This window comes from Arsenicicoccus piscis, assembly GCF_022568835.1.
GTDB classification, from domain to species: domain Bacteria; phylum Actinomycetota; class Actinomycetes; order Actinomycetales; family Dermatophilaceae; genus Arsenicicoccus; species Arsenicicoccus piscis.
The window spans coordinates 1-57,671 of record NZ_JAKZHV010000007.1; the positions used below are offsets into that span (position 1 = coordinate 1).

Annotated in this window: 44 protein-coding genes and 3 pseudogenes (1 of these 47 running past the window's edge); 18 read left to right on the forward strand and 29 right to left on the reverse strand. The window is 72.4% G+C overall.

Annotated features, from left to right (window positions below; translation table 11 throughout):
- Both MM440_RS12625 and MM440_RS12630 read left to right on the forward strand, forming a co-directional pair.
- Positions 1-305: TrkA C-terminal domain-containing protein (locus MM440_RS12625; RefSeq protein ID WP_277626684.1), on the forward strand; the 305-nt coding region annotated here is incomplete at its 5' end.
- Positions 306-325: 20 nt separating this feature from the next.
- Complete coding sequence (locus MM440_RS12630; RefSeq protein WP_241444689.1) at positions 326-466, forward strand: hypothetical protein; 141 nt, start codon at positions 326-328, stop codon at positions 464-466.
- 106 nt (positions 467-572) lie between these two features.
- Here MM440_RS12630 and MM440_RS12635 read toward each other — a convergent pair whose 3' ends face one another.
- From MM440_RS12635 to MM440_RS17420, 8 genes and pseudogenes are all read right to left on the reverse strand, one after another.
- Complete coding sequence (locus MM440_RS12635) at positions 573-974, reverse strand: DUF3159 domain-containing protein (protein ID WP_338155659.1); 402 nt, start codon at positions 972-974, stop codon at positions 573-575.
- Positions 905-1,486: an OB-fold nucleic acid binding domain-containing protein gene (locus tag MM440_RS12640; protein WP_241444693.1), complete on the reverse strand. Its 582-nt coding sequence runs from the start codon at positions 1,484-1,486 to the stop codon at positions 905-907. Before MM440_RS12640 ends, MM440_RS12635 begins: the two co-directional genes overlap by 70 nt.
- Complete coding sequence (locus MM440_RS12645) at positions 1,483-2,265, reverse strand: DUF3710 domain-containing protein (protein ID WP_241444695.1); 783 nt, start codon at positions 2,263-2,265, stop codon at positions 1,483-1,485. The genes MM440_RS12640 and MM440_RS12645 overlap by 4 nt, the downstream gene beginning before the upstream one ends.
- 50 nt (positions 2,266-2,315) lie before the next feature.
- Positions 2,316-2,773 (reverse strand): annotated as a pseudogene (dut, locus tag MM440_RS12650) (dUTP diphosphatase).
- 98 nt (positions 2,774-2,871) lie between these two features.
- Complete coding sequence (locus MM440_RS12655) at positions 2,872-3,171, reverse strand: DUF4193 domain-containing protein (RefSeq protein ID WP_241444697.1); 300 nt, start codon at positions 3,169-3,171, stop codon at positions 2,872-2,874.
- 163 nt (positions 3,172-3,334) lie between these two features.
- Positions 3,335-4,243 (reverse strand): inositol monophosphatase family protein, encoded by a 909-nt coding sequence (locus MM440_RS12660; RefSeq protein ID WP_241444699.1) that lies wholly within the window; start codon positions 4,241-4,243, stop codon positions 3,335-3,337.
- A 36-nt stretch (positions 4,244-4,279) separates the two neighbouring features.
- The gene (gene hemH, locus MM440_RS12665; RefSeq protein ID WP_241444860.1) at positions 4,280-5,299 is read right to left on the reverse strand and encodes a ferrochelatase; all 1,020 of its coding nucleotides are present in this window, start codon (positions 5,297-5,299) and stop codon (positions 4,280-4,282) included.
- Positions 5,202-6,239, reverse strand: coding sequence for a trimeric intracellular cation channel family protein (locus MM440_RS17420; protein WP_241444701.1), 1,038 nt, complete (start codon positions 6,237-6,239; stop codon positions 5,202-5,204). Before MM440_RS17420 ends, hemH begins: the two co-directional genes overlap by 98 nt.
- Before the next feature lie 122 nt (positions 6,240-6,361).
- Between MM440_RS17420 and sepH the strand changes: the two genes are divergently transcribed.
- On the forward strand, positions 6,362-8,053 hold the full coding sequence (gene sepH / locus MM440_RS12675) for a septation protein SepH (protein ID WP_241444861.1): 1,692 nt from the start codon (positions 6,362-6,364) through the stop codon (positions 8,051-8,053).
- Between the two features lie 66 nt (positions 8,054-8,119).
- Here the strand turns inward: sepH and ppdK are convergent.
- The 6 genes and pseudogenes from ppdK to MM440_RS12705 all read right to left on the reverse strand — a co-directional run bounded on the left by ppdK (position 8,120) and on the right by MM440_RS12705 (position 17,124).
- Positions 8,120-10,822, reverse strand: a pseudogene (gene ppdK / locus MM440_RS12680) (pyruvate, phosphate dikinase).
- 169 nt (positions 10,823-10,991) lie between these two features.
- Positions 10,992-11,675, reverse strand: coding sequence for a thymidine kinase (locus tag MM440_RS12685; protein WP_241444703.1), 684 nt, complete (start codon positions 11,673-11,675; stop codon positions 10,992-10,994).
- Between the two features lie 4 nt (positions 11,676-11,679).
- Positions 11,680-12,864 carry an alkaline phosphatase family protein gene (locus MM440_RS12690; RefSeq protein ID WP_241444705.1) on the reverse strand — a complete coding sequence of 395 codons (1,185 nt, stop codon included), beginning with the start codon at positions 12,862-12,864 and terminating at the stop codon, positions 11,680-11,682.
- Positions 12,865-12,883: 19 nt separating this feature from the next.
- Positions 12,884-13,498 (reverse strand): DUF5998 family protein, encoded by a 615-nt coding sequence (locus MM440_RS12695; RefSeq protein WP_420914162.1) that lies wholly within the window; start codon positions 13,496-13,498, stop codon positions 12,884-12,886.
- Between the two features lie 13 nt (positions 13,499-13,511).
- A complete protein-coding gene (locus MM440_RS12700; RefSeq protein WP_241444709.1) occupies positions 13,512-16,346 on the reverse strand; it encodes a bifunctional acetate--CoA ligase family protein/GNAT family N-acetyltransferase in 2,835 nt (944 codons plus the stop codon).
- An 82-nt stretch (positions 16,347-16,428) separates the two neighbouring features.
- Positions 16,429-17,124, reverse strand: a complete 696-nt coding sequence (locus MM440_RS12705) for a nitroreductase family protein (protein WP_241444710.1) — start codon at positions 17,122-17,124, stop codon at positions 16,429-16,431.
- A gap of 147 nt (positions 17,125-17,271) precedes the next feature.
- Here MM440_RS12705 and MM440_RS12710 point away from each other — a divergent pair, with 147 nt between their 5' ends.
- From MM440_RS12710 to MM440_RS12740, 7 genes are all read left to right on the forward strand, one after another.
- Entirely contained in the window at positions 17,272-18,033 is a 762-nt protein-coding gene (locus MM440_RS12710; protein ID WP_241444711.1) for a DeoR/GlpR family DNA-binding transcription regulator, read from the forward strand.
- On the forward strand, positions 18,030-19,025 hold the full coding sequence (gene pfkB / locus MM440_RS12715; protein ID WP_241444712.1) for a 1-phosphofructokinase: 996 nt from the start codon (positions 18,030-18,032) through the stop codon (positions 19,023-19,025). The genes MM440_RS12710 and pfkB overlap by 4 nt, the downstream gene beginning before the upstream one ends.
- Positions 19,026-19,094: 69 nt before the next feature.
- On the forward strand, positions 19,095-19,544 hold the full coding sequence (locus tag MM440_RS12720) for a PTS sugar transporter subunit IIA (RefSeq protein WP_241444713.1): 450 nt from the start codon (positions 19,095-19,097) through the stop codon (positions 19,542-19,544).
- Positions 19,541-21,469, forward strand: a complete 1,929-nt coding sequence (locus MM440_RS12725) for a PTS fructose-like transporter subunit IIB (protein WP_241444714.1) — start codon at positions 19,541-19,543, stop codon at positions 21,467-21,469. The genes MM440_RS12720 and MM440_RS12725 overlap by 4 nt, the downstream gene beginning before the upstream one ends.
- 72 nt (positions 21,470-21,541) lie before the next feature.
- Positions 21,542-21,811: an HPr family phosphocarrier protein gene (locus tag MM440_RS12730; protein WP_241444715.1), complete on the forward strand. Its 270-nt coding sequence runs from the start codon at positions 21,542-21,544 to the stop codon at positions 21,809-21,811.
- 5 nt (positions 21,812-21,816) lie between these two features.
- Positions 21,817-23,499 (forward strand): phosphoenolpyruvate--protein phosphotransferase, encoded by a 1,683-nt coding sequence (ptsP, locus tag MM440_RS12735; RefSeq protein WP_241444716.1) that lies wholly within the window; start codon positions 21,817-21,819, stop codon positions 23,497-23,499.
- A 385-nt stretch (positions 23,500-23,884) separates the two neighbouring features.
- Positions 23,885-26,653: a DNA gyrase/topoisomerase IV subunit A gene (locus MM440_RS12740; RefSeq protein ID WP_241444718.1), complete on the forward strand. Its 2,769-nt coding sequence runs from the start codon at positions 23,885-23,887 to the stop codon at positions 26,651-26,653.
- A gap of 2 nt (positions 26,654-26,655) precedes the next feature.
- Here the strand turns inward: MM440_RS12740 and MM440_RS12745 are convergent, their stop codons facing one another.
- The gene (locus tag MM440_RS12745) at positions 26,656-27,039 is read right to left on the reverse strand and encodes a hypothetical protein (RefSeq protein ID WP_241444720.1); all 384 of its coding nucleotides are present in this window, start codon (positions 27,037-27,039) and stop codon (positions 26,656-26,658) included.
- 86 nt (positions 27,040-27,125) lie between these two features.
- Between MM440_RS12745 and MM440_RS12750 the strand changes: the two genes are divergently transcribed.
- From MM440_RS12750 to MM440_RS12765, 4 genes are all read left to right on the forward strand, one after another.
- On the forward strand, positions 27,126-28,109 hold the full coding sequence (locus MM440_RS12750) for a GlxA family transcriptional regulator (RefSeq protein WP_241444721.1): 984 nt from the start codon (positions 27,126-27,128) through the stop codon (positions 28,107-28,109).
- Positions 28,110-28,236: 127 nt separating this feature from the next.
- Positions 28,237-30,228 carry an ATP-dependent zinc metalloprotease FtsH gene (ftsH, locus tag MM440_RS12755; RefSeq protein ID WP_241444722.1) on the forward strand — a complete coding sequence of 664 codons (1,992 nt, stop codon included), beginning with the start codon at positions 28,237-28,239 and terminating at the stop codon, positions 30,226-30,228.
- Positions 30,225-31,187 carry a sucrase ferredoxin gene (locus MM440_RS12760; protein ID WP_241444723.1) on the forward strand — a complete coding sequence of 321 codons (963 nt, stop codon included), beginning with the start codon at positions 30,225-30,227 and terminating at the stop codon, positions 31,185-31,187. The genes ftsH and MM440_RS12760 overlap by 4 nt, the downstream gene beginning before the upstream one ends.
- Before the next feature lie 114 nt (positions 31,188-31,301).
- A complete protein-coding gene (locus tag MM440_RS12765; RefSeq protein ID WP_241444724.1) occupies positions 31,302-33,602 on the forward strand; it encodes a glycoside hydrolase family 3 C-terminal domain-containing protein in 2,301 nt (766 codons plus the stop codon).
- 33 nt (positions 33,603-33,635) lie between these two features.
- Here MM440_RS12765 and MM440_RS12770 read toward each other — a convergent pair whose 3' ends face one another.
- The gene (locus MM440_RS12770; RefSeq protein WP_241444862.1) at positions 33,636-35,075 is read right to left on the reverse strand and encodes an APC family permease; all 1,440 of its coding nucleotides are present in this window, start codon (positions 35,073-35,075) and stop codon (positions 33,636-33,638) included.
- A 219-nt stretch (positions 35,076-35,294) separates the two neighbouring features.
- On the opposite strand from MM440_RS12770, the gene MM440_RS12775 reads away from it, so the two are divergent.
- The gene (locus MM440_RS12775; protein ID WP_241444725.1) at positions 35,295-36,419 is read left to right on the forward strand and encodes a hypothetical protein; all 1,125 of its coding nucleotides are present in this window, start codon (positions 35,295-35,297) and stop codon (positions 36,417-36,419) included.
- A 31-nt stretch (positions 36,420-36,450) separates the two neighbouring features.
- Here MM440_RS12775 and MM440_RS12780 read toward each other — a convergent pair whose 3' ends face one another.
- On the reverse strand, positions 36,451-37,893 hold the full coding sequence (locus MM440_RS12780; protein ID WP_277626685.1) for a TrpB-like pyridoxal phosphate-dependent enzyme: 1,443 nt from the start codon (positions 37,891-37,893) through the stop codon (positions 36,451-36,453).
- A gap of 126 nt (positions 37,894-38,019) precedes the next feature.
- Here MM440_RS12780 and MM440_RS12785 point away from each other — a divergent pair, with 126 nt between their 5' ends.
- Positions 38,020-38,598 carry a hypothetical protein gene (locus MM440_RS12785; RefSeq protein WP_241444726.1) on the forward strand — a complete coding sequence of 193 codons (579 nt, stop codon included), beginning with the start codon at positions 38,020-38,022 and terminating at the stop codon, positions 38,596-38,598.
- Here MM440_RS12785 and MM440_RS12790 read toward each other — a convergent pair.
- From MM440_RS12790 to MM440_RS12800, 4 genes and pseudogenes are all read right to left on the reverse strand, one after another.
- Positions 38,576-40,114: pseudogene (locus MM440_RS12790) on the reverse strand (glycoside hydrolase family 15 protein). The gene MM440_RS12785 and the pseudogene MM440_RS12790 sit on opposite strands and share 23 nt — an antisense overlap.
- A gap of 183 nt (positions 40,115-40,297) precedes the next feature.
- On the reverse strand, positions 40,298-40,480 hold the full coding sequence (locus tag MM440_RS17425; protein WP_338155660.1) for a trehalase-like domain-containing protein: 183 nt from the start codon (positions 40,478-40,480) through the stop codon (positions 40,298-40,300).
- Between the two features lie 12 nt (positions 40,481-40,492).
- Complete coding sequence (locus MM440_RS12795; RefSeq protein WP_241444727.1) at positions 40,493-40,870, reverse strand: cupin domain-containing protein; 378 nt, start codon at positions 40,868-40,870, stop codon at positions 40,493-40,495.
- A 35-nt stretch (positions 40,871-40,905) separates the two neighbouring features.
- Entirely contained in the window at positions 40,906-43,032 is a 2,127-nt protein-coding gene (locus MM440_RS12800; protein ID WP_241444728.1) for a DNA gyrase/topoisomerase IV subunit B, read from the reverse strand.
- Positions 43,033-43,180: 148 nt separating this feature from the next.
- Between MM440_RS12800 and MM440_RS12805 the strand changes: the two genes are divergently transcribed.
- Both MM440_RS12805 and MM440_RS12810 read left to right on the forward strand, forming a co-directional pair.
- Complete coding sequence (locus MM440_RS12805) at positions 43,181-43,399, forward strand: DUF7455 domain-containing protein (RefSeq protein WP_241444864.1); 219 nt, start codon at positions 43,181-43,183, stop codon at positions 43,397-43,399.
- A gap of 142 nt (positions 43,400-43,541) precedes the next feature.
- Positions 43,542-44,036 carry a DUF456 domain-containing protein gene (locus MM440_RS12810; RefSeq protein ID WP_241444729.1) on the forward strand — a complete coding sequence of 165 codons (495 nt, stop codon included), beginning with the start codon at positions 43,542-43,544 and terminating at the stop codon, positions 44,034-44,036.
- A gap of 44 nt (positions 44,037-44,080) precedes the next feature.
- Here MM440_RS12810 and MM440_RS12815 read toward each other — a convergent pair whose 3' ends face one another.
- From MM440_RS12815 to MM440_RS12850, 8 genes are all read right to left on the reverse strand, one after another.
- Complete coding sequence (locus tag MM440_RS12815) at positions 44,081-45,391, reverse strand: M1 family metallopeptidase (protein WP_241444730.1); 1,311 nt, start codon at positions 45,389-45,391, stop codon at positions 44,081-44,083.
- Positions 45,392-45,397: 6 nt separating this feature from the next.
- The gene (locus tag MM440_RS12820; protein WP_241444731.1) at positions 45,398-49,381 is read right to left on the reverse strand and encodes a Pls/PosA family non-ribosomal peptide synthetase; all 3,984 of its coding nucleotides are present in this window, start codon (positions 49,379-49,381) and stop codon (positions 45,398-45,400) included.
- Positions 49,378-49,572 (reverse strand): AsnC family protein, encoded by a 195-nt coding sequence (locus tag MM440_RS12825; RefSeq protein WP_241444732.1) that lies wholly within the window; start codon positions 49,570-49,572, stop codon positions 49,378-49,380. Before MM440_RS12825 ends, MM440_RS12820 begins: the two co-directional genes overlap by 4 nt.
- A gap of 106 nt (positions 49,573-49,678) precedes the next feature.
- Positions 49,679-50,719: a hypothetical protein gene (locus MM440_RS12830; RefSeq protein ID WP_241444733.1), complete on the reverse strand. Its 1,041-nt coding sequence runs from the start codon at positions 50,717-50,719 to the stop codon at positions 49,679-49,681.
- A gap of 566 nt (positions 50,720-51,285) precedes the next feature.
- Positions 51,286-51,723 carry a DUF3040 domain-containing protein gene (locus MM440_RS12835; protein WP_241444734.1) on the reverse strand — a complete coding sequence of 146 codons (438 nt, stop codon included), beginning with the start codon at positions 51,721-51,723 and terminating at the stop codon, positions 51,286-51,288.
- Positions 51,724-51,782: 59 nt separating this feature from the next.
- Complete coding sequence (locus tag MM440_RS12840) at positions 51,783-53,150, reverse strand: DNA polymerase IV (protein WP_241444736.1); 1,368 nt, start codon at positions 53,148-53,150, stop codon at positions 51,783-51,785.
- A gap of 91 nt (positions 53,151-53,241) precedes the next feature.
- Positions 53,242-54,069, reverse strand: coding sequence for a methyltransferase domain-containing protein (locus MM440_RS12845; RefSeq protein ID WP_241444738.1), 828 nt, complete (start codon positions 54,067-54,069; stop codon positions 53,242-53,244).
- Positions 54,070-54,078: 9 nt separating this feature from the next.
- On the reverse strand, positions 54,079-57,671 hold the 3' portion of the coding sequence (locus MM440_RS12850) for a DNA polymerase III subunit alpha (RefSeq protein WP_241444739.1). It continues 430 nt past the right edge of the window; 3,593 of the gene's 4,023 nt are visible here — the last part of the coding sequence; its start codon lies off the right edge, out of view — the gene reads right to left on this strand; it ends in the stop codon at positions 54,079-54,081.

The following is a 57,671-nucleotide window of genomic DNA, read 5'->3' on the forward strand; positions in this document are numbered from 1 at the left end:
TGACCGCCCTGGTCGAGGAGGCCGTGAGCGTCGGTGACCTGGTGCGGCTCTTCGAGTTCCAGAAGGGCCGCTCGACGATGGTCGAGCTCACCTACCGCCGCGGCGCCTACGCCGGGCGTCTGGTGGACGACGTACCGCTCCCCCGCGACACCACGCTGGTCGGCATCATCCGCGACGGCAAGCCCATCGCGCCCACCCGCGACGACCCGGTCGAGGCCGGCGACGAGCTGCTTCTGCTCACCGTCCCGGACGTCGAGGACGAGCTGGACCTCCGGCGGCAGCTTGGCGGCCGCGCGCACAGGTAGGGCAGGCTCCTTCTGGACGGGTGGACCTCGACGAACACGACGGACGGGCGCTCGGACGAGACGCCGAGGCGCTCGAGCACCGCCGGGTCCTCAGCTCGGCGTCGGTCGAGTCGATGCCGTTGTGCACGACCTTGACCCGGTCGGGGTCGACCGAGGGATAGGAGCGCAGGACGTCGGCCAGCCGAGGACGCTCTTCGCGATGCCGAGGCAGCGACCTGGTAGGCGGAGCGCTCGAGAGCAGGAAGTCGGTAGCCGCCGCCGAGCTGCTCAGCCTTCCACAGCGCAGCGGCTCCAGCCGCGCTGATGACGTGCACCCGGACCATGGCCCGGTCCTGGCGCGCCGAAGTTGGCGTACCACGTGTGCGAGTGCACCAGGTCGGCACCGACGAGGAAGCCGACGACCGGCCAGCGGGTGACCACGGACAGCAAGGTCGCGACGAAGTAGCCGGCGCTGATCAAGATGCCGGGCAGGAACGCCGCCTCGGCGCGACCGCTGCGCATGGCGAAGTACGCAGCGAGGGCCGTGCCGAGCAGGCTGGACAGCACGAACTGCATCGTCCCGCGGGTCACCAGCCGGGCGACGCCGAGCAGGGCGGCGGTCACCAGCGAGGCGATGACATGTACACCGCGCAGGTCCGCGCGCACGACCCAGACCAGCACGAACACCACGGTCGGCAGGGCAGCCTCGAGCGAGCCGCGCCAGCCGCCGAGGACCGTGGCGAGCCGCTCCCGGATGAGCCGCTCCACGGTGCAACGTGCGCCCGGACCGACGCCAGGCCCTCGTCGTCAGCGGCCACGGTCGACCGGCACGTGTCGTAGAAGGGGTTGTAGATCGTCTTGATCCCGTCCTTGGTGCACACCCGGCCGCGGGCGCGCAGGTAGGTGCCGGGGTCGATCCCGGCGATCGAGCGGCGCCCCAGCCAGATGAGCTGCAGGCGCTGCGTCCCGTCGTAGAGCTCGGCGCGCAGCGCCGGCACCTGACCGAGCGGGCTCAGCGTGGTGTTGCGGATCGTGCCGGACACCGTGGCGACCTCGCGGTCGGCCAGCTCGGCGATGGTGCGGTGGCCGAGGCCCTGGCTGCTCTCGCGCAGCTCGCTGTTGTCGAGCTCGTCCTGGTCGGTGGCGAGCCGACCGAGCAGGCGGCGCAGCCGCCCGGGGCGCCGCTCGCGGGTGATGCTCATCGGATCTCCGTGATCTCCGGGCCGCGCTCGAAGGGCTGCAGGTCGTCCACCGGGTCGGTGGGGTCTACGCCGTCCTGGGCGACCGCCTGCTCGGGGATGCGCAGGGGCAGCAGCTCGCGGGGCGCCATCGCGTCGGCGCCGCGGACGACGACCGCGTCGGCGAGAAGGCTGAGCAGCGGTGCGGCGACCTCGGCGTCGGTCGCGGCAGGCCCGGCCAGGAAGCCCCGCACGAACCAGCGCGGGCCGTCGACGCCGAGGAAGCGACCCGGCTGCAGCACCCGGCGACCGGCGGCGTCCTGGGCCGGGAGCTCTACGGCCAGCTCGGTGCCGAACAGGCCGTCCTCGACCCGGGCGGTGCCGCCGTTGGTCTCGACACTGGCGGCGATCTCGTCGCGGATGTCGTCCCAGATGCCGAGGGTGCGCGGCGCGGCGTAGGCGTGCAGCGCGAGCGAGGAGTCGGCCATCACCGCGGTGACGCCCGTGACCGTGCCGGAGGCCTCGTCGATCTCGAGGCGCAGCTCCAGGCCGTCCAGGCCGGGCAGCCACAGCGCGCCGAGGTCGAGCCGACCGCCGAGGCCGTCGACCTCGGACTCGTCGTGCGGACCGTTGGCGCGCACCTTGCGGCCGGTGCCACCGAGCTCGGTGCCGCTCGGGCGGGCGTCGTCCGCAGCCACGTCGTCGTGCTCGGCCTCTGCCTCGGAGCCGGTCGTCGGATCCGTCGTGTCCGGCACGTCGGGGTCGGTCGATGCGTCGTGCTTCTTGCGGCGGAAGAGGGCCACGAACAGTCCTTTGGCGGCAGTGGTGGGTGGTGCGGACGAAGAGCGGTGGGTCAGCGGGCGCCGAAGCCCCCGCTGTCGCCGTGGCCGCTCGTGCCACGCACGCTCTCCGGTAGGCAGGTTACCTCTCGGAACTGGACGGCCGACACCGCCTGCACGACCAGCTGGGCGATCCGGTCGCCCCGGTGGATGGTGAACGCCTCGGACCGGTCGGTGTTGAGCAGGTTGACCAATATCTCGCCGCGGTAGCCCGCGTCGACGGTGCCCGGCGCGTTGACGATCGTCAGGCCGTGCTTGGCCGCGAGACCCGATCGGGGTGGACGAAGCCGGCGTAGCCCTCCGGCAGCGCGAGCGCCACGCCGGTCGGGATCAGGGCCCGCTCACCCGGCTCGAGGCGCACCTCGGTGCGTGCGCGCAGGTCGGCTCCCGCGTCGCCCGGGCGGGCGTAGCTCGGCGGCTCCAGCTCGGGGTCCAGCCGCAGCAGCAGCACGTCCACCGGGGCGACATCTATGCGCCCCTCCGGGGCAACATCTACGCGCCCCTCCGGGGCGACATCTACGCGCCCCTCCGGGGCGACATCTACGCGCCCCTCCGGGGCGACCTCGGCGCTCAGGCCGCGCACTCCGAGCAGATCATCTGGCCGTTGACCTCCTTGGCCAGCTGGCTGCGGTGGTGCACGAGGAAGCAGCTGCCACAGGTGAACTCGTCGGCCTGACGGGGCAGGACGCGGTAGGACAGCTCCTCGCCGGAGAGGTCGGCCCCCGGGAGCTCGAAGCCCTCGGCCTGCTCGGTCTCGTCGACGTCCACGCTGGAGGACGAGGTGTCGACGCGGCGCGCCTTGAGCTCCTCGATGGAGTCCTCGGACATCTCGTCGTCGGTCTTGCGCGGGGCGTCGTAGTCGGTAGCCATGGTGGCCCTCTCTCTCGGTCCTGGCGGGGCGGTCGGCCCTTCGGACCGGAAACTCGGTGGACGGTCGGTGCGTGGCCTTCAACGGCGGAGAGTGCCGTTTTGTGCCCGAGGCTCGCGGCGCATTGTGCCTTACTTTGCGGCCCGCGTCATCTCTGCTCGTCGGTCAGTCAGCGACGCCGCACGAGCGCAGGATCACGGCGAGCTCCTCGACCGGTCCTGGCGCCCCCGCGAGGGTGACCGCGGCGCCGGGCGTGTCCTGGTCCAGACCGCGGACGGTCGCGCCTGACTCCACCGCCACGAGCCAGCCGGCCGCGAGGTCCCAGGCGTTCAGCCCCCGCTCGTAGTAGACGTCCGTCTGGCCGGAGGCGATGGCACACAGGTCCAGGGCCGCGCTACCGATCCGACGGATGTCGCGCACCTGCGGCAGCACCGTCGCGATCACCCGGCCCTGAGCGGCGCGCACGTCCGCGAGGTAGCCGAAGCCGGTGGACAGCAGGCTGGCCTCGAGCAGCGGCGACGGGTTGTGCCGCAGGGCACGGACCGAGCCGTCCGCGGCCTCGAGCCGGGCGCCCCGCCCGAGCCCGGCCCGATACGTCTGGCCGAGCACCGCATGGGTCACGGCACCCGCGACCGGGTACCACCCGCCGGGCACGCGCGGATTGCCCACCACGGCCGCGATGGACACGGCGTACGCCGGGATGTCGTAGAGATAGTTGACGGTGCCGTCGATCGGGTCGACCACCCAGCTGATCCCGCTGCTGCCGACGATCCCGGTGCCCTCCTCGCCGAGCAGCCCGTCCTGCGGCCGGGCCTCGAGGAGCAGCCGGTGGGCGAGGTCCTCCGAGCGCCGGTCCATGATCGTCACCACGTCGGTGGCGCTGGACTTCGTCGAGGCCACGTCGAGGTCGCGGGGACGCTCGTCGACGATGAGCCGACCGCACCGCTGCGCCACCTGCACGGCGAGCGCCTCGAGCTCGTCGATCAGGTCGGGCGGGAGCGCGAGGCCCTGGTCGCGGGCGGGGACGCGGATGCTGTCAGGGGTCGAGGCGGGCTCGGCGAGGTCGCGGGTCACTCCCCCAGTCTTTCACCGCGGTGGCGTGCTGCCCGGTCAGTCCGAGCCGCAGGCGGCGGGACGGGCGGCGCGCAGGTTGGGGCAGCAGCCCGCCGGGCACACCGACCACAGCGGCGAGCCGGGCCAGGCCGGGCGGGTCGGCAGGGTGTCGCGGGCCTGCGCCGCGCGCTCCTCCACCAGGTCGACCAGCCCGCTGACGAACTCGGGATCCACCCCGACCGTGGGCACCCGGACCAGCTCGACACCCAGCCGGGTGGCGGTCTCCTGCGCCTCGTGGTCGAGGTCGTAGATGACCTCCATGTGGTCGGACACGAAGCCGAACGGCACGCACACCACCCGCTCGACACCTTGGCCGGCGAGGACCTCGAGATGGTCGTTGATGTCGGGCTCCAGCCACGGCTGGTGCGGCGGTCCGGAGCGCGAGCAGTAGGTGAGGTCGAACGCGTAGCTCGTCGAGAGGGTCGCGTTGACCTCCTCGGTCACCGCCACGGCCAGGTCGAGGTGCTCACGTTGGTAGAGCCGACCCTCGCCGTCACCGGGTCCGCTGGTCTCGTCCATCGCGTCGGGGATGGAGTGCGTGACGAAGACGATGCGGGTGCCCTCGACGGGCAGCTCGCGCAGCGCCTCGGTGACCAGCCGGGTCACCGTGCGGGCGAAGCCAGGGTGGTTGTAGTAGCCCCTGACCCGGTCGACCTGCAGCGTGCGGCCCTCGTCGCCGAGCGCCGCGATCGCCCCGGCGATGTCCTCTCTGTACTGCCGGCACGAGGAGTAGGAGGAGTAGGCGCTGGTGGTCACCACGACCAGCCGGCGGGCGCCCGCGTCGTGCGCCTCGCGCAGCGCGTCGACCAGGAACGGGTCCCAGTTGCGGTTGCCGAAGTAGACCGGCAGGTTCAGCTCGCGCCGGCCCAGCTCGTCCACGAGCGCGCTGACCAGCTCGCGGCCGTGTTCGTTGACCGGGCTACGACCGCCGAGCAGGTAGTAGTGCTGGGCGACCGCCTCGAGCCGCTCGTCCGGGATCCCGCGACCGGCGGTCACGTTGCGCAGGAAGGGCATCACGTCGGACGCCTGCTCCGGCCCACCGAAGGAGAGCAGCACCAGGCCGTCGTAGGGGTCCACCCGGTCCTGCTGCTGGCCGAGGTCGGGCTGCGTGGGGTCGGGCTGCGTGGGGTCTGGCTGGGTCACGAGGGGCGTCCTTCCTGCGGGCGCGGTTGCGGAGGTGCTCCGGGGTGGACGGGTCCTGCTGCACCGGCCCCGCTGCGCTGCCTCTCCCGGACGACTGCCGGGAGCGGCGCACGGCGGACGCTCTACGGACGATGCGGGCGCGCCGGGTGGCGCGGTCCCAGCGAGCCCGACGGCGAGCTGCTGCGGAGCCGACCGGCGGGGGTGGGGCGTGCGGCGCGTGCCAGTGCCGGACGATGGCGAGCAGGCGATAGCAGAAGACGACGGCGACGGCACCGCTCGCGGTGAGGGTCCCGAGCGTGCCGGTCTCGGCGGCCAGGACGACCAAGATGCCGCCGACGACCGCCGGCACCGCGTAGAGCTCGCGGCGCAGCACCTCCGGCACGATCCCGCTGAGCAGGTCGCGGATCACGCCACCGCCGACGGCGGTGATCAGCCCGAGGATCACGGCCTCCATGCCGTTGGCCCCGAAGGTGAGCGCCTTGATGGCGCCGGACACGCTGAACAGCGCGAGGCCGGCTGCGTCGAGCGTCTTGATCGGGCGCGACAGCCGCTCGACGTGGTGCGACCAGCGGAAGCCGATCAGGCCGGCGACCAGCGCGCACGCGACCAGCCGCCAGTCCGAGACGCCGACGGGAGTCGCGTCGAGCAGGACGTCGCGGACGATACCGCCGGCGAGCGACGTGGCGAGGGCCAGGCAGAGCACCCCGAACACGTCGAGGTCCTTGCGGACGCCGACGAGGGCTCCGGACACCGCGAACACGAACACGCCGAGGAGGTCGAGAGCCAGCTGCAACGATCCGAACGCGTTGGCCATGGCGTCCCCCAGCCTATCCGGCGGCGTGCCGGGACCCGCGCGACGGCGCCGCCGTGCGAGCCTTTCGACAGTACGCTGAGACGAAGCGCTGCCCGGTGACGAAAGAGAAGTGATCAGTGAGCATGCAGGACCTTCGCCTCGTCGGCCTGTCGGAGGACAGCGAGCACGTGCTGCTGGCGGACGACCAGGGCGGTCGCTACCGCCTGCCGCTCGATCACGCGCTGCGCTCGGCCGTGCGGCACGAGCGCCCGCGCCCCGCCGGTGACGACACCCCGACCTCGCTCAGCCCACGGGAGGTGCAGGCGCTGATCCGCGCCGGCGCCTCCGCCGAGGAGGTCGCCGAGCTGTCCGGGTGGACGCTGGAGAAGGTCCACAAGTACGAAGGCCCCATCATCGCCGAGCGCGAGCACGTTGCCTCCCTCGCCACCGCCGTGCGACTGCGCTCGCGCGGGTCGACCAGCACGATGCTCTCGAGCCGGGTCGCCGAGCGGCTGCACGCCCGCGGGGTCGACGCCGCCGCCGCATCGTGGGACGCCTGGCGTGGGGCCGAGGGGCCGTGGACGCTGCAGCTGTCCTTCCCGGCCGGTGGCCGGTTGCGCGAAGCCCGCTGGCACTTCGACGTGGTGGCCCGCACCGTCGCCCCCTTCGACGACGAGGCCCGCTGGCTGTCCGAGGACGACGACGCCACGCCCGAGGAGGCCGCGCGTCCCCGCGGCTCGCTCGTCTTCGACCTCGAGTCCGAGGGCGGCATCGACGCGCCGGACGAGACCGAGCGCGGTGGTGACCGGCCCGCACCGCAGGCCGTCGACAACGAGGCAGCCGCCGAGCCGCCCGCCGGCCGGGCCGAGCCACCGCAGTCGGCTGCAGCCGACCGGCAGGACGCCTACGAGGTCGACTCCCCCGGCATGTACCTGCACGTCGGCACGCGCGGCCACGACGCCGACGAGGACGACCAGATGGTCGAGTCGATGCGCCAGCGCAGTCGCGCCTCACGCCGGCGACGCTCCGCGCCCCCCCGTAGCCCGTCCGGCCAGGACCAGCTGCCCGACACCCCCGTCGCCCCGCCGGCCGAGCCGGTCACGGCGGAGCACATCGAGGCGGAGCAGATCGAGGCGCGCGAGGTCGAGGCGGAGCAGGTCGAGGCCCAGCAGGTCGATGCTGCCGAGACGATCGCTGCCGAGCCGACGATCGAGCTGGTCCGCGACGACATCGCGGTCGCGGTGGTCGACCAGCCCACCCAGGAACCGGCCGACGCGGTGGCCGACCGGGCCACCCAGGAGCCGACCGGCACGGCGGGCGACCCGGTCGAGGCCGCGGACCCGGCCACCCACGACGGGCTGGGCGAGGGCTACCCGGAGGACGAGACCACCGGGGCCCACCTGGAGGACGAGACCGCCGAGGCCCACCCGGACGACGAGCGACCCGCGCGCGAGCCGGACGGGGCCGGAGTCGACGTGACGGTCACCCCTGCCCCCGGCCCGACCGCCGCGGCGGCAGGACCCGAGCACGTGCCCGGCCAGGTGAGGCTGCCCGAGCTGGACGCACCGACACCCGCAGCACACCCCAACCCGGAGGTCGCCGAGCGTCCGACCCCGCCCGTCCCCGACCCCGACCAGCCGGCCCCCGAGGGCAAGCCCGACACCGAGAATCAGGCGGAGCCGCAGACCAAGGACCACTCCGAGAACCAGCCCGAGGCTCGGCCCACCGGGCGGGCCGCCCGCCGGGCTACTCAGCAGCGTCGCCGGTCGGGCCGGACCAGCGTCCCCAGCTGGGACGACGTGATGTTCGGCTCCAAGAAGCCCGACAACGACTGACCTGGACCGACCCCGCACGACCCGACCGGCTGCACGCCGGTCGGTCGGTGCGGGGTCAGGCCACCGTCAGGCGGTGCCGTCCTCGGACTCGACGGCCGCACGGCCCGCTTCGAGCCGGGCGACCGGGATGCGGAACGGCGAGCACGAGACGTAGTCGAGCCCCGCGTGGTGGAAGAAGTGGATCGAGGCCGGGTCGCCGCCGTGCTCACCACAGATACCCAGGTGGATCTTCGGGTTGCCGCGCCGGCCACCCTCGACCCCGAGCTTCACGAGAGCGCCGACACCGGTCTGGTCGAGGGTCTCGAACGGCGACACGGTGAAGACGCCCTTGTCCATGTAGTGGGTGAAGAACGAAGACTCCACGTCGTCGCGCGAGAAGCCCCAGGTGGTCTGGGTCAGGTCGTTGGTGCCGAACGAGAAGAAGTCGGCGGACCCGGCGATGCGCTCGGACGTCAGGGCGGCCCGCGGCAGCTCGATCATGGTGCCGATGGGCATGGACAGGTCGAAGCCCTTGTCCTGGCCGACCTCGGCGATGATCTGCTGCGCCTCGTCGCGAATGAGGTCCAGCTCGTTGATCGAGCCGACGAGCGGCACCATCACCTCGGGGCGCGGGTCGCCACCGGCGGCCTTGCGGATCGCCATGGCCTCGGCGAGCGCTCGCACCTGCAGGGCGAACAGGCCCTTGACGGTGAGGCCCAGGCGCACACCGCGCAGGCCGAGCATCGGGTTGGACTCGTGCTGGCGCTGCACCGCGGCGAGCAGGGTGCGGTCGTGCTCGGACACCTCCTCGCCGGTCGCCTCGGCGACCGCGATCTTGACGGACAGCTCGTTGAGGTCCGGGAGGAACTCGTGCAGCGGCGGGTCGAGCAGACGCACCGTCACCGGCAGCCCGTCCATCGCCTCGAGCATCTCGACGAAGTCGTCGCGCTGCAGCGGCAGCAACGCGTCGAGCGCCGCCTGCTTCTCGTCGTCGTCGGCGGCGAGGATGACCCGCTCGATCAGCTCGCGCCGGTCACCGAGGAACATGTGCTCGGTGCGGCACAGCCCGATGCCCTCGGCGCCGAGCTCGCGGGCGTGCTTGCTGTCCTCGGCCGTGTCGGCGTTGGTGCGCACCCCGAGCCGGCGCACGTCGTCGGCGTGCTCGAGCAGTCGGTCGACGGCCTTGACCAGGAGCACCGTCTCGTCGTCCTGGCCCTTGATGCCGGCCTCCAGGCCGTCGTCGAGGTAGGTCATGACCGGGCTGGAGACGACGGACAGCTCGCCGAGGAAGACCTCACCGGTGGCGCCGTCGATCGAGAGCATGTCGCCCTCGTTGATCGTGTGCTCGCCCACCGTCACCGTCTTGGCCTTCGCGTCGATGGCCAGCTCCTCGGCGCCGCAGACGCAGGTGCGGCCCATGCCGCGGGCGACCACGGCGGCGTGCGAGGTCTTGCCGCCGCGAGCGGTGCACACCCTCGGAGGCGATCATGCCCGAGAGGTCGTCGGGGTTGGTCTCGCGGCGCACCAGCAGGACCTTCTCACCGCGCTGGGCCCACTCGACCGCGGTCGGGGAGTCGAAGACGACCTTGCCGACGGCGGCGCCCGGCGAGGCGGCCATGCCCTTGGTGAGCAGGGTGCGCTCGGCGTCGGGGTCGAGCTGGGGGAACATCAGCTGCACCAGCTGCTCCCCCGTCACGCGGGACAACGCCTCGTCCATCGTGATGAGCTGCTCGTCGACCAGCTCGCTCGCGATCCGGAACGCTGCCGGCGCGGTGCGCTTGCCGACGCGGGTCTGCAGCATCCACAGCTTGCCCCGCTCCACCGTGAACTCGACGTCGCACAGGTCGCGGTAGTGCGTCTCGAGGAGCCGGAGGTTCTGCTCGAGCTGCTTGAACGGCTTCGGGTGCACGGACGCCATGTCGTCCAGGGACATGGTGTTGCGGATGCCGGCGACGACGTCCTCGCCCTGGCGTTGACCAGGTAGTCGCCGTAGTGACCCGTGTGACCCGTCGCCGGGTCGCGGGTGAACGCGACACCGGTGCCGGAGTCCTCGCCCATGTTGCCGAAGACCATCGTGCAGACGTTGACGGCGGTGCCGAGGTCGTGCGGGATCCGCTCGCGGCGACGATAGATCCGGGCGCGCTCGGTGTTCCACGAGTCGAAGACCGCTCGGATCGCCATGTCCAGCTGCTCGCGCGGCCACTGCGGGAACTCGCGACCGGTGACGTTGCGGACCAGCTCCTTGTAGTCCTCGACGACCTTCTTCAGACCGTCCACGGACAGCTCGGGGTCGGTCGAGACCCCCTCGGCGTTCTTCGCGGCGTCGTGGATCTCGGCGAACCGGCTCGACTTGATGTCCATGACGGTGGCGCCGAACATCTGGATCAGGCGACGGTAGGAGTCCCAGGCGAAGCGCTCGTCGTCGGCGATCGCGGCGAGCCCCTCGACGGAGTCGTCGTTGAGGCCGATGTTGAGGACCGTCTCCATCATGCCGGGCATCGAGAACTTGGCCCCCGAGCGCACCGACACGAGCAGCGGGTCGGTCGCGTCACCGAGCCGGCGCCCCATCTTTTGCTCGAGCAGCCGCAGCTCACGGGTCACCTGCACGCCGAGCTCCGCAGGCTGCCGACCAGCCTCGAGGTAGGCCCGGCAGGCCTCGGTCGTGATCGTGAAACCAGGCGGCACCGGCAGACCCAGCTTGGTCATCTCGGCAAGGTTCGCTCCCTTGCCGCCCAGCAGGTCCTTCTGGTCCTTGTCCCCGTGCGCGAAGTCATAGACATAGGTGGTCACGGCTCGTCCCCTTCGACGGCTCGAACGTTGGCTACGTCCTGACCTTACCCAAGGGGTCCGACAGACCCCCGTGCGGGACCCGAATCCGCCTCGTTCGCCAGGGTGGGGTCGGTCACGTCCGCCGACCGGCGTCGTGCCGCCACCGCGCCACCGACCGCCCACCGGTCGGTCAGCCGGGAGTGCCCTCACGCCAGTGCCGACGGCACAGGACCCGATAGGTGGCGCCCTCGCCGCCGCCGATGAGGTCACCGACCGCCACCTGCGAGCCGTGCCGGATGACCTGACCGCCCTCGATGCGGGCGTTGACCCGACCGGGAGCGCCGCACCAGCAGAGCACCTCGACGAGGTCGAGCATCTCGTCGCAGAGCTCGACCAGACGCTGGGAGCCGGGGAAGGTGTGCGAGTCGAAGGCGGTCAGCAGACCGAAGCAGTCGACGTCGATGGCCAGCTCGTCGACCAGCAGGGCGAGCTGGTCGACCTGCTCGGGCGTGAGGAACTGCGCCTCGTCGACGATCACGAATCCCCTTGCGGGCAGGTCGGATCCGACGGTGGCGACGAAGTCGGTCGACTCGTCGAAGTGCCTGGCCGAGACCGAGAGACCCAGGCGGGACGACAGCTGGCCGGCGCCGCCGCGGTCGGCGGAGGTGAAGACGAGTCCGGGTCGACCGGCCTGGCGCCGGTGGAAGCCGACCTGGATCGCGAGCGCCGACTTGCCCGCACCCATGAGCCCGGCGTGGAAGCGCAGCCGACCGATCGCGGGCGCGAGGTGGCACACGCCGAAGAGCGGGTTCTGGTCGGGCGAGGGGTGCGCCCAGGCGCCCTCGTCGGCACCGGGGACGGACGGGACGGACATAGGGCTACGGTCTCTCGTGGTCTCGGGGGGCGAAGGTGAGCAGCGGGATGGCGGTCTCGGCCTCGGTGATCGAGCCGTGCAGCCCGAGCAGGGCCATCAGCTCCGGGCGCATGGTGCGGCTGTCGATGATCGCGAGCTCGCCGGTGAGGGCTACCAGCACGTCGCCGATCCGGTCGACGACCGCGGGACGCGGGGCGCCGCGACCGAACCAGCCCTCGTCGAGCGCCTGCTCGCGCGCGACGACGACTCCGCGGTCGCCGATCCGCTCGCGCCAGGTGGCGAGGACGTCGGCGGTCGCACCCGGCCGCACGTAGAGCTGGGGCGCGCGGGGCTCGCCGCCCATCAGCCGCACACCGGCGTCCAGCTCGGCATCGTGCTCGAGGTTGATCCGGTGCAGGTGGTCGACGTCGACCATCCCGTGGTCGGCCGTCACGTAGATCGCGGTGTCGGCGGGCACGAGCCGCGCCAGTCGCGCGAGCTCGGCGTCGACCCGCTCCAGCTCGGTGGTCCACTCCGGTGACTCGCAGCCGAAGACGTGACCGGCCTTGTCGACGTCGCCCCAGTAGAGGTAGACGAGGGAGCGCCGCGCCGAGCGCACCGCGGCGACCGCTCGGTCGACCCGGGCATCGAGGTCGCGTGCCCCCTGGAACGAGCCGCCGCGCAGCGCCGCCTCGGTCAGCCCTGAGCCGTCGAAGAAGTGCGGCCCGATGCGGGTGACCGCGACCCCGGCTGCGGCGGCGCGCTGGAACAGCGTCTCGGACGGCTGCCAGGCGTAGGGGTCGACGCCGGCGTCCCAGGACAGCTCGTTGAGCAGGCGTTCCTCACCGGGGATGAGCACCTGGTAGCCGACCAGACCGTGGGCCCCCGGGGGCAGTCCGGTGCCGAACGTGCCCATGCTCGTCGCGGTCGTCGACGGGAAGCCGCACTGCAGGCGCAACGCCGCGCCGGGGGTCCCGAGGGCGCGCCGCAGGAAGGGCGCGTGACCGCTGCGGGCGCGCAGCAGCTCGTCGCCCAGGCCGTCGACGAGCACCACCACGGCACGCTGGGCGGGCGGCAGCTGGAGCGGGTCGACGTCGGCCGGGCCGAGGTCTACGCCGAGCGAACGGACCACGGAGGACAGGACGTTCGCCAGCCCGAGGCCGTCGTAGGCCGCCGCGGGCCCCAGCAGCGGGCCGGGGGTGGCACTCACCTCAGGAGAGCTCACCGGCTCACCGCGCGGACGCGAGGGAGAGCGCCCGTGCGAAGGCCCGTGCGCGGGCTACGGCGGGAGCGCCGTCGGCGTCCGCACTCACCCGCAGGCTGATGTCGTCACCGGTCACCGCGCCGTCGTAGCCGTGGTCGGCGTCGCAGCTCGGGTCACCACAGGTCGCCGGCATCAGCTCCAGCCGGCTGAGCGCACCCCAGCCGAGCGTCAGGGTGACCTCGCTGCCGAGCGTCCCGGGCCGGTAGCGGCCGCCGGCGGGGACGACGTGGGTGAGGGTGACACCGCGGACGGCGCTCAGCGGCACCGACTCCGACGTCGCGGTCACGGTGGTCTCGGCGACCTTCTCACCGGCCCGGCCCGTGCGCGGCACCCCCACCGGGTGGTCCTGGTGGTCGTCGACGTGGCAGACGATGAGTCGGGTGGGCGTGAGCGCCAGAACCGTGATGTGCCGCAGGATCTCGTCGCGGTCGAAGGTGGTCTCCTGATGCACGAGGTGCTCGACGAGCTCCTCCCCCGCGAGCGCCTCGCCGGCTACGTCGGCGACCAGGGCGGGGTAGTAGCCCGCGAGCTCGAGGTCGGCGACGAGGGGTGCGGGAGCAGCGGATCTCATGGCGGACATTGTGACACCCGGCTCAGGTGGTCATCGCCCGGCGCACGGAGTCCACCCGCTGCGCCGGCCGGGCGACCACGACCCGGGCGCCGAGGATGTCTACCCCTCCTGCGCGGGCCTGGACGGGGTTGAGCTCGAGCTCGGCCACCTCGGCGAAGTCGTCCGCGAGGACGGAGACGCGCCCCACGACGTCGGCGAGCGCGTCCTGGTCCACGGGGTCGACACCCCGGTGGCCGTCGAGCAACGGGTAGGCCTTCACGGTGCCGATGAGCTCGCGCACGCTGACGTCGGTGAGCGGCGGGATACGGTAGGCGATGTCGTCGAGCAGCTCGGTCGGCGGACCGGCGACGGAGAACGACACGATCGGCCCGAACAGGCGGTTCTCCTGGGAGGACACGACGCACGCGACGCCCGGGCCGGTCATCCGCTGCACGACCCAGCCAGGGTCGTCGCCCCGGGACCCGCCGGCCGTGAACCGCGCGGTGAGCGCCGCGAACGCCTCACGGACCGCCTCCGCGTCGTCGAGGTCGAGCCGCAGGGCGCCGATCCCCGGCAGGTGCCGCAGCGCCTCAGAGGTCGCCTTGATCACCACCGGGTAGCCTAGCCGGTCGGCCGCCGCGACGGCCTCCTCGGCGCTCGCGACCGGGACCGACTCCCACACCGGCAGGCCGTAGGCGTCCAGCAGCTCGTGCACCTCCGCCGGCTCCAGCTGGCGGCCGTTCGGCGACTCGGACAGCACCCGGTCGATCACCGCGAACGCGCGGAACCGGTCGATGTCGGGGTAGGTCAGACGCTCGCCCTGGTCGGTCGCGAGCCACAGCGCGTAGGTCGTGGCGCGAGCCAGCGCCACCACGGCGTCCTCGGGCATGGAGTAGGCCGGGACGATCCGCTCCGGGCGTCGGCGGGTGCGCTCGTCCGGCTGCTGCTCGGGGGCTTGCTGCTCGGGGGTCTGCTCGGCGGGCTCGGTGCCGATCGCCAGCTCGGGGAACATGCCGCGCCGGTTGAGCGTGATCGCGAGGACCGGCTTGGGCGCGAGCGCGGCGTGGCGGACGGCGCGCACGATCGCGCCGGAGAAGTCGCGCTCGACCCCGACGCCGGGTGCCACGAAGGTCGTGAGGACCGAGTCCACGTCAGGGTTGTCGAGCAGCGTGAGCAGCATGGAGGTGACCTCGTCCTCGCTGACGTCCGGCGCCAGCGTGGTCGGCTCCGTCGCCAGTCGTAGACCCTGGCTCAGGGCGGCGTCGGCGGCCAGCGCCCCGAGGGCCCCGGTGTTGCCGACGATGGCCACCCGGTCTCCGGCGGGCAGCGGCTGGTGCACGACCAGCTGCGCGACGTCGAACATCTGGTGGACGTTCTCGACCCGGATGACGCCCGCCTGGTCCATCATCGCCTCGAACGCCCCCGGCGGGACGTGCGCCCGCCGGACGGTCTGCCCGGGCGGCACGGAGTAGCCGGAATAGCCGGACTTCACCACGATGACCGGCTTGGCCAGGCCGAGCTGACGGGCGCGGGAGAACTTGCGCGGGTTGCCGACCGACTCGAGGTGCATGCCGACCGCGATGGTGGCGTCGTCGTCGATCCAGTACTGCATGAGGTCGTTGCCGGAGACGTCGAGCCGGTTGCCGGCGGACGCCGCCGACGAGACGCCGATGCCGCGTCGCTCGGCAGACCCGAGCACCGCGACGGCGAGCACACCGCTCTGCACGAACAGGCCCAGGTGGCCGGCCGGTGGCACGTCGGCGACGGTGGTGGCGTTGAGCCGCACCTGCGGGTCGGTGTTGACCAGGCCGTAGCTGTGCGGGCCGAGCACGCGCATCCCGCCGCGGTGAGCGGCGTCGCGCAGCTCCAGCTGCAGGCGCCGCCCGGCCTCCCCCGCCTCGGCGAAGCCCGCGGACAGCACGACCAACGAGCGCACCCCGGCGGCGGCGCAGTCCTCGACGCACGCGAGCGCCTGCTCGGCGGGCACCGCGATGACCGCGAGGTCTACGGGCTCACCGATGTCCACGATCCGGCGGTAGGGAGTGAGCCCGAGCAGCTCGTCGGCCTCGGGGTGGACGACGTAGACGCTGCCGGTGAAGCCGTAGTCGAGGATGTCGGCGAGGATCCGGTGCCCGGCGGAGTCCGGTCGGCGCGACGCCCCGACCACCACCACGGACCTGGGGGCCAGCAGGGTGCGGATCGACATCGACTCGGCCCGGTGCTCGCGCGAGAGGCGCACCACCTCCGAGCGGACCGTCGGCGCGATCTCGAACGAGACCGCGATCACGCCGTCCTCGAAGTGGTGGCTGACCTCGTAGCCAGCGTCGGTGAAGACGTTCATCATCTTGCGGTTCTGCGGGAGCACGTCGGCGACGAACTCCTTGACGCCGAGCTCCAGGCCGATCGCGGCGAGATGCTCCAGCAGCACCGACCCGATGCCCTTGCCCTGGTAGTGGTCGGAGATGTTGAACGCCACCTCCGCCTTGTCGGCGTCGATCAGGTCGAACCGGCCGATGCCGATGATCTCGTCGCGGACGGTGGCGACCAGCCCGACGCGCGACACGTTGTCGACGACCGTGAACCGGTCGAGGTCGCGCGCGGACAGCTGCTTGATGGGGGCGAAGAAGCGCAGGTAGACCGACTCGGCGGACTGGCGCATGTGGAACGCCTGCACGGCGTCCTTGTCCTCGGGGCGGATCGGGCGCAGGTGGCAGACCGACCCGTCGCGCAGCACGACGTCGGCGTCCCAGCCGTGCGGGTCGATGCCGAGGCCGCCGCGGCCCCCGCTGCGGCGGGCTCCCGGGCGCGTCGACGAGGGGCCCGCCGAAGGGTCCGCCGAAGGGGCCGACGGGGACTCGGACGTGCTGCCAGGCTCCATGGCAGCAGCCTATGCCGCGGACCGCTCGCCGGAGGGGCCCCCGCCCCGGTCGGCGCGAGGGACGGGTGTGTCGGTCGTCACGTCACGCCAGTGGTAGACCGAGGCGCCCCTCGTGCGCCACGCCGTCCGGTCCGTCGAGCCCCCGCCGGCCGCGGCGCAGGCTCGGGGACCTCCGGTCGTGCTCGGCCGGGTGACCGAGCGCCACCACCCCGACGAGCCGGTGACCCGGCCGCAGCCCGAGCAGGGCGTGGACGCGCTCGTGCGCGTGCGCGGGCACGCCGAAGAACAACCCGCCGAGCCCCCGGTCCACCGCGGTGAGCAGGACGAGCAGGGCGGCCATCCCCGCGTCGACGTCCCAGTACGGCACCGGCCAGCGGGCCTCGTCGCGGTCGCTCCACCCCTTGTCCGGCTCGGCGTACCGATCCAGGTAGCGATCCCGGTCGGCACACACGACGACCAGCACCGGCGCGGTCATCACGCCGCGCAGCCAGCGGTCGGGCGCCCTCGCCGGCTCGGTGTCGGGGTCCGGGGCAGCCCGGAGCGACGCGTCAGCCGGCTCGCCCGAGGCGACCGGGAGGTCTACCTCGGCGGTGGCGGACCAGAACCCGGCCCGGGCGTCGGCGGACCGCAGCACCACGAAGTCCCAGCCCTGGCTGAAGCCGGCACTCGGAGCCCGCGTCGCCGCCTCCAGACACGCGCGCAGGTCGTGGTCGGCGACGGGTGCGTCGGTGTAGGTCCGCACCATGCGGCGGCGCCGGATCGCGTCGGAGAGCTCCATGACCACACCTTCCGGGCCAGGTCCGATCGCGTCAACCGAGCACATGGAGATGTCCGAATCAGTGGACTCTGGCCGTTCACCTTCCCAAACGGGCACAACCACAGGTAGCGTCTGCCTCGTCGATGTAGACCGGGCGCAGAGGTGAGCATGTATCAGCACGAGCGGCACCAGCTGATCGTCGAGCGCGCTCGCACCGAGGGTCGCCTCGAGGTCAGCGCGCTGGCCGAGGAGCTGGACGTCACCCCCGAGACTATCCGGCGCGACCTGACCATCCTCGAGCGCCACGGACACCTGCGCCGTGTGCACGGCGGCGCCATCCCGATCGAGCGCCTCGGGTTCGAGCCGACCACGGCCGCCCGCGCCGAGCGGCACACCGCCGAGAAGGCCCGCATCGGGGCCCGGGCCGCCGAGCTCATCCCCGCCGACGCTGCGATCCTGCTCGACGCGGGCACCACCACCGCCGCGCTGGTCGAGCACCTGCCCCGTGGCGGCGAGCTGACCGTTGTCACCAACTCGGTGACGGTGGCTGCCACGATCAGCGACCGCGACGACATCAACCTCTATCTCCTCGGGGGTCGACTGCGCGCCCGCACGCTCGCGTCGGTAGGCTCGTGGGCGGTCGACGCCCTGCAGGACGTCCACGTCGACGTGGCCTTCGTCGGCACCAACGGGCTGGACGTCCACGCGGGTCTGACCACGCCCGACCAGTCGGAGGCCAACACCAAGCGCGCGATGGTGGCGGCGGCCCGGCGGGTGGTCGTGGTCGCCGACCACAGCAAGGTCGGGCAGACGCACTTCGCCCGGTTCGCCCGTCTCAGCCAGATCGACACAGTAGTCACCGACAGCGGCCTCGACGCCGAGACCGCGCACGAGATCGCATCCCACGGACCGGAGGTCGTCACCGCATGATCATCACCGTCACCCCCAACCCGAGCGTCGACCGGACGATCGCGTTGGACTCGCTGCGGCGCGGAGCCGTCCAGCGTGCGACCGACAACCGGGAGGACCCGGGCGGCAAGGGGATCAACGTCTCCCGCGCCCTGGCCCTGCACGGCACCGCCACGACGGCCGTGCTGCCGGTCGGTGGGCACTACGGCCGGATGATGACGGACCTTCTCGGCGAGATCGGCCTGCCCGTGCGGCCGGTGCCGATCACCGACAGCATCCGGGCCAACGTGGCCCTGGTCGAGCCCGACGGCACCACGACCAAGGTCAACGAGCTGGGCCCGGTCCTCACCGACGCCGAGATCGACGCGCTCGACTCGACGGTGCGCGACGCCGTCTCCGGCGGGGGTGTCGGCGGCTCCGGCTCTGGCTCTGGCTCTGGCTCCAGCACCGTGGACTGGGTCGTCGGCTGCGGCTCGCTGCCGCGCGGGCTGGGCGTCGACTACTACGCCCGGCTCGTAGAACAGTGCCGTGACCTCGGCGTCAAGATCGCCATCGACTCCTCCGGTGAGCCGATGACGCACGCCCTCGCCGCCTCGCCCGACCTGATCAAGCCCAACCGCGAGGAGCTCGCCGAGGCCGTCGGTGCCGAGCTCGGCACCGTGCAGGCCGTGGTCGACGCCGCGCACACCCTCAACACCCAGGGCATCGAGACCGTGGTCGTGAGCCTGGGTCGCGACGGCGCGCTGCTGGTGAGCGGTGACACCGTGATCCACGCCAAGGCCGTCATCACCAACCCGCTGTCCACCGTCGGCGCCGGCGACTCGCTGCTCGCCGGCTACCTGCACGCCACCGTCGGCGGCGCCTCCCCCGCCGACGCCATGCGCACGGCCGTCGCCTTCGGTGCCGCCGCCGTCTGCCTGCCGGGCAGCCAGATGCCGACGCCCGAGGACGTGGCGGCGATCCACGTCGACCTGACCGAGTCCCCCGACCCCGCCCTCCCGCTCACCGACTGACGTCCACCGCGCGCGGACCGCACCACCCGATCTACCCTGACCCGACCCGTTCAGCAGAAGGAGCACATCATGTCCCTCATCACCGAGCAGCAGGTCGTCCTGGATCTCGAGGCCCCCGACCGCCAGGCCGCGTCCCGCATCCTGGCCCAGACCCTCGTGGATGCCGGACGCGTCGACGACCTCGATGCCTTCCTCGCCGACATCGCCAAGCGCGAGGAGCAGATGCCCACGGGTCTGCCGGGCGGGATCGGGATCCCCCACTGCCGTTCCGCGCACGTCAAGGAGCCCTCGCTCGTCTTCGGCCGCAGCAGCTCGGGCATCGACTGGGGTGCCGAGGACGGTCCGGCCACCCTCATCTTCATGATCGCCGCGCCCGACGGTGGCGGTGAGGAGCACCTGAAGATCCTCGCGGCGCTCGCCCGTCGCCTGATGCGCGCCTCGTTCAAGGACTCGCTGCGCAACGCCAAGGACGCCGGCGAGGTCGTCGCCATCGTCGATCGTGAGGTCGTCAACGCATGAGACTGGTTGGAGTGACCTCGTGCCCGACCGGCATCGCGCACACCTATATGGCGGCCGAGGCCCTCGAGGTGGCGGCCGAGGAGGCCGGGCACACCATCGTCATCGAGACCCAGGGCTCGGCGGGCTCCGACCCGATCCCCCAGGGGGTCATCGACGAGGCCGACGCGGTGATCTTCGCGCACGACCTGGAGGTCAAGGACCGCGGCCGGTTCGCCGGCAAGCCCACCATCGACGTGGGCGTCAAGAAGGCCATCTCGTCCGGTCCCGAGCTGGTGGCCCAGGCCGTCGCGGCGGCCGAGGAGGCCCGCGCCTCAGGCGGATCCGGTAGCACGGCCGCCACGGCGGGTGCCGCGGGCGCTGCTGGTGCCGCTGGTGCCGCTGGTGCTACGGACTCGGCGAGCACCGGGCCGCTGACCTTCGTCGGCGTCACCTCGTGCCCCACCGGCATCGCGCACACCTACATGGCCGCGGAGGCGCTGGAGGCCGCGGCCGAGGAGGCCGGGCACACGATGCACGTGGAGACCCAGGGCTCCGCCGGCGGCGACCAGCTCGACCCCGACCTGATCGCCCGCGCCGACGCCGTGATCTTCGCGCACGACCTGGAGGTCAAGGACCGCGGCCGGTTCGAGGGCAAGCCGATCATCGACGTGGGCGTCAAGAAGGCCATCTCCGACGGCCCGGCCCTGATCGCCCAGGCGGCCGAGATGGCCCGGGCACGTTCGGCGGGGGCCGCCCCGGCGGCTGCTGCGGCCACGGCCCCCCGGCCCGCAGCCGCGCCCGCTCCTGAGGGCCAGGGCATCGGCACCAAGATCCGCCAGTGGCTGATGACCGGTGTCTCCTACATGATCCCGTTCGTCGCGGCCGGCGGCATCATGATCGCCATCGGCTTCATGCTCGCCCAGGTCTTTGGCGGCAGCCGCGGGGCGATCGACGTCACGGCCTACACGCTCTCGCCGGGCGCCGAGGACCCCTCGAAGATCCTGCAGAACGTCTTCAACCCGGCCGACGGGATGCATTGGGCCGCACTGTTCTTCGTGATCGGCGGCGCGGCGTTCGGCTTCCTCGTGCCGATCCTCTCCGGCTTCATCGCGTTCGGCATCGCCGACCGTCCCGGCCTCGTGCCGGGCATCGTCGGCGGCTTCATCGCCGCGACGATGCAGGCGGGCTTCCTCGGCGGCATCGTGACCGGTTTCATCGCCGGTTTCGCCGCCCGCTGGATCAGCCGCTGGAACGTCCACAAGGGCGTGCGCGGCGTCATGCCCGTGGTGGTCATCCCGCTGCTGTCGACCCTGATCACCGGCGCCGCGATGGTGCTGCTGCTGGGTCGACCGATCAAGTCGCTGATGGACGCGCTGTCCAACGGCCTGACCAGCATGAGCGGCTCGAACGCCATCCTGCTCGGCGCGATCCTCGGACTGATGATGGGCTTCGACCTCGGCGGCCCGGTCAACAAGGTGGCCTACACCTTCGGCACCACCGGACTCGCGGCGGTGAGCGCCACCGCGACCGACGCCCCGCAGCTGAAGATCATGGCGGCCGTCATGGGCGCGGGCATGGTGGCACCGTGGGGCCTGGCCCTCGCGACCACCGTGCGACCCAAGCTGTTCACCAAGTCCGAGCACGAGAACGGCCGGGCCTGCTGGTTGCTCGGCGCGTCGTTCATCTCCGAGGGCGCCATCCCGTTCGCCGCCGCCGACCCGTGGCGCGTGATCGTCTCCTCGATGGTCGGCTCGGCCGTCACCGGGGCGCTGATCATGGCGTTCGGCTCGGGCAGCCGAGCCCCGCACGGCGGCCTCTGGGTGACGCCGCTCATCACCAACCCGCTCATGTTCTTGCTGTCGATCGTCGTGGGGGCCATCATCACCGGCTTCCTCGTCGTGACCCTCAAGGCGGCCGACCGCTCCAGGCACGCGGTCGAGGTCTGAGCGCACCGTCGCAACGACCACTGCACGATCTACTGACTGACCACCGCACCACCCACTGAAGGAGAACCCTCCATGGCAACCCGCACCGTCTCCATCGCCTCGTCCGTCGGACTCCACGCCCGTCCCGCGGCGATGTTCGTCCAGGCCGCCACCTCCACGGGCCTGCCGGTCACCATCGCCAAGGAGGGTGGGGCTCCGGTCGACGCGCGCTCGATCCTCGGTGTGATGGCGCTCGGCGCCAAGCACGGCGAGACCGTCACCCTCGAGGCCGAGGGCGACGGCGCCGACGCGGCGCTCGACTCGCTCGTGGCGCTCCTCGAGCGCGACCTCGACGCGGAGTGACCTTGATGGCTGACCACCAGACCCTCACCGGGATCGGTGTCAGCGTCGGCACGGCTCACGGGCCGGTGGTCCAGGTGCGTCCCGCACCGAAGCCACCGGCCGGTGAGGAGCCGACGACGGACGCCGCCGCCGCAGGCGGGAAGGTCCGCGAGGCGATGGCCGAGGTGGCCGCCTCGCTCACCGAGCGCGCTTCCCGCGCCGACGACCACGCCAAGCCCATCCTCGAGGCCGGGGCCATGATGGCCCAGGACCCGGGCCTCGCCCAGGGCATCGACAAGCACCTCGCCGAGGGCAAGGGCATCACCAACGCGGTCAACGACGCGACCGAGGAGTACTGCGCGATGTTCGAGTCGCTCGGTGGCTACATGGCCGAGCGCGTCACCGACCTGCGCGACGTGCGCGACCGCACCATCGCCCGCCTGCTCGGCGTGCCGGAGCCGGGCGTCCCCGACCTCGAGGAGCCGAGCATCCTCGTGGCGCTCGACCTCGCGCCCGCCGAGACCGCCACCCTGACTCCGACCACCACGCTCGGCATCATCACCCAGGCCGGCGGGGCGACGTCGCACACCGCGATCCTCGCCGCCCAGCTGGGCATCCCTGCCGTGGTGCAGGTCGCCGGCGCGCTGGACATCCCGAAGGGCACCCACGTCGCCATCGACGGTGGCGTCGGCGAGGTCATCGTCGCCCCCACGGACGCCGAGAAGGAGCAGCTCGCCGAGCGCTCGCGCCGGCGTGCGGCCGCCCTGTCCAACGTCCGGGGTCACGGCGTCACCAAGGACGGCACCCGGGTCCAGCTGCTCGCCAACATCGGCACGGCCGAGGACGCCGAGCGCGCGGCCGCGGAGGACTGCGAGGGTGTCGGCCTGTTCCGCACCGAGGTGCTCTTCCTCGACAGCGACACCGCGCCCACGCTGGAGGAGCAGCAGGAGACCTACGAGCGGGTCTTCCGCGCGTTCGGGGACCGCAAAGTCGTCGTGCGCACCCTCGACGCCGGCGCCGACAAGCCGCTGGCGTTCGCCAACCTCGGCGAGGAGGAGAACCCCGCTCTCGGTGTGCGCGGTCTACGGCTGCAGCGCCGGCGGACCGACCTGCTCGAGACCCAGCTGGACGCGCTGGCCGCCGCTCAGAAGGCGACCGGCGGCAACGTCTGGGTGATGGCCCCGATGGTGGCCATCCGCGAGGAGGCGCAGTTCTTCGCCGACCAGTGCCGCAAGCACGGCATCAAGGTGGCCGGCACGATGATCGAGGTCCCCGCGGCCGCGATCCGCTCGACGGACATCCTCGAGGTCTGCGACTTCGCGTCGCTCGGCACCAACGACCTGTCGCAGTACACCTTTGCGGCGGACCGCATGCAGGGCGAGCTCGCGGGGCTGCTGGGCATCTGGCAGCCGGCGCTGCTCGACATCATCAAGATGGCCTGCGACGGCGGTCGGATCACCGGCAAGCCCATCGGTGTTTGCGGCGAGGCCGGCGGCGACCCGCTGCTCGCGCTCGTGCTCTGCGGCCTCGGCGTCTCGTCGCTGTCCATGGCCGTCGGCAAGATCAAGGCAGTCAAGACCGCCCTGCGCCTGCACGACCTCGGCACCTGCCAGCGGATGGCCGACGCCGCCCGTCGCGCCAAGGACGCCAAGGACGCCCGCCAGGCCGTCATCGACCTGGCCGACCCGGTGATGCTCGACCTGATCTAGGTCGGTCTCGACTGCCGCAGCGCTCGACTCGGGCTGCGTGGTCGAGACGGCACTTGGGCACGCCCGCGCCGTCGACACGGCACTTCGGCACCGAGATGGTTGGTACACCAGCCATCTCGGTGCCGAACTGCCATCTCGGCGGGGTTGGGGTCACCAACCGCCATCTCGGTGCCGAAGTGCCATCTCGGCGGGGTTGGCGTCGCCAACCGCCATCTCGGTCACCAACCGCCGTCTCGGCGGGTTGGCGCGGCCGGCGCCACAGCCGCGCCACCCCCCAGCCCACCCCCACGCCCGGGTAGACCCGACGGCGAGCCTGCGGCCGGGTTACGGTGGCGTGGGACAGGATGGGCAGGATCGGAAACCTGACCCCGAGGAGCTCCACCGCATGGCCCGCCGCACCCCCGCGCCACCGACCGACGAGGTCTACGACGAGAAGATCCTCGACATCGACGTCGAGCAGGAGATGCAGGGGGCGTTCCTCGAGTACGCCTACTCGGTCATCTACTCGCGGGCCCTGCCGGACGCGCGGGACGGGCTGAAGCCGGTGCAGCGACGGATCCTCTACGGCATGCACGAGCTGGGGCTGCGACCCGAGCGGGCCCACGTGAAGTCCTCCCGCATCGTCGGTGAGGTCATGGGTAAGTACCACCCGCACGGCGACACCGCGATCTACGACGCGTTGGTGCGCATGGCCCAGCCGTTCACGATGCGGCTGCCGCTCGTGGACGGGCACGGCAACTTCGGCTCGCTGGACGACGGACCGGCCGCGAGCCGCTACACCGAGGCGCGGATGTCGCCGTCCGCGCTACTGATGGTGGCGAGCCTGGACGAGGACACCGTCGACTTCGTCCCCAACTACGACGAGTCCGAGCAGCAGCCGTCGGTGCTGCCGGCGGCGTTCCCGAACCTGCTGGTCAACGGCGCGAGCGGCATCGCGGTCGGCATGGCGACGCAGATGCCGCCGCACAACCTGGTCGAGGTCATCGCCGCGGCCCGTCACCTGATCGGCAACCCGCAGTGCAGCCTCGATGACCTGATGCGTTTCGTGCCCGGACCGGACCTGCCCGCGGGTGGACGGATCGTCGGGCTGGACGGCATCCGGGATGCCTACCTCACCGGCCGCGGCACCTTCCGCACCCGCGCGACGGTCACCATCGAGAACGTCACGCCCCGCAAGAAGGGCATCGTCGTCACCGAGCTCCCATACCTGGTCGGCCCGGAGAAGGTCCGCGACAAGATCAAGGACCTGGTCCAGTCCAAGCGGCTGCAGGGCATCAGCGACTTCAAGGACCTGTCGGACCGCAAGAACGGCCTGCGACTGGTCATCGAGATCAAGAACGGCTTCAACCCCGAGGCGGTCCTCGATCAGCTCTACCGGCTGACGCCGATGGAGGACTCGTTCGGCATCAACAACGTCGCCCTGGTCGGGGGTCAGCCGCAGACGCTCGGGCTGAAGGACCTGCTGCGCGTCTTCGTCGACTTCCGCACCGACGTCGTGCGGCGGCGCAGCGAGTTCCGGCTCGCCAAGAAGGAGGACCGCCTCCACCTGGTCGAGGGTCTGCTCATCGCGATCCTCGACATCGACGAGGTCATCGCGGTGATCCGCTCGTCCGACGACGCCGGCATCGCCCGAGCCCGCCTGATGGACGTCTTCGACCTGTCCGAGCCGCAGGCGACCTACATCCTGGACCTGCAGCTGCGCCGGCTCACCAAGTTCAGCCGGATCGAGCTCGAGAACGAGCGCGACCAGCTGCAGGCCGAGATCGCCGAGCTGCGCGACCTGCTGGCCGACGAGCGGCTGCTGATGCGGCTGGTCAGCAAGGAGCTCGACGAGGTCGCCAAGGCGCACGGCACCCCGCGTCGCACGGTGCTGCTCGAGTCGGCCGGCACCCCTGCCATCTCCGCCACGCCGCTCGAGGTGAGCGACGACCCGTGCTACGTGCTGCTGTCGTCCTCGGGGCTGCTGGCCCGCACCAACGGCCCGACCCCGCCGAGCAACGACGGCGGCCGCAGCAAGCACGACGCGATCATCGGGGCCGTGGCCACGACCGCGCGCGGTGAGTTCGGGCTGGTCACCTCCGCCGGCCGGCTCGTGAAGCTGTCGGCGCTCGAGCTGCCCACGCTGCCCCCGACCAACGGCGCCCCGTCGCTGTCGGGTGGCGCGCCCCTCGCGGCCTACGTCGAGCTCGCGAAGGGTGAGCGGCCGCTCACGATCATGTCGCTGTCCCCCACCTCGGTCGGCCTGGCCCTCGGCACGGCCCACGGTGTGGTCAAGCGAGTCACCCCCGACTATCCGAAGGGCGACTCGTTCGAGGTGATCGCGCTGCGCCCCGGTGACCGGGTCGTCGGCGCCGTCGAGCTGAGCACCGGCGACGAGGAGCTCTGCTTCGTCACCACCGACGCCCAGCTGCTGCACTTCCCGGCGGCCGGCGTGCGCCCCCAGGGACGGGGTGGCGGTGGCATCGCGGGGGTCAAGCTGGCATCGAAGGCCTCGGCCCTGTGGTTCGGTGCGGTAGACCCCACGGCCGAGAACGTCGTCGTCACCTCGTCGGGGTCCTCCTCGACGTCCGGTGCCCAGGCCGGCTCGATCAAGGTCACCGCCTTCAGCGAGTTCCCGGGCAAGGGGCGCGCGACCGGCGGGGTGCGCTGCCACCGGTTCCTGCGCGGCGAGGACGTGCTGGTCCTCGGCTGGGCCGGTGCCTGGCCGGCCCGGGCGTCCAGCGCCACCGGTAGCGCCGTCGCCCTGCCCGAGCCCGACCACCGCCGCGACGGCTCGGGCACGCCCGGCAAGGGTGCGATCGCCGCCATCGCCGGTGCCCACCGACCTGGCCCCTCCGACGGTGGCGCGGTCGGCGCCGGCGGCTCCCCCGACGAGGCGCCTGGTGGGTCCGGTGCCGATGGTGGGTCCGATAGCGCTGGTGGTGCGGGTAGCGCTGGTGGTGCGGGTAGCGCTGGTGGCTCTGGTGGTGCGGGTCGTGCCCGTCGCGCCGGTGGGTCCGCCGGAGCTTCGGGACGCACTCACGGCCCGGCCGGTGGGCAGGACGCGTTGCTCGACCTGCCGGCACCCACCGGGCCGCGGGAGCGGATCCTGGTCGATCACAGCGACTACGACCCGGACTCGCTGGACGACGTCGTGCAGACGTCGAAGGAGTAGCCTCAGGCGGCTCGGCCCCGGCCAGGCCCCTGAATCATGGCGTGAGCCTGAACCTGAGCGTGAGCCTGCGGATGAGCGCGCCACCAGCGGGTGGGCGCCCACGAGCGCTGGACGATCACGCGGTGGCCGGGAGCTGCGGTGCCGGCCGCGGCGAGCGCCGTGACCACCCGGCGGGCCAGCGGCTCCTGCGACCCGGCCTGGGCGGTCTCTACGGTGATCCGCTCGAGGTCACGGTCGGCGCGACGAGACCCGAGGCCGAGCCCCGCGCTACGTGCTCCGGAGCCGGCCGGGGTGCGGCGGTGGCGCCGGTCGGTGTGCTCCAGGAGCGCGACCAGCGCGGTGACGAGCAGGACGAGGACGATGAGGGTTGCTGTCGTGGTGGTCATGGCAGCAAATTTGCCACCGCAGGATTATCGCCACGAGTGGCTTGAAAGACATTGACCACAGGATTCCCGCCAACTACGGTGGCTGCATGACGCTGACCACCGTGGGACTGCTGGCGACCGAGCCGGTGTCCCTGTTCGAGTTCAGCGTCGTGGCCGAGATCTTCGGCATCGACCGGACCGACGACGGCTGCCCGCCGTTCGAGTTCCGCGTCTGCGCCGCCGACCCGAGCCGACCGCTCGCCACCAAGACGACCGCGCCCGGGCTCACCATCACCGCCACCCACGACCTGACCGGCCTCGCGGGGTGCGACCTCGTGGTCCTCGGAGCCAGCCCGATCGAGCCCGACGGCTCCCCCATCCGGCCGGTGCCGGCAGAGATCACCGACGCGCTGCTGGCCTGCGCGGACGCCGGGGCCACGCTGCTGTCGGTGTGCACCGGCGCGTTCCTGCTCGCCTCGACCGGCCTGCTCGACGGCCGCACCTGCGCCACCCACTGGATGTACGCCGACGAGCTGGGCCGACGCCACCCGCACGTCATCGTCGACGCCGACTCGCTCTACGTGGACGAGGGGCGGCTCATCACCAGCGCCGGCACCGCCGCCGGCATCGACGCGTGCCTGCACCTGGTGCGCCGCGAGCTCGGCACGGCTGTCGCGACCCGGATCGCCCGGCGGATGGTGGTGCCGCCGCACCGCGACGGTGGCCAGCAGCAGTACGTCGACCGGCCCGTCCCCACCCCCTCGGGCGACAGCCTCGCCGGTCTCGTCGACTGGTTGAGCGACCACCTGGACGAGCCGCACACCGCCGCGTCGCTCGCGCGACGAGCCATGATGAGCGAGCGCACCTTCGCTCGTCGCTTCCTCGCCGAGGTGGGCACGACGCCGCACCAGTGGCTAGTCCGCCAGCGCGTCCTCGCAGCCCGCGAGCTGCTCGAGCAGAGCGACCTCGCCGTCGAGCAGGTCGCGGCGCGCGTGGGATTCGCCTCGGCGGTCGTGCTGCGCGACCACTTCCGGCGCCAGGTCGGCGTAGCCCCCAGCACCTACCGCAGCCGGTTCGCCGCGGTCGGCTGACGGCTCGGCCGGCTGCTCGGGAGGCTCCTCGAGAGGCTCCTCGGGGTGCCAGCTCGGCGGGCCGCGCGGTCACGGTTCGCGTGGGCAGCCGAGGGGGTGTGTCGGTGCAGGCACGTACGCTGGGCGCATGGCAGAGCAGAAGCAGGGCCAGCAGCCGCGCGACGAGGCCGACAAGCCCAAGCCGTGGCGCACCGAGGGTGTCCCCGACGACAAGCCGTCCGGCGCGTCGGGCTCGGGCGAGCGCCCGCCCTTCAGCTGGCGACGCTTCCTGCTCACGAGCGCCCTGATCTACCTCGGGCTGTTCGGCATCCTGTCCATCCAGGACTCGATGACCGGTCCCAAGGAGGTCGCCTACACCGAGTTCGCCAAACAGGTGCAGGCGGGCAACGTCAAGGACGTCTACGCCCGCGGCGACACCATCGAGGGCGACCTCAAGGCGGCGGCACCGCTGCCCGAGGCAAGCGGGGGTGAGACCTACACCCAGTTCACGACCGAGCGGCCCACTTGGGCCGACGATCAGCTCTACGCCGAGCTGACCAAGCAGGGCACCATCGTGTCCGCCAAGCCGGTCACCGAGCAGCGCGGTTTGCTGGCCAACCTGCTCGTGTCGTTGCTCCCGTGGGTCCTGATCATCGGCCTGTGGGTCTGGTTGATGCGCCGCCAGGCCCAGGCGATGGGCGGCATGGGTGGCATGGGGATGCGGCGCAAGAAGTCGGCGCCTGTCGACCCCGAGAAGGTGCGGGTCACGTTCGACGACGTCGCCGGCATCGACGAGGTGGAGAACGAGATCGCCGACGTCGTCGACTACCTCAAGCACCCCGACAAGTACCGCGCGCTCGGTGCCCGGGCACCCAAGGGCGTGCTGCTCGCCGGCCCGCCCGGCACCGGCAAGACGCTGCTGGCCCGGGCGACCGCCGGGGAGGCGTCGGTGCCGTTCTTCTCTGCGTCGGCGTCGGAGTTCATCGAGATGATCGTCGGTGTCGGTGCGCAGCGCGTCCGCGAGCTGTTCGAGGAGGCCCGCAAGCTGGCGCCGGCCATCATCTTCATCGACGAGATCGACACCATCGGCCGGGCCCGGGGCGGCTCGCGCGCGATGGGCGGCCACGACGAGCGGGAGCAGACCCTCAACCAGATCCTCACCGAGATGGACGGCTTCTCCGGCTCCGAGGGTGTCGTCGTCCTCGCCGCGACCAACCGCGCGGACGTGCTCGACCCGGCGCTGCTGCGACCCGGCCGGTTCGACCGCACGATCATGGTCCACGCCCCCGACGCCAAGGGTCGGGTCCAGATCCTGCGCGTGCACACCCGGTCGGTGCCGCTCGCCGCAGACGTCGACCTGGACGCGATGGCCAAGGCCACCCCCGGGATGACCGGCGCCGAGCTCGCCAACCTGGTCAACGAGGCCGCGCTGCTCGCCGCGAAGGCCGGTCAGCAGCAGGTCACCATGAAGGACTTCAGCGAGGCCCTCGAGAAGGTCCAGCTCGGGGCCGCCCGCAACGTGGTCATGCCCGAGCAGGAGCGCCGCCGCACCGCCTTCCACGAGGCCGGCCACGCCCTGCTCGGCATGCTGCAGCCCGGTGCCGACCCGGTCCGCAAGGTGTCGATCGTCCCGCGCGGCCGCGCCCTCGGCGTGACGCTGTCCACCCCCGAGAGCGACCGCTACGGCTACGACGAGGACTACCTCAAGGGTCGGATCATCGGCGCGCTCGGCGGCATGGCCGCCGAGGAGGTCGTCTACGACGTCATCACCACGGGCGCCGAGTCCGACCTCGAGAACGCCACCGCCATCGCTCGCCAGATGGTCGGGCGCTGGGGCATGTCCGAAAAGGTCGGGCCGGTCACGATCCTGCCGTCCGACGGCGACCCGCGGATGATGGGCATCTCCGACAAGATGCTCTCGACGGTCGACGAGGAGGTGCGGCGGATCATCGACGAGTGCTACGGCCGGGCGGTCGACCAGCTGCGCGAGCACCGCCACCAGCTCGACGGCATCGTGACGGCGCTGCTCGACGCCGAGACGCTCGACGAGCCGGAGATCTATGCCGCCGCCGGCATCGAGCGTCCGCGGACGATCCCCGCGGACCAGGAGCCGGCTCGCGCCACCGTGCCGCACCCATGACCGGCCGCGGCAGCCTGCCCGCCGACGCCTGCTCGATCGCGTGGGAGCGGTCCGGCCTCCCCGTCTACGGCTCGGCGGCGCAGGCCACCTTCATCGTGGCGCTGGAGCAGCCCGGCCCCTGGGGGCGGGACGCGATCGTCCAGTCCCACCTGGATCCTGAGGTCGGCCGGGCGATCGAGGACGCGTGCGCCCGTGCCGGGGGCCGCTTCCTGCTGATCCGTGCGCCCGGGGCGCACTCCGACATCGAGCACGCCAGCCCTCGACGGGTCTTCGTGTCCGGCGGGTTGGCTGTCGGTCGACCCTGGCTGCTTGTCGGCACCGTGGTGCGACCAGCCACGCTGCTCGAGCTGCCGTTCGCCGACCTGGGGGCCGGCGGCGCGTTCGCGGCGCGGGCCGTCGTGCCCGGCCACCTGACCACGACGACCGGCATCCTGCTGGTCTGCACCAACTCCAAGCGCGACGTGTGCTGCGCCGTGCGGGGCCGCCCGATCGCCCGCGCGGCAGCCGAGCAGCGCCCCGGGCGGGTGTGGGAGTGCACGCACACCGGGGGCCACCGCTTCGCTCCCACCGGGGTAGCCCTCCCCACCGGTCACACGGTCGCGAACCTCACCACCGAGCTGGCCGTCGAGATCGTCGACGCCTCCGCCCGCGACGAGCTGGCCGCCGGGGCACTCGGCCCGAGCCACGACCGGGGCCGGTCCTGCCTGCCCGCCCCGGCACAGGCGGCCGAGTCGTTCGTGCGCGCCGAGACGGGCGAGACCGACCCGCACGCCTTCCGCGTCCGGATCTCGATGGCGGGCGGCATCCTCGCGCACGTGACGCACACCGACGGACGCTCGTGGCTGCTGCGCCTGGAGCTCGCGCCGACCGGTGACGAGCGCAAGGACAGCTGCGCCAAGCCAGCCACCCCCTCCAGGGCGTGGACCATCACTTCCCTGCCGACCGGGGACTCCTACTAGAGTCGGGTCACGCTATGGGGCGCCGGCACCATTTTCAGGTGCGCTGCACCGGCGCGGCCCCGGACCGCGGCAACACAACGGCACGCACAACCCGTCAACGACGAACGGTGGATCATGACCGGCCTGGACACCCCTGATCTGCTCGCCCAGCTCAGCCTCGAGGAGAAGGCCGCGCTCACCAGCGGGCTCGACTTCTGGCACACCGTCCCGGTCGACCGACTGGGTATCCCCAGCGTCATGGTCGCGGACGGACCGCACGGTCTACGCAAGCAGGGCTCGCAGGCCGACCACGTCGGCATCGGCGGCTCCAACCCCGCCACCTGCTTCCCGCCGGCGGTCGGCCTCGCCTCCTCGTGGAACCGCGCCCTGGTGCGCCGGGTCGGCGAGGCGCTCGGGCACGAGGGTCGCGCCGAGGAGCTCGCGGTCATCCTCGGGCCGGGCATCAACATCAAGCGGTCCCCGCTGTGCGGGCGCAACTTCGAGTACCTCTCGGAGGACCCGCTGGTCGCCGGCGAGCTGGCCGTCGCGATGGTCGGCGGCATCCAGAGCCAGGGCGTCGGCACGTCGGTCAAGCACTACGCGGTCAACAACCAGGAGACGGACCGGTTGCGCGTGAACGCCGTGGTCGACGAGCGGACCCTGCGGGAGATCTACCTGCCGGCGTTCGAGCGCACGGTGAAGCAGGCCAAGCCGTGGACCGTCATGGCGTCCTACAACAAGGTCAACGGGGAGTGGGTCAGCCAGGACCCGTGGCTGCTCACCGAGGTGCTGCGCGACGAGTGGGGCTACGAGGGCATGACGGTCTCGGACTGGGGAGCCGTCGTCGACCGGGTCAAGGGCCTGGCCGCCGGTCTCGACCTCGAGATGCCCGGCCACCAGGACAAGACCCCGGCCGAGGTCGTCGCCGCGGTGCGCGAGGGGCGCCTGGACGAGGCTGACCTCGACCGCGCCGTGGGCCGGGTGCTCGACCTGATCTCACGCGCCATGACCGAGCAGGCCGAGCCTGCTGCACCCGTCGACCACGACACCCAGCACGCGATCGCGAAGGCGGCGGCGCTCGAGTCGATCGTGCTGCTGCGCAACGAGTCTCGCGGTTCCACCACCAGCTCGGCCCGGCCCCTGCTCCCCCTCGACCCCGCGGCCAGCGAGCGCCTGCTGGTCGTCGGCGAGCTGGCCCGCACGCCGCGCTACCAGGGGGCCGGGTCCAGCCAGGTCAACCCGACCCAGGTGTCGGACGCGCTCAGCGCCCTGCAGCGCACGGTCGGCGACCGACTGACCTTCGCCGCGGGCTACGACGTGGCTCTCGACGAGGCCACGGACCATGCCCTGCTGGACGAGGCGGTCGCGGCCGCCGCGGACGCCGACGTGCTCGTCGTGTTCGCCGGGCTGCCCAGCCGCTACGAGTCCGAGGGCTACGACCGCACCCACCTGGACCTGCCGCCGAACCAGCGCGCGCTGATCGACGCGATGGCCGACCTCGACAAGCCCACCGTGGTGGTGCTGTCGAACGGTTCCGCGGTCACCCTCGCCGGCTGGCACGACCGGGTCGACGCCGTGGTCGAGGGGTGGCTGCTCGGGCAGGCCGGTGGCGAGGCCCTCGCCGACGTGCTGCTCGGCGTCGTGAACCCGTCCGGCAAGCTCACCGAGACGCTCCCGCTGGCGCTCGAGGACAACCCGTCGTTCGGCAACTTCCCGGGCGCGCTCGGCGAGGTGCGCTACGGCGAGGGGGTGTTCGTGGGTTACCGCGGCTACGACACCCGCCACCAAGCCGTGGCCTACCCGTTCGGCCACGGGCTGTCCTACACGCGCTACGACTACACCAACCTGGACGTGCGCGTCATCGACCCCGACGCGACCGCCGAGACCGAGGAGGCCGTGCTCGTCGCCGTCACGGTGACCAACGTGGGCGACGTCGACGGCTCGGAGATCGTGCAGCTCTACGTCGGCGACCCGCAGTCCGCCGTGGCGCGGCCGGTGCACGAGCTGCGTGGCTTCTCCAAGGAGTCGCTGGAGGTCGGGCACTCCCACCGCGTGCGGTTCACCCTCTCGGGACGCGACCTCTCCTACTGGCACCCGGCCGAGCGACGCTGGTTCCTCGAACCCGGCGCGTTCGTCATCGAGGTCGGCGCGTCGGCGCGCGACATCCGCGGCACCGCCACGATCGAGATCACCGGCGGCGACCGCGCGACCACGCACCTGACGTCGGCGTCGACCTACGAGGAGTGGCACGACGACCCGGTCGGCGGTCCGCTGCTGGCCGAGCACTTCGAGCGCCACGGCAAGACCATGGTGGAGCCCGAGGTCATCGGCAACTTCCCGCTGGATCGGCTCGCGGCCTTCGAGGGCATGTCGCTCAGCACCGAGCAGCTGGCCGACCTGGTGGCCGACCTGCGCGCCCGCTCCGACCAGAGGTAGCGGCCAGAGGTGTAGTGGTCAGGGGCGTAGCGGTCAGCTGTAGGGCCGGCTCTTGCGCTGGCGCGGCAGCTCGTCCGGGTGCCCACCGAGGTGCGTGACGTCCTCGGGCGTGTGCCGGTCGCGGGAGATGAACCGGGTGCCGATGAAGTGCAGCACCCACAGCCCCATGCCCACGAGGAGCAGCCACCCGGCCACCACGTAGTCGCTGGCCGCACGCTGCGACAGCGGGCTGGCCAGGTAGCCACACAGCAACGCCCCGATGATCGGGATGATCGTCGGCGCCTTGAAGTGGTCGTGGTCGACCGGGCTGCGGCGCAGCACGAGCACGGCGATGTTAACGATCGTGAAGACCACGAGCAGCAGCAGCGACGTGGTGCCGCCGAGCGAGGTCAGGTCGGCGAAGTAGATCAGCCCGAACGCCAGCAGCGTCGTGAACACGATGGCGACCCACGGGGTGCGCCGGGTGCGGTGCACGATGCCGAGGGTGCGGGGCAGCACGCTCTCGTACGCCATGCCGTAGAGCAGCCGCGAGGCCATCAGCATGTTGATCAGCGCCGAGTTGGCGACGGCGAACATGCTGATGACCGCGAAGATGGCGATCGGGAAGCCGGGGGCGCCCGCCTCGACGACCTTCAGCAGGGGCGTCTCGCCCTCGCCGAGCTCGCTCGGCTCCACCAGGGTCACCGACGCGATCGCGACCAGCACGTAGATCACGCCGGTGATGGTCAGACCGATGAGCATCATCTTGGGGAAGATCTTGACCGGGTCCATGGTCTCCTCGGCCATGTTGACCGAGTCCTCGAAGCCGACCATCGCGAAGAACGCCAGGGCCGTCGCCGCCGTGACGGCGGTGAAGGGGTTGGCCCCGTCCTTGACGCGCAGGTCGGTCAGGGTCGCGGCGTCGCCCTTGCCCTGACCGATCGCCCACAGGCCGATGGCGATGATGATGAGCAGGCCGGTGAGCTCTACGAGGGTCAGCAGCACGTTGACCTTGACGGACTCGCCGACGCCGCGGAAGTTGATCCCCGCCACGAGCAGCATGAAGCCGAGCGCGCACAGCAGCAGCGCGACGCCGCCCGACTGCCAGCTGAGACCGGCGGCCTTCGACAGGTTGCCGGCGAAGGCGATCGCGGCGCTGGAGGCCGAGGTGAGGCCCGAGCACATGACCGCGAAGCACACGAGGAAGGTGAGGAAGTGGATGCCGAACGCCTTGTGCACGTAGACCGCGGCGCCGCCGGCCTTGGGGTACTTCGTCACGAGCTCCAGGTAGCTGAACGCCGTCAGGATCGCGACGACGAACGCGCAGAGGAACGGCAACCAGACGGCCCCGCCGACCTCCTTGGCGACCTTGCCGGTGAGGGCGTAGACGCCGGTGCCGAGGATGTCACCGACGATGAACAGCAGCAGCAACCACGGACCGATGGCCCGCTTGAGCGACGGCTCCTCGCGGGCCTCGTCCTCGGCGCCGGTCATAGGGGTAGACCCGGTCTCACTCACGGACACACCCTCACCCTGTGCAGATGCTGAGGTCCACACGCGGAGCGGGATGTGTCCGAATCGGTACCAAGGAGTCACAGGAATTCTCAGCAACTCATAGCCTCCTGACAGCCATCCGCCCCGTGGTCCTCAGGTGCGGCGAGCACACTCGCGCCCAGTGCTGATCACGCAACGATGCTGTCCTCAGGAGGAACCATGACCACCGCCCTCGAGCGACTCCCCCGTTCCGTGCGCACCGTCGCCCTCGGCGCCGCGGCCGCCGCGACGCTGGCCGCGTGCGGCTCCGCCCAGGCCGCGGGTGGTGGAGCCCTCCCCGGGGCTACCCCCTCGGGCAGCGCCTCCTCCGGCTCTGGCGCCTCGGGCTCTGGGTCCTCGGGTTCCGGCTCGTCCGGTGAGCAGGGCCGCGGTGGACGTGGTCACGGTGGCATGGACGGTCAGGGTGGTCACGGTGGGCCTGGCGGGCATGGCGACATGGGTGGTGGCGGCGCTCAGGGCACCATCGCCACCGTCGACGGCTCGACGGTGACGATCAACGACCGGCTCGGCACCCGCACCCTCACCATCGCGAGCACGGCCACCATCACTAAGGCGGCCACCGGTTCGCTCGCCGACGTGAAGGTGGGGTCGTGCGTCTCGGCCCGGCCGGCGAACGGCACGGACCGGTCGGCGACGGGCTTCACCGCGGCGGCGGTCACCGTCGCGCCGGCCGGCACCTCCGACCGGTGCGCCACGGTGGCGTCCGTGAGCGGCTCGAGCTTCACCGTGACCATGCCGGCCCGACCGGACCGCGGCACCAAGTCCTCGCCGGGGACGAGCGGGACCAGCGGGACCGATGCCCCGTCGGCGGCTCCCTCCACCGGCACGGCGACGCCCAGCACGGCGACGCCCAGCACGACCACCATCACGGTCACGACCAACAGCGCGACGACCTTCACCACCCTCGCCAAGGCCACACTCGCCGACGTGACGACCGGGCAGTGCCTCGCCGCCAGAGCGGCGCGGTCGACGGGCGGCTCGGCCGGCGGTTCGAGCGGCTCCTCGGCCGGCGGCTCGACGACGCCGACCCCCACCCCGTCGGCGACCACCGAGAAGATCCCGGTCGAGGTCACCGACGTGTTCCTCTACGCCCCCGTCGACGGCCAGTGCGTCGGTGTCGGCGTCAAGGGCATGGGTGGCATGGGCGGCGGCAAGGGCATGAGCGGCATGAAGGGCATGCGCGGGGGCGGCAGCAGCAGCACCCCGGGCACGACGACGCCCACCCCGGGCAGCACCACGCCCGGCACGACGGGCACCGCCGGCGCCGCGAGCTACTCCGCGTGACCCGGCGAACCCGGCTGGACCAGCGGATCGACTAGATCGACGGCAGACGCCCCATCGAGTCGGCCAGGTGGGCGTCGAGCTGCGGGTCGTCGCCGGCGGCCGTGGTGAACCCGCTCGTCAGGTAGTCACCGTACGACGGCAGCTCGAGATGTCCGTGACCCGACAGCCCGACGACGATGACCTTGTCCTCGCCGGTCTCGGCGCAGCGGCGCGCCTCGGCCACCATGCCGGCGATCGCGTGGGTCGACTCCGGCGCAGGGATGATGCCCTCGTGCGTCGCGAAGAGGATGCCCGCGGCGAAGCACTCGTCCTGCTCCAGCGCGACGGCCTCGAGCTCGCCCTCGTGGTAGAGGTGGGACACCAGCGGCGCCATGCCGTGGTAGCGCAGGCCGCCGGCGTGGATCGCGCTCGGCATGAAGTCCTTGCCGAGCGTGTGCATCTTCATCAACGGGGTCATGCCCGCGACGTCGCCGAAGTCGTAGGCGTAGACGCCGCGCGTCAGGCTGGGGCACGCCGCAGGTTCTACGGCTCGCACGATCGGGGCCATCCGACCAGCCCACCGCTCGCGCAGGACCGGGAAGGTCAGCCCCGCGAAGTTCGACCCGCCGCCGGTGCACCCGATGACGACGTCCGGCGTCTCGCCGGCCTTGTCGAGCTGGCGCAGCACCTCTTCGCCGATGATCGTCTGGTGCAGCAGCACGTGGTTGAGCACCGACCCGAGCGCGTAGTTCGTCATCGGGCTCTGCACCGCGGCCTCGACGGCCTCGGAGATGGCGATGCCGAGGCTGCCGGTGGAGTCTGGGTACTGCTCACGGATCACCCGGCCCGCCGCGGTGAGCTCGGACGGGCTACGGTGCACCGTCGCCCCGAAGGTCTCCATCATCAGTCGGCGGTAGGGCTTGGAGTCGAAGGAGTTGGCGACCTGCCACACCTCGCACTCCAGGCCGTACTGCGCGCAGGCGAAGGCCAGGCTGCTCCCCCACTGCCCCGCGCCCGTCTCGGTGGTGAGCTTGGTGACGCCGGCCTCGTGGTTGTAGAACGCTTGCGGCACAGCGGAATTCGGCTTGTGGCTGCCGGCGGGGCTCACCCCTTCGTACTTCACGTAGATCCGGGCGGGAGTGCCGAGGGCGCGCTCGAGGCGGGTCACGCGCAGCAGCGGGCTCGGCCGCCACAGCCGGTAGACCTCCTGGATCGCCTCGGGGATGTCGAACCACCGCTCGGTGCCGAGCTCCTGCTCGATCAGCGCCGGCGGGAAGAGCGGGCCGAGGTCGTCAGGGGTGACCGGCTCGTGGGTGCCGGGGTGCAGCATCGGCGGCATCGGGGTGGGCAGGTCGGCCACGATGTTGTACCACCGCGTCGGCATCTCGGCCTCGCTGAGCAGGATCTTGTGCTCGGGCCGGCGGCCGTGGGTCGGGTTGCTCGACCCGTCGCCGGGCTGGGTCTCGGAGGTGCGCTCGGAGGACGTCGTCGTCATGGCCCAAACCCTAGCGCCGCCCACTGACACCCACCGACACCCACCGAACGGTCGATGACAGATGTCATGGCGGGCCGCTGACGGGACTCATACGGACGTGCCGACCGCCGCGCCTACGGTCGACCCATGACCAGGACGAGCGCCTCCGCCCCCCTCATCTCTTCGACCACGATCGGCTCGACCATCGGGCTGGTCGGCGGCACGGTCTTCGTGCTCGCCAACCGGTCGGCGCTGCCCGGCCACTGGTCGACCGCCGCACTCGTGGCCTGGCTGGTGGCACTGGCGGCCGCTGTCTACTCGATCTACGTGCTGCGCGTCGAGCGCCGGCCCGACGCCGCGCCCAGCCGCTGGGCCGGGCCGATCTACCTCGGGTCCTGCCTCGCGATGATCGCCCTGATCGCAGCAGGTTCGGCGGTCCTCAGGGCGCGCGGCCAAGGGGACGCCGTGCCCGCGCTCATCGCTTTGGCGGTGGGCCTGCACTTCATCCCGTTCAGCCGCGCGTTCGGCCTCGACTTCTTCACCCGGCTCGGGATCGCGCTCAGCACCATCGGCGCGGTGGGCCTGGTCCTCGCCCTGACCTGGACCCTCACGGCGGCGGCCACCGCCGCGGTGCTCGCCGGCCTGGTCATGACCGCGATGATCGCCGCGGGCGCCGTGACCGCACCGCGCACGGCGGGCGCCGTCACCGCCGCCGACTCCCGCTGACGGGCGGTGCCGACCGGCGCTGACGACCGGCGGCAGTCGGGTCGGACAGCGCGCTCGCCGCGCGGATGAGCGCCAGGTGGCTGAACGCCTGCGGGAAGTTGCCGAGCAGCCGCCCGGCCTCGGCGTCGTACTCCTCGGCGAGCAGACCGAGGTCGTTGCGCACGGCGAGCAGCCGGTCCATCAGCGCGAGCGCGTCGGCCCGTCGGCCGGAGCGGGCATACTGCTCGACCAGCCAGAAGCTGCACATCAGGAAGGTCCCCTCCCCGCCACGCAGCCCGTCGCTGGTCACGGTGGCCCGGCTCCCCGCACCACCAGCCCCCGCAGCACTAGCCTCGCCATCACCACTGACAGCGTCCTCGGTCAGGTAGCGCCGCACGAAGCCGTGCCGGTCGACCAGGGTCTGCTCGATCCGCGCGGTGGTCGCGAGCATGACGTCAGAGTCGGCGGCCACGAAGCCGGTCTGCGGGATCTGCAGCAGCGCTGCGTCCACCGCGTCGGTGTCGTAGTGCTGCACGAACGACCCGTCTCGCACCCCGCGCGCCCAGATCTCGTCGTGCAGGCGGTCGCGATGGCCGCGCCACCGCTCTACGGGCCCTCGTAGACCGTGCTCCTCCACCGCGCGCACACCGCGGTCGAACGCCGCCCACATCAGGACCCGACCGTGCGTGAACAGGTGCGGGTCACCGCGCACCTCCCAGATGCCGCGGTCGGGCTCCTCCAGGCGCGACTCGACCAGGCGCAGCAGGTTGCGCTGCAGCGACCACGAGAAGGCGTCCTCCTGCACACCGGCGGACCGCAGCCGGTCCAGGGCGAGCATGACCTCGCCGACGACGTCCGCTTAGTACTGGACGTAGGCGCCGTTGCCGACGCGCACCGGCCTCGAGGCGTGGTAGCCGGCCAGATGGTCGAGCGTGCTCTCCGGGAGGTCGCGCTCACCGGCGACGCCGTACATGATCTGCAGGTCCTCGGGGTCGCCGGCGATCGCGCGCAGCAGCCAGTCACGCCAGTGGGCAGCGACGTGGACGTGCCCGTGGCTCGCGAGCGCGTCGATGGTGAAGGCCGAGTCGCGCAGCCAGGTGTAGCGGTAGTCCCAGTTGCGCTCGCCCCCGATCGCCTCGGGCAGCGAGGTGGTGGGCGCGGCGACGATGCCGCCCGTGCTGTGCAGGGTGAGGGCGCGCAGGACCGCGAGCGAGTCGTTGACCTCCTCGGCATAGCGGCCCTGGACGTCCACCTCGTCGCGCCACCGGCGCCAGGTGCGGGTGAGCCAAGCCAGCTCGGCGTCCACGTCGGGGGCCACCGGCACCGCCAGGTGCGAGGGCCGCCAGGTCAGCGACCAGGTGAGGGTCTGCCCCGCCTCCAGGTGGAACCGGCCGTGGTGCGTGGCGTCGCGGCCGGTCAGCCGGGGGCCGTGCAGGGTCAGCGAGTGCGGCCCGGCGGTCGCGCGCACCACCTCCGCGCCGCTCGGGTCGTGCGTCCGGCGCACCCACGGCGCGGTCCGGCCGTAGTCGAAGCGCATCACCAGATCGACCTCGACGTCGACGCTGCCGGCGGTGCACTCGACCCGCCGTACCACGCCGACCCCGGGATCGTTGGAGTCGTCCTTGCCGTGGGTGAGGAAGTCGGTGGTCGTGACCGACCCGGCGGGTGTCGTCCAGTCGGTGTCGAGCACGAAGCTGCCGTCGCGGTAGCGGCGCCCGTCTCAGACGCCGTCGACCGGCACCACCCGCCAGTAGCCGTTGCCGCTGTCACCCAGCAACCGGGCGAACACCGCGGGCGAGTCGAATCGCGGCACGCAGAGCCAGTCGATGCAGCCGTCCGCGACGAGCGCGGCGGTCTGCCGGTCGGAGAGCAGCGCGTAGCGCTCGGTCGGCGGCTGACTCACCGGCTCACCTGCTCACCGCTGCGGGAGGAGCATGGTCACGGTGAGCGTGGTGGGCTCCAGCGCGCGCACCGAGTGCCGCAGCAGCGCGGTGAGATGCAGGACCATCCCCGGTCGCAGGTCGATGGTGCGGTCGGGCACCACGAGCTCGGCCCGCCCGCGCCGGACCTCGATCAGCACCGGATGGTGCGCCGCGTGCTCGTGCAGCTCGTCACCCTCGGCGAACTCGAAGGCGACGATCTTGGCGGAGGGTTCGTCCAGCACGGTGCTGGCGCCCGGGCGGCCACCGCGCGAGGTGCTGTGCCCCGCCAGGGTCTCGACCACCGTCGCGGTGCCCTCGGTCGTGCCGGGCGCACGTCCTTTGCTGACGTGTCCTTCGGTGGGATCGGCCATGATCCCTCCTTCCTGTCCCGCCCATCGTCTCGCCCTCAGGCGTCGATGCGCTCGCTGTCGAGGGAGTGCGCGGAGTCGACGATGAAGTCCTTGCGCGGGGCCACCTCGTTGCCCATGAGCAGGTCGAAGACGCGCTCGGCGGCCTCGGCGTCGGCCAGGGTGACCCGCCGCAGGGTGCGGTGCCGGGGGTCCATGGTCGTCTCGGCGAGCTGGTCGGCGTCCATCTCACCGAGCCCCTTGTAGCGCTGCGGCGGCATCTTGATCTTGCGGCCGCGGCGCTCGAGCGTCTTCATCGTCGTGCGCATCTCGGCCTCGTTGTAGGTGTAGAGCAGCTCGTTCTTCTTGGAGCCGGCGTTGATCACCTCGATGCGGTGCAGCGGCGGCACGGCGGCGTAGACCCGGCCCGCCTCGACGAGCGGGCGCATGTAGCGGAAGAACAGCGTCAGCAGCAGCGTGCGGATGTGGGCGCCGTCGACGTCGGCGTCGGTCATGATGATGACCTTGCCGTAGCGCACCAGGTCCAGGTCGAAGCTGCGCCCCGAGCCGGCCCCGATCACCTGGATGAGCGCGGCGCACTCGGCGTTCTTGAGCATGTCGCCGACGGTGGCCTTCTGGACGTTGAGGATCTTGCCGCGGATCGGCAGCAACGCCTGGAAGTCCGACAGCCGCGCGGCCTTCGCGGTGCCCATCGCGGAGTCCCCCTCGACGATGAACAGCTCGGTGCGCTCCACGTCCGTCGAGCGGCAGTCGTAGAGCTTGGCCGGCAGGCTGGAGGACTCCAGCGCATTCTTGCGACGCTGGGTCTCCTTGTGCTGACGCGCCGAGATGCGCGACTTCATCTCGGCGACGACCTTCTCGAGCAGCTGGGACGCCTGGGTCTTGGTGTCCCGCTTCGTGGAGGTCAGCAGGGAGGTGAGCTCACGCTCTACGACACCGGCGACGATGCCCCGGACCGCGCTGGTGCCGAGCACCTCCTTGGTCTGGCCCTCGAACTGGGGCTCGGCGAGCCGGACGGTGACCACCGCCGTCAGGCCGGCGAGGACGTCGTCCTTGTCGACCTTGTCGCCGCCGACCTTGAGCCGGCGCGCGTTGACCTCGAGCTGCTTGCGGAACACCTTGAGCAGCGCCTGCTCGAACCCGGCGACGTGGGTGCCGCCCTTGTGCGTGTGGATGATGTTGACGAACGCCTCGGTGCGGGTGTCGTAGCCCGTCCCCCACCGCAGCGCGATGTCGACCACGCACTCGCGCTCCATCTCGGTCGAGACCATGTGGCCCCGCGCGTCGAGCTGGGGCACCGTCTCGGTGAAGGTGTCGGAGCCCTGCAGCCGCCACACGTCGGTGACCGGCTGGTCGGGGGCGAGGAACTCGACGAACTCGCTGATGCCGGCGGCGTTCTCGAAGCGCTCCTCGACCGGACCGTCCTCGCCCGGCGTGCCCTTGACCCGGCGCTCGTCACGGCACTGGATGCTCAGCCCCGGCACGAGGAACGCGGTCTGGCGGGCCCGGTCGGTGAGCTCGGTCCAGGACAGCTCGGCGGTCTTGAGGAAGATCTGCGGGTCGGTCCAGTAGCGCACGCGGCTGCCGGTGGTGCCGCGCTTGGCCTTGCCGACCACCCGCAGCTCGGACCCGGACTCGAACGGCGTGAACGGGCTGTCCGGCCCAGCCCCCGCCGAGTCGTCGAACGTGCCGGGCTCGCCGCGCCGAAAGCTCATGGCGTAGGTCTTGCCGGCGCGGTCGACCTCGACGTCGAGGCGGGCGGCGAGGGCGTTGACGACCGACGCGCCGACGCCGTGCAGGCCACCGGACGCGGCATAGGAGCCACCACCGAACTTGCCGCCGGCGTGCAGCTTGGTGAAGACGACCTCGACCCCCGAGAGGCCGGTGCGCGGCTCGATGTCGGTGGGGATGCCGCGACCGTCGTCGCGCACGGTCACCGAACCGTCCTCACCCAGGACGACGGCGATCGCCGAGCAGTGGCCGCCGAGGGCCTCGTCGACGGCGTTGTCGATGATCTCCCACAGGCAGTGCATGACACCGCGGCTGTCGGTCGACCCGATGTACATCCCCGGTCGCTTGCGGACAGCCTCCAGGCCCTCGAGCACCTGAAGATGGCGCGCGGAGTACTCGTCGGTCGACGTCTGGCTCTTGCGGGTCTCTGGCACGGCCGTGACGCTACCCGCCCCCTCTGACAGACCCCTGCAGGCACGCCCACCAGGACGCTCACAGGCTGGCCAAATACCGTGAGGGAAGGAATCGGCATGGAAGACTGTTGACTACGCCGTGCACGACATCGACGAGAAGGAGGCCGACGTGACTGCCGCTCTTGCATCCAAGGAGCTGACCGCAGCCGATCGCTGCGACCGTTGTGGCGCTCAGGCCTACATCCGGGCCCGCCTGGCCACGGGGGGCGAGCTGCTCTTCTGCGCCCACCACGGGCGTGAGCACCTCGACAAGCTCAAGACGATCGCGGTCGAGATCGACGACCAGACCGCGCGGCTCGTGGAGTCCACCATGGCGACCGAGCTGTAGCAGCACCCGATCACGACGGGCCGCACCCCTCCCGGGTGCGGCCCGTCGTCGTTGTCGAGAACCCGTCGTCGTTGTCGAGACCCGTCGGGGACGCGTCGAGAACGCGTCCAGAACGCCCACCACCTGAGGGGATACTGAGGCCATGGACTCCTCCGTGATCACGAGCATCGCTGCCCTCGGCGTGGTGGTGGGTCTGCTCGGCATCGTCATCCCGGTGCTGCCCGGCCTGCTGCTCGTCTGGGGCTCGGTGGCCGTCTGGGCAGCGCTGGCCCAGAGCGCCGCGGGCTGGGCGGTGCTCGCGATCGTCACCGTGCTCTACGGCATCGGGCTCACCACGCAGTACCTCCTGCCGGGGCGCGCACTGAAGAACCAGGGCATCCACTGGACCACCACGCTCGCGGGGGTGGCGGTCGGCATCGTCGGCTTCTTCGTGATCCCGGTCGTCGGGTTCTTCGCCGGGTTCGTGCTCGGCATCTTCCTCGTGCAGCTGAGCAAGCTGGGCTCGGCGCGGGCGGCCTGGCCGTCCACCGTCCACGCGCTGCGCGCCGTCGGCCTGTCGATGCTGATCGAGCTCGGTGCCGGCGTGCTGATCGCCGCGACCTTCGCGGTCGCGGTCCTGAGTGGCGTCGGGCGCTGACCGGCTGGTCGCGCCTCGTGGGGCGCTGAGGCGAGCGGCGCGGTCTACGCCTCGAGCTGCGGCAGCGGCGAAAGCGCCTCGGTGTAGAGCCACCGGTCGAGCAGCGGGGCCACCGGCTCACGGGTGAAGGCCTGCACGTGGTGGGCGAACATCATCGTGGTGACGACGCCGTGCCGGTGCCGGGTGGTCCAGGTGCGCAGCATCTCGAAGAAGTCGCGGTCGCCGAGCAGCGCCCGGATCGCGTGCACGGTCAGCGCCCCGCGCTTGTAGACCCGGTCGTCGAACATGTCGCTGCTGCCGGGGCTGCCGACGAGCAGGTCCTGCGGCGAGCGGGCGAGCCGCTGCCAGTGCACGGCGGCCTGCTGCTGGGCCGTCCCGCGACCGGAGTGCTCGGACCAGAGCCACTCGCTGTAGCACGCGAAGCCCTCGTGCAGCCAGATGTCCTCCCAGCTCTCGGCCGTCAGGCTGTTGCCGAACCACTGGTGCGAGAGCTCGTGCGCGACCAGCCGCTCGTTGTCCCAGCGCGGGACGACGTGGTTGCGGCCGAAGCTCGCGAATCCTTGCGCCTCGAGCGGGATCTCGAGCGGGTCGTCGGTGATCCCCACCCGGTAGGTCGAGAACGGGTAGGGCCCGAAGAGCCGCTCGTAGAGCTCGAGCATCGCCACCTGCTCGGCGAACGCCGTGCCCGGGCCGACGGCAAGGCCGCGCGGGTGGACGATCTCCACCGGCACGCTCGCAGCGCGGTGCTCCACCTCGGCCGGGCCGATCTGCACCGACGCGAGGTAGGGCGCCATCGGCTCGCGCTGCTCGTAGACCCACGTGGTGCTCGCCCCGCGTCGGCGCCGCGAGACCAGTTCGCCGTTGCCGGCGACGTGGTAGGCGGCTGCGACCGTGACGGCCACCCGGTAGGTCGCCTTGTCGGCCGCCCAGTCGTTGCACGGGAACCACGATGGCGCGCCGTAGGGCTGGGAGCCGACGAGCACCCCGTCGGTGAGCTCCTCCCAGCCGGCGGTGCCGTGCGGCCCGCGGACAGGACGGGGCTTGCCGGAGTACCGGACGACCACGGTGACCGGTCGGTCCGGCGGCAGCGGCGCGACCGGCCGCACCGTCAGGCAGTCCCCTCGTTGGCCCGAGCGCTGGGGCCGGCGACCGTCGACGCTGACCGACGAGACGTGCAGACCGTGCAGGTCCAGGGACAGCTCGTCGAGCTCCTGGACGGGCACGACGGTGAGGGTCGCGGTGCCCTCGAGCCGGTTCGTGGCGACCTTGTAGTCCAGGCTCAGGTCATAGTGCGTGACGTGGTAGCGGGTGTCGCCGTGCCCTGGGACGTACGGGTCGGGCGTGAACTGCGACACCCACCATCACTCCTTCTGCTCGTTCGTGTCCGTGCTCTGCTGGGTCGTGTCCTGCTGGGCCGTGCTCGGCTCGGGCGAGCTCGGCTCGCTCGAGACCCAGGGGCCGATCGGGTTCCCGATCCAGCGGGTGAGGTCGGGCACCGACTCGCCGCGCATGACGAGCGAGGCCGGCCCGACGGTGGCGTGCCGACCGATGGTCGACGCCGGCAGGACGACGCTGTTGGGCCCGAGCGTAGCCCCGCGCCGCAGGGTGACCGAATCGCAGGCCAGCACCCGGTCGTGGAACAGGTGCGTCTGCACGACGGTGCCCCGGTTGACGGTGGCGCCGTCGCCGAGCTCGACGAGGTCCGCCTCCGGCAGCCAGTAGCTCTCGCACCACACCCCGCGTCCGATCCGCGCGCCGAGGCTGCGCAGCCACACGACGAGCACGGGCGTGCCGAGCACGTAGCGCGCGAACCACGGCACCGCGACCGACTCGACGAACGCGTCGGCCAGCTCGTTGCGCCACACGAAGCTGCTCCAGAGCGGGTGCTCGGAGCGGCCGACCCGGCCGACGAGCAGCCACTTGGCGGCGGTCGCGAGCACCGCGGCGAGCGCCCCGGCTGCCACCAGCGCCGGCCCGGCGACGACCAGCGCCAGCCACCAGGACACCGACCCGGCGGCGAGGACCGCGATACCGACGAGCGCGTAGAGCCCTACGTTGGCGAGAAGAGCGAACCCGCGGCACAGCTCGACCAGGGCCCGTGCCACCCGCAGCCGCTGCGGCGGGTTGAAGGTGCGGGTGTCGTCGGTGGAGCCGGCGCTACGACGCAACCGCTCGGGAGGGCTACCGATCCAGGAGCTGCCCTTCTTGGCGCTGGTGCGCCGGGGCGCAGCCGACAGGACCGCGACCAGACCCTTGCTCGGCACCTTGCGACCCGGAGCGGCCATGCCGGAGTTGCCGACGAAGGCATGCTTGCCGACCTTGACCTGCTCCACGCGCAGCCAGCCACCACCGAGCTCGTAGCTGCCGATCAGGGTGTCGTCGGCGAGGAACGCCCCCGCGCCGACGGTGACCAGGCTCGGCAGCATCAGCACGGTCGAGGCCTCCACGTCCCGCCCCAGCCGGGCGCCGAGGGCGCGCAGCCAGGCCGGCGTCGCCGCTGAGGAGTAGAGCGGGAACAGCCACGTGCGCGCCTCGTCCAGCACGCGCATGGTGGCCCACGCGGCCCACGCGGGGGCGCTCTGGACCAGGTGCGGCCCGGGTTGCACCAGGGCGCCGAGGAGGCGGACCAGCACGAGGATCAGCAGGGCCAGCGCGACGTAGCCGACGACGGCCCCGAGCGGCAGCGACAGGGCCACCCGGGTGGCGAGGCCGCCGAGCGTGGTCGCAGGCTGCAGCAACGGCCAGCAGGCGGCCACGCCCACGACCACCGCAACCACCGGTAGGAGGGAGACGCCGATGCCGGTGAGGGCGTAGGTCACCGTCCAGCGCCGCTTGTCCTGGGGTCGGACGTCGCCCCAGGCGGGGCGGGCCCGACCGGTCCGACCGGCGGGCGCACCGGCCCAGCGCTCCCCCGGCGGCACCGTGCCGAGCACGCCGGAGCCCGGGCTGATCTCGGCGCCGTCGCCGACGACGGTGCCGGGGCCGAGCGAGCTGCGGGCACCGACCCGGGCCCGCTTCCCGACGCCGATGCTGTCGACGTGCAGGGTGCGCCCGTCGATCCAGTGACCGGTGAGGTCCACCTCGGGCTCGATCGAGGCACCGTCCCCGACCTTCAGCAGACCGGTGATGGGTGGCACGGTGTGCAGGTCGACGTCGCGGCCGAGGCGGGCGCCGAGCAGCCGGGCGTACCACCGCAGCAGGGCCGCGCCGGAGACGCCTCCGGCGCCCAGCTCGTCGGCGAGCCGCTCGGCGAGCCAGATGCGCAGGTGCACCTTCCCGCCGCGGGGATAGCGGCCGGGCTGCAGGCCACGCAGGATCAGCCGGGCGCCGCCCGCCGCGAGCAGGATCCGCCCGACTGGCGTCACGAGGACCAGCCAGCCGAGCACGATCGCCCACCAGGGTGCGGTCGGCGCTGCGGCCAGGCCGAGGTCGTGCGCGACCGTCGACGCCGCAGCGAGGTGGACCACGAAGCGGGCGCCCCCGATCACCCGCAGCCCGGTGACGGCCGCGACCTGACCTACCTGGGTCTTGAGCGGGACCGGCGGGACCTCCTCGTTGAGGATCGAGGTCGGGGCGCCGAGCTCGTCGAGGTAGCCGGCGACGTCCCCGAGGCGCGGTCGCTCGTAGACCACGGCCACGGTCGTCTCGGGGTGCCGCTCGCGCAGCCGCGCGACGACCTGGGCCGCGGCCAGGCTGCCACCGCCGAGGTCGAAGAAGTCGGCGTCCGGGCCGTCGGCGCGGGCGCCGAGGACGTCGGTCCACACGTCGCGGATCCAGGCCTCGGTCTCGGTCAGCGGGGCACCGTGCTCGTCGGTGCCGTCGCCCGACTCGGGCAGCGGCCAGGGCAGCGCGTCGCGATCGATCTTGCCCGACGTGCGGGTCGGCAGGTCGGGGACCACGGCGAGGCGGGGCACGAGCGCGGCGGGCATGTCCTGGCGCAGCCGCTCCCGGGCGGCCGCGACGTCGAAGGTCTCGTCGGCGGTCAGGTAGCCGACGAGCAGCTTGGTGCCGCTCGCGGTCGTGCGCACCGCCGCGGCGGCACCCTCGACGCCGGGCAGCTGCAGCAGCGCCGAGTCGATCTCGCCGAGCTCGATCCGGCGGCCGCCGACCTTGACCTGGTCGTCGGCGCGGCCGAGGAAGAGCAGCCCCTCGTCGTCACGGCGCACCAGGTCGCCGGAGCGGTAGGCGCGCTCCCAGCCGAGCGTGGGCATGGGGGCGTACTTCTCGGCGTCCTTGGCCGGGTCGAGGTAGCGCGCGAGCCCTACCCCGCCGATGATCAGCTCGCCGGGCTCCCCCGCGGCCACCGGCGCACCCTGCTCGTCGACGACCTCGAGGTCCCAGCCGTCGAGCGGCAGACCGATCCGGACCGGGCCGACGCCGTCCAGGCGGGCGGCGCAGGCGACCACGGTGGCCTCGGTGGGGCCGTAGGTGTTCCACACCTCGCGCCGCTCGTTGGCGAGGCGGGCGCCGATCTCGGGCGGGCAGGCCTCGCCGCCGAGGATCAGCAGCCGCACCGCGGCCAGCGCCTCGGCGGGCCACAGGGACACCAGCGTCGGCACGGTCGAGACGACCGTGATGCGGTTGGAGATGAGCCACGGCCCGAGGTCCATGCCCGAGCGCACCAGCGAGCGCGGTGCCGGGACGAGCGCGGCGCCGTAGCGCCAGGCCAGCCACATCTCCTCGCAGCTCGCGTCGAACGCCACCGACAGCCCCGCCATCACCCGGTCACCCGGGCCGATCGGGCCGTCCTGGAGGAACAGCCGCGACTCGGCGTCGACGAACGCTGCGGCGCTGCGGTGCGACACCGCCACACCCTTGGGCTTGCCCGTCGAGCCGGACGTGAAGATGATCCACGCGTCGTCGCCGAGCTCGGGGTCGGGTTGGGCGTCGGGCTGGGTGTCGAGCGGAAGGTCAGCGGCACGGTCTACGAGGGTCTGGGAGCCGTCGGCAGCGGTGATGGTGAGCTCGTTGCGCACGACCGCGGCGACGGCCGCCTCGCCGAAGACGGTCCGAGCACGCTCGTCGGGGTCGTCGGCGTCGACGGGCACGTAGGCCGCACCGGCGAGCAGGATGCCCATGATCGCGACGTAGAGGTCGGTGCTGCCGGAGGCGATCCGCACCCCGACCCGGTCACCTCGACCCACCCCGATCTCGGCCAACGACGCCGCGACCGCGCCGGCGGCCTCGGCGAACTGGTCGTAGGTGAGGACCTCGGCGCCGTTGTCGAGCGCCGGCTGGTCGCCGTGGTCGGCTGCCGTCTCGCGGAAGATGTCAACCAGGGTCCGGGGCTCGGGCGCGAGGTCGTGGCGGCGCAGCGGCGACAGGTCGGTGTCGGCGGCGCTCACGAGGACTTGCCGTACTTGTGGTGGATCGCCTGCTTGGAGATGCCGAGCGTGGCACCGATGGTGCTCCAGCTGGCCCCCTCGGCGCGCGCGTCCCGGACGGCCGCGGCCTCGTCCTTGGCGAGCCGGGAGCGCATCTCGGCGATCGCCTCGAGACGCTCGAGCGCCGGCTGGAGCGAGCGCTTCTTGCCCATGTCAGATCCTTCCCCTGGAACCCGTCAATTGTGGTTGACGGGGTCCAGGGCGTCAAATCTCCTTGACGACGGGCGTGTCGGCGGGGACTCGGTCGGCGGGACTCGATCAGCGGTACTCGGCGAGCACCTGAGCGACACCCTGGTGCGGGTAGGTCGTCTTGGCGATGTCGAGCGGCGTGGCGCGAGTGGCCTTCAGGGCGGCGGCGATCGCCCGGTGGCGGTTGGTGCTCGCCGTCGACCACACCACGGTGCCGCGCGGCTTGGCGGCCGTGACCTGCACCGCCTGGAACCCGCGCTCCGGGTAGCTCGGGGCCGGCCCGAAGACCGGCCGCAGGAACAGCGCCGCGCGCTCCCCCAGCTTGCCGATCGTCCGCGCGCTGCCGTCGCCGTAGGGCCCCTGGGCCGCCGATCCGGGCTTGGTCGCGGACAGCACGGTGACGGCGTTCTCGTCGCAGCAGCCCCGCTCGGCGATGAGGCTGCTCGTGCCGAGCCAGGTCCGCAGCTGCGGGGTCGCGAACTCCTGCAGCGGGCTGCCGGACGCGTCGGTCGGGATCGGGTAGTCCTTGAGGGTCGTGAACGCGCCACCCCCGACGCTGCCGACCCGGACCTGCTGGTGCACCTTCCGGTGGGCGCGGTCGGGGCTCGCCTGCGTGACGGCGATCCGTCGCTCGTCGGTCGTCACGGCGGCGCTGATCACGCCCCGCAGGAAGACCACGCTCTGACCCTTGGGGTTGGTGCGCCACAAGGTGCTGCCGTAGATCTGTCCCTTCGGCCCGAGGATCTCGCCCTGGCCGTAGCGGACGAAGAAGACGGTGCCGTCGCGCAGCAGCTCGACCGAGCCGAACGCGCGCGACCCGTCCGTCGGCGAGTCCGCCGACGCCACGGTGCGCAGCCGCTTGCCGGTGCGACGGTCGACCAGCTCGAGCGCCTGGGCGCCGTTCTGCTCGGTGAGCGCGACGTAGGTGGTCGTGCCCAGCGGCGCGCGCCCGGTGGTGCTGGTGGTGGCGGTGCTGGTGGTGCTGGCGGTCGAGGTGATGGTGGCCGCGACCGGCGCTGCCGAGGGCGCGGGTGCGCTACCAGCCGCGGGTGCGGCGCCGACGCAGCCGGCGGTGGCCACGAGGGCCCCCACCGGCAGCAGCAGGGCCATCGGACGAAGGCGGCGGATGGCTGACGAGGTGACTGCGGTGTCCTGTGTCATACCCCACAGACGCGGTGGCCTCACCGAGAGGTTGCTCGGCCTCCCCCGTCGAAACGGCACTTGGCCACCGTCTCGGCGCCGCTCCCGTGGCCAACTGCCGTCTCGACGCCGACCTGCTCAGGGCCGGTAGACCGTGGGGCGGGTGCCCGGGTGCCCGGGTGCCCGGGTGCCCCGGACAGCTGCCGGCGCAGCGTCGGCGGCGGTCTCGAGAGGCGGGTTGGCGACCGAGACGGCAGTTGGCCACACGGACCCCGTCGAGATGGCAGTTGGTGACGCGCACCCCGTCGAGACGGCACTTCGGCAATGAGATGGCTGGTGTACCAGCCGTTTCGGTGGCCAACCACCATCTCGGCGGCCCTGGCGTGACCAACCGCCGTCTCGATGCCGACCTGCTCAGGGCCGGCAGACCGTGGGGCGGGTGCCCGGGTGCCCGGGTGCCCCGGACAGCTGCCGACGCAGCACGGCGCCGCGCAGCCACCAGGCTGCACGGCGCCGGCAGGGTGCGGGCAGGAGGGTCAGAATTCGCCGCGCTCGCGACGACGATCCCAGCGCATCTCCAGGCGCTGCATGAAGGTGCCCGACCGGGGGGCCGGACGCTTCGGACGCTTGAGGGACTGGGCCGACTGACTGCCTCGACCGGCGCGGGCGGGCGTCTGGGTGCCGTCGGGCTGGAAGACCCCGAGGTGCGGGTGGTGCGGGTTGCGCAACGCGTAGATGGCACCGGCCACCATGACGAGGAACCCGACGGCGCCGATCCACACGCTCTGCTGCATGACGCCGAGCAGGACCACGGCCAGGCCGATCACGACGACGGCACCGCCGAGGATGAACTGACGATTGCGCCGTCGGTTGTCCGTGCCTTGGCGCATCTGTGACGCGAGACGAGGGTCCTCGGCAGAAAGCGCCTGCTCCATCTGCTCGAGCAACTGCCGTTCGCGCTCCGAGAGCGGCATCTGAACCCCCTTTCCAGGGTGACTCGTGGACCGTCAGCGACACTGCGATCCGGTAAAGGTCAGGATAAGTCTCTTGACTGTGTAGCGGTAGACGTTCTCGTAGTCCGTTGTGAGCCGGCTCGTGCGCCGCGGGGTGACAGATCGGCGGAGCGCATCGAGGCCGGACGGGCTACGCGCTCGGTGGTGCGGTCGGCGGAACGGTCGGAGCTGCGGGCGCTCGGCACTAGCGCGGCGGGACGCACCGCACCGGCCCCGAACCGTGCGGAGGCCCGGTCGACCGCCCGGTCGGCGTCGCGCCACCCGTGCTCGGGGTCGTCGAGGGCGGCCTGCAACGGCACCTGGTCGGCGTCGCGCAGACCCTCCATCCGCACCCCGACCAGCCGGATGCGGGCCCGCTGCAGGCCGAGCGCGTCGAACAGCGACCGGGCCACGGCGTAGATCTCGCGGCTCACGTCGGTGTGCTCGCGCAGGGTCCGTGACCGGGTGATCGTCGTGAAGTCGGCGAAGCGCACCTTGAGCGAGACGGTGCGTCCCATCACGTCGGCCGAGCGCAGCCGGGCCGCCACCCGGTCGGACAGCTTGAGCAGGTGCCGGTGGATCTCGACCGGGTCGTCGATGTCCTCGCCGAAGGTCTCGTCGGCACCGATCGACTTCTCGACGTGCTGGGGCACGACGGGGCGGGGGTCCCGGCCCCAGGACAGCTCGTGCAGGGCCGTCCCTGTGGCCTCGCCGAGCGCGCGGCGCAGCGTGTCGAGCGGGGTGTGCGCGAGGTCGGCCACCGTGTGCAGCCCGAGGCGGTGCAGCTGCTCCTCGGTGCGGTCACCGACCCCCCACAACGCCGCGACCGGCAGCCGGTGGAGGACGTCGACCACCTCGTCGCGACCGACGACGACCAGGCCGTCAGGCTTGGCGAGACCGGAGGCGAGCTTGGCGACGAACTTCGTCGCGGCCACCCCGACCGAGCAGGTGACCCCCTGCTCGTCGGCGATGGTGTCGCGCAGGTACTGACCGATCTGCGCGGGCCTCCCGAGCGAGCGGCTCGCGCCCGACACGTCGAGGAACGCCTCGTCGAGGCTGAGCGGCTCGACCAGCGGGGTGACCGAGCGGAAGACCGCCATCACCGCCTGGGACACCTCGCTGTAGCGCTGGTGCTCGGGGGCGAGCACGACCGCCTGGGGGCACAGCCTCCGGGCGCGGGTCATCGGCATCGCCGAGGTCACCCCGAAGGCGCGGGCCTCATAGGTCGCCGACAGCACCACACCCCGGTTGCCACCACCGATGATGACCGGCGTGCCGTGCAGGTCGGGGTGGTCGAGGAGGGTCACGGAGGCGTAGAACGCGTCCATGTCGACGTGCAGGATCGGACATAGCGTGTCATCGACCGCCGTGCTGTCATGGTCGCCGAGGGCGAACTGTCGCCGGCTCATCGCTCACCTCCTCCCCACACCTGTGCCCCGACCAACGATCGGGCGTGCCCTGTCGTGCCCCGTCGTCGTGCCCGTCCGAGACCGGTCGGTCCTAGTGCCGACCGGCCAGCACGTGCAGGGACGCGCCGAGCTCGGCCAGGACGGCGAAGTCGGGGTGGCTGGACGCAGCCCGCTCGAGGTCCAGCAGCGCCTGCCGCTCGGCCTCGGAGTCCACGAACGCCGACGGCACGAAGTCGCTGAAGATCCGCACGCCATGGGTGTCGATGACCTCCAGCCCGGCCTCCTCGACCAGCTCGCACACGGCCGCGCGGTCGAACCGGCGCGGCAGCGGGTCGGCCGGCCCCCACCGCCCCTCGGGCGTGGTGAGCGCGTGCTGAGCCTGCCCGAACTGGCCGGCGAGGGCGCGGGCCAGGACGACCGAGAGGCGCTGCGCGACGACCAGGCTGAGCACCCCGTCCGGGGCGAGCGCACCGGCAAGGGCACGCACCGCACGCGCCGGGTCGTCCACGAACTCCAGCACGCCGTGGCAGCACACCAGGTCGGCCTGAGCCTGCGGGTGGACGGTGTCCAGGTTGCTCGAGTCCCCCTGGATGCCGATGATCCGGTCGGCGACGCCGGCCTCCTCAGCGCGCCGCCCGAGGGCGGCCAGGGCGTCGGGGCTGGGGTCGACGACGGTGACCTGGTGACCGAGGGTCGCCAGGGCCACGGCGACCCCACCGGTGCCGCCGCCGAGGTCGAGCACCCGCAGCGGGCGGTCGATATCGGCCTGCAGGTCCTCGGCGACCCGACTGACCGACTCCCACAGCGCCGCGGTGCGCAGGTTGGTCGCCACCCCCGGTCGGGGACGGCGGTGCCTCGCTGTCGGGGACGCGCTCTCGGACGCCATCGGCTGCGAGGTCGGCTCGGGTGCGGTCGACATGCACTCACCCTAGTGCCCCGAGCTGCCTGGGCTGGCGTGCCACAGCTTGCGCGGCGCCGTCGCTCGGTGGTCGGTGCGTTCCCCGTCCACCGGCAGCCGGCCGAGCCGCTCGGCCAGGCGCCGCGCGTCGCGCGGGTCCGACCCGGCCGGTCGGGTGTCGGCGTAGGGCGACTGCTTGAACCCGGAGGCGTGCACCAGCACCCGGCGGGCCGACGCGCCCACCCCCACGGCGGCCTCGTCCGACCCCGCGCTGAGCTCGCCGGCGGCCTGCGCGCGGAGCGCCTGCTCGCGGGCGTCGTGCTCGCGCAGGAAGCCGAGCACCGCCTCCAGCCCTCCGATCATCCACTGCTCCCACAGCACGCCGAGCTCCCAGGCGCCTGTGGCGCGCAGCGAGATCCCCCGAGCACCGGTGCGCCGGACCTCCCCGCGCACCAGCAGCATCCAGGAGTGGAACACCGTGGCGGCGTACGGCCCCTGGACGTCCTCGAAGAAGGTCGCGTCGACCGGCCCGGTCGCGTCGTCGAGGGTGAGGAAGACGACCCGGCGACCCGAGCGCACCGGCGGGGTCTGGGTGGCGACCTTGACGCCGGCGACGAGGATCTCGCTGCGGCTGCGTCGGGTGAGCAGGTCGGCCGAGCGGGTCACGCCGAGCGCGTCGAGCAGCGGGGCGTAGGACTGCACCACGTGCGAGCTGGCGTCGAGCCCGAGGACGTCGAGCTCGGCCCGCACCCGCTCGGTGTCGCTCAGCTCGGGCAGCCCGCTCGCCGTGGTCAGCTCGGGTGCGTCGCCGAGGTCCAGGGTGAGCTGGGCCGGTCGGTCGGCCGCCGCCGCCTGGACCTGCGCAGCCTGGGACTGCGCTGCGGCCGCTGCGCGGACGTCGCGGGCGCGGGGACTGCCCTCGGCAGCCGCGCTTCCCCCGGCTGAACCACCGGCCCCGGCTCGAGCGCTCCCCGCCCGAGCACCCCCATCCTGGATACTTCCGGCTCGAGCACCTCCACCTCGACCACCTCGACCGCTCCCCGCCCGGGTGCGGGCGGCGCCGCTGGACAGCGCGCGGGAGTAGCGGTCGAGCTCGGCGACGTGCAGCAGCAGGTCGCGCCGGGTGATCCGACCACGACGCCCGAGACCCGCCGAGCCGAGGTGCCCGCCGATGCCGTAGACCGAGTCGAGCGCCCCCGCGACGACCAGGCGCTCGACGATCGGGCGTGAGGGCTGGGCCCGGTGCCAGAGGTCGGCGAGGCTGAAGTAGGGCCGCCCGGCGATGATCCGCTGCACCTCGGCGTCGCTGATCCCCTTGACGTCGCTGAGGGACAGCCGGATGCCGTAGGCGCGGGCGTCGGGCAGGTCGGGGTGCACCGGGCGCGAGCGCGGCGGCTCCCCGAGGATGCCGGGAGGCGGCTCGTCGAAGGGCGCCACTGGTTCTACGAGATAGGTGTCGCCGGAGGCGTTGACGTCCAGCGAGAGGATGGCGATGCCGAGGTTGCGGGCGTCGTCGAGGATGAGCCGCTTGGGATACATGCCCGGGTCGTGGGTGAGCACCCCGGCGAGGAAGGCCGCCGGGTGGTGGGTCTTCAACCAGGCCGACTGGTAGGTCGGCAGCGCGAAGGCGGCGGCGTGGGCCTTGCAGAAGCCGAACGACGCGAAGGCCTTGAGCACCGCCCAGATGGTGTCGACCTCCTCGGGGGTGTAGCCGCGCGCGGCCGCCGCCGGACGCCACCAGGCCTCGACCTCCTCCTGGCCCGCCGGGGTGCCGAGCGCGCGGCGCACCTCGTCGGCCTGGGCGAGGCTCACCCCCGCCGTCACCGACACGATCTGCAGGACCTGCTCGTGGAAGACGACGACGCCCTCGGTCTCGGCGAGGGCCGGCACCAGGCTGGGGTGCAGATAGCGCGCCTGGTCCCAGCCGCCGCGGGCCCGCAGGAAGGGGGTGATCATGTCGGACTTCACCGGACCGGGGCGGAACAGCGAGATGTCGATGATCAGGTCCTCGAACCGCTGCGGGCCGAACTTGCCGATGAGCTCGCGCTGCCCGGGGCTCTCGATCTGGAAGCACCCGAGGGTGTGCGTTGACCGGATCAGCCGGAAGGTCGCCTCGTCGTCGAGCGGCACCTGGGCCTGGTCGTCCAGGTCGATGTGCACCTGGTCGACCCGCTCGACCTCGGCGACGGCGTGCGCCATCGCCGACTGCATCCGGATGCCGAGGACGTCGAGCTTGAGCAGCCCCATGGTCTCGACGTCGTCCTTGTCGAAGTGACTCATCGGGAAACCCAGCCAGCTCGCCTCGACCGGGGTGCGGTCCAGCAGGCTGGAGTTGGACAAGACCATGCCGCACGGGTGCAGCGCGATGTGCCGGGGCAGCCCGTCGAGCCGCTCGACCAGTTCGAAGAGGGTCGCGAGGCGGGGCGCGGCGAGGCCGCTGGCGCGCAGCTCGGGCAGCTCGTCGATGGCGTTGCGGGCGTCGCGCGCCCGGATGTGCGGGAAGGCCTTGGCGATGGCGTCGATCTCGGTCGGCGGCAGCCCGAGCGCGGCACCGACGTCGCGGATCGCGTGGCGCACCTGGTAGGTGTCCATCATCGACACGCAGGTCACCCGCTCGCCGCCGAAGCGGTCGAGAACCCGCTCGTAGATCGCGGTGCGGCGGTCGGACTCCACGTCGATGTCGATGTCGGGCAGCGCTGCGCGCAGCGGGGAGCAGAAGCGCTCCATGAGCAGGTCGTAGCGGATCGGGTCGACGCCGCTGATGCCGAGGAGGTAGTTGATCAGGCTGCCCGCCCCCGAGCCGCGGGCCGCCACCCGCCCGCCCATCTCGCGGATCAGGTCGGTGACGGTCGAGACGGTGAGGAAGTAGGAGGCGTAGCCGAGGTCGGCGACCACAGCGAGCTCGTCGTCGAGCCGCTCGTGCACGGCGCGCAGCCGGTCACCGGACCGGTCGGGGTAGCGCGCGGCGACGGCGGCGCGGGTGCGCTCGGCCAGGGCACGTCCGGGGGCGACTCCCCCGAGGTCGAGGACCGCCGGCTCGGGCAGCTGCACCGAGCCGATGCCGAGGTCGTGGCGCGGGTCCTGCAGGGTGTCGTCTGCCACCCGGCGGGTGTCGGCCAGCAGCTGCTCGGCCCGGTCGGAGCCGACCAGGCGGTGGGCGAGCGCGGTCATCTGCTCGGTGGAGGCCAGGTGCCCGCTCGTCGTCACCCGGTCCAGGTGGCGGGTGTCGAGCGCCACCAGGCGCCGGGCGGCGTCGAGGACGTCGGCCGTCGCGGCGCCGCTCGGGTCGGCGTAGCGCACCGCCCCCGTCAGCACCACCGGCACCCCCGCCTCGTCGGCCAGCTCGACGAGCGCCCGCGCCTGGCTGCGGCTGCCGACCGTGCCGGACGGGCCCTCGTGCCAGGTGGTCTCGAGGACCACCGCTGCGCGCGGGAGCCCGGCCTGCCACGCCTGCAGCCGGGCCCGGGCCTCACCGTGCCGGCGACGCAGCACCGCCCGACCCACGTCGGAGTCGGGACCGAGCAGCACCCGCAGCGCGGTGTGGCCGGTGTCGGGGTCGAGCGCGTGCTCGGCGAGCAGGTCCAGGCTCGTCACCGGGGTGCCGCGCTCGCCCGCCAGGTGGG

Bases quoted from the DNA above. Each gene is read 5' to 3' on its own strand.
- MM440_RS12640 (WP_241444693.1), bottom strand. From the start codon at position 1,486: ATGAGCATCACCCGCGAGCGGCGCCCCGGGCGGCTGCGCCGCCTGCTC.
- MM440_RS12655 (WP_241444697.1), bottom strand. From the start codon at position 3,171: ATGGCTACCGACTACGACGCCCCGCGCAAGACCGACGACGAGATGTCC.
- MM440_RS17420 (WP_241444701.1), bottom strand. From the start codon at position 6,239: ATGGCCAACGCGTTCGGATCGTTGCAGCTGGCTCTCGACCTCCTCGGC.
- sepH (WP_241444861.1), top strand. From the start codon at position 6,362: ATGCAGGACCTTCGCCTCGTCGGCCTGTCGGAGGACAGCGAGCACGTG.
- MM440_RS12685 (WP_241444703.1), bottom strand. From the start codon at position 11,675: ATGTCCGTCCCGTCCGTCCCCGGTGCCGACGAGGGCGCCTGGGCGCAC.
- MM440_RS12695 (WP_420914162.1), bottom strand. From the start codon at position 13,498: ATGTCCGCCATGAGATCCGCTGCTCCCGCACCCCTCGTCGCCGACCTC.
- MM440_RS12700 (WP_241444709.1), bottom strand. From the start codon at position 16,346: ATGGAGCCTGGCAGCACGTCCGAGTCCCCGTCGGCCCCTTCGGCGGAC.
- MM440_RS12705 (WP_241444710.1), bottom strand. From the start codon at position 17,124: ATGGAGCTCTCCGACGCGATCCGGCGCCGCCGCATGGTGCGGACCTAC.
- MM440_RS12710 (WP_241444711.1), top strand. From the start codon at position 17,272: ATGTATCAGCACGAGCGGCACCAGCTGATCGTCGAGCGCGCTCGCACC.
- pfkB (WP_241444712.1), top strand. From the start codon at position 18,030: ATGATCATCACCGTCACCCCCAACCCGAGCGTCGACCGGACGATCGCG.
- MM440_RS12720 (WP_241444713.1), top strand. From the start codon at position 19,095: ATGTCCCTCATCACCGAGCAGCAGGTCGTCCTGGATCTCGAGGCCCCC.
- MM440_RS12725 (WP_241444714.1), top strand. From the start codon at position 19,541: ATGAGACTGGTTGGAGTGACCTCGTGCCCGACCGGCATCGCGCACACC.
- MM440_RS12730 (WP_241444715.1), top strand. From the start codon at position 21,542: ATGGCAACCCGCACCGTCTCCATCGCCTCGTCCGTCGGACTCCACGCC.
- ptsP (WP_241444716.1), top strand. From the start codon at position 21,817: ATGGCTGACCACCAGACCCTCACCGGGATCGGTGTCAGCGTCGGCACG.
- MM440_RS12740 (WP_241444718.1), top strand. From the start codon at position 23,885: ATGGCCCGCCGCACCCCCGCGCCACCGACCGACGAGGTCTACGACGAG.
- MM440_RS12745 (WP_241444720.1), bottom strand. From the start codon at position 27,039: ATGACCACCACGACAGCAACCCTCATCGTCCTCGTCCTGCTCGTCACC.
- MM440_RS12750 (WP_241444721.1), top strand. From the start codon at position 27,126: ATGACGCTGACCACCGTGGGACTGCTGGCGACCGAGCCGGTGTCCCTG.
- ftsH (WP_241444722.1), top strand. From the start codon at position 28,237: ATGGCAGAGCAGAAGCAGGGCCAGCAGCCGCGCGACGAGGCCGACAAG.
- MM440_RS12760 (WP_241444723.1), top strand. From the start codon at position 30,225: ATGACCGGCCGCGGCAGCCTGCCCGCCGACGCCTGCTCGATCGCGTGG.
- MM440_RS12765 (WP_241444724.1), top strand. From the start codon at position 31,302: ATGACCGGCCTGGACACCCCTGATCTGCTCGCCCAGCTCAGCCTCGAG.
- MM440_RS12770 (WP_241444862.1), bottom strand. From the start codon at position 35,075: ATGACCGGCGCCGAGGACGAGGCCCGCGAGGAGCCGTCGCTCAAGCGG.
- MM440_RS12775 (WP_241444725.1), top strand. From the start codon at position 35,295: ATGACCACCGCCCTCGAGCGACTCCCCCGTTCCGTGCGCACCGTCGCC.
- MM440_RS12780 (WP_277626685.1), bottom strand. From the start codon at position 37,893: ATGACGACGACGTCCTCCGAGCGCACCTCCGAGACCCAGCCCGGCGAC.
- MM440_RS12785 (WP_241444726.1), top strand. From the start codon at position 38,020: ATGACCAGGACGAGCGCCTCCGCCCCCCTCATCTCTTCGACCACGATC.
- MM440_RS12795 (WP_241444727.1), bottom strand. From the start codon at position 40,870: ATGGCCGATCCCACCGAAGGACACGTCAGCAAAGGACGTGCGCCCGGC.
- MM440_RS12810 (WP_241444729.1), top strand. From the start codon at position 43,542: ATGGACTCCTCCGTGATCACGAGCATCGCTGCCCTCGGCGTGGTGGTG.
- MM440_RS12825 (WP_241444732.1), bottom strand. From the start codon at position 49,572: ATGGGCAAGAAGCGCTCGCTCCAGCCGGCGCTCGAGCGTCTCGAGGCG.
- MM440_RS12830 (WP_241444733.1), bottom strand. From the start codon at position 50,719: ATGGCCCTGCTGCTGCCGGTGGGGGCCCTCGTGGCCACCGCCGGCTGC.
- MM440_RS12835 (WP_241444734.1), bottom strand. From the start codon at position 51,723: ATGCCGCTCTCGGAGCGCGAACGGCAGTTGCTCGAGCAGATGGAGCAG.
- MM440_RS12840 (WP_241444736.1), bottom strand. From the start codon at position 53,150: ATGAGCCGGCGACAGTTCGCCCTCGGCGACCATGACAGCACGGCGGTC.
- MM440_RS12845 (WP_241444738.1), bottom strand. From the start codon at position 54,069: ATGTCGACCGCACCCGAGCCGACCTCGCAGCCGATGGCGTCCGAGAGC.